The sequence below is a fragment of the Rickettsia honei RB genome, from assembly GCF_000263055.1.
Lineage (GTDB): Bacteria > Pseudomonadota > Alphaproteobacteria > Rickettsiales > Rickettsiaceae > Rickettsia > Rickettsia rickettsii.
On record NZ_AJTT01000001.1, the window covers coordinates 57,672 to 114,257 of the forward strand.

Below are 56,586 nucleotides of genomic sequence, written 5' to 3' on the forward strand. Positions count from 1 at the left end.
TGCTGCTTCTGCTATTGAGAAGATAGCGGATTATGCGATCACCGTTAATTTAGAAGTCGAAGATATAGGGGCTAGAAGGCTGCATACTATACTTGAGAATTTGCTTGAGGATATAAGTTTTGAAGCTAGCGAAATGAAAGGCAAAACAATAACTATCGATGATAAATTCGTAGAAAATCAATTATCAAAAATAATAACTAATCTCGACTTAGCTAAGTTTGTTCTATAGTACGTTTTTCAATCAATGGTTAAGGTAAGATTGTTATTTTTCATCATTACGAGGCAATTACGTCAGTAATTGACGAAGCAATCTCAGGAGTTTGTTATTATTGCATGAGATTGCCACGCAGCCTATGTCTGCTCGCAATGACGATTTAGTAGTATACATGCAATAACATCTACAACCTAGCAAAATAGTATTTTAAGAAAAATTTCATGATAAGGCATATAGCAAGTCTAACGTGTTAAAGCAGTGTTATCTTCTATAGGGTTTGCACTACATACTAAAAAGATTTTAATAAATTTAGTTCTGGCAGATTTAGTAAAAGAAGGAAGCCACTTCGATCTTGCGATTGCTTGTGCGATACTTACCGCAATGAATATTTTATCTGAACTTGAAATTGCGGAATATTTGATAATAGGAGAGCTATCATTAGACGGTTCAAGCTTACCGGTAAGTGGAGCTTTACCTGCAGCGATTGGGGCTTCTGTTAGAGGTAAAGGTCTGATTTGTTCAAGTAAAAACAGCTCGGAAGTTGCTTGGTCGGGTAATGATAATATACTTGTTGCAGGTAATTTAATTGAATTAGTAAATCATTTTAAAGGTTCACAAGTTTTAACTCCTCCGGAAGCTAAGCTACAAGATGAGGCGATAAATTATCCCGATTTTAAAGATATAAAAGGTCAAAAAATTGCTAAACAAGCTTTAGAAATTGCAGCATCAGATGGCATAACCTTTTAATGTTTGGTCCTCCCGGAACCGGTAAATCAAGACTTGCTGCGTGTCTTCCCAGTATACTACCTAAAATGTCTACAAAAGAAATTTTAGAATGTAGTACGATTACAAGTATTGCAGGAAAATTTTTAGACGGTAAACTTACCAGAGCAAGGCCGTGTAGAACTCCACATTATTCATGCTCATTGGCCGCTATGGTCGGTGGCGGTGTCGGAAAAAAAGTAAAGCCTGGGGAAATTACGCTAGCTCATAACGGAGTATTATTTTGAGATGAACTACCTGAATTTCCACAGCATGTTATTGATGCATGAAGACAGCCTATTGAAAACGGTGAAATACTAATCTCACGATCAAATGCTCATATAAAATATCTGGAAATTTCCAGTTAATAGCAGCTATGAATCCTTGTAAATGCGGTTATTGAGGCGATTCTTATAAAGAATGTATGAAAGCTCCAAAATGTGCTAGCGACTATCAAATGAAAGTATCGGGACTTATTATGGATAGATTTGATTTGCATATAGAAGTATTTAGTATTAATGTTTATAATTATGACTTGATTGTAGATAACTCTGAGGAAGAATCTGAATATATAGCTGCAAGAGTTGAGAAAGTACGTTTAATTCAAGAAAAGAGATATGAGGGCTATAATATTAAAACAAATAACAGATTAGATGGACAGTTGTTAATAGATTATGCTATGCCTGCGGATGAAGGTAAAGATTTACTGAATGAAGCGGCAAATAAATTTTGTTTATCAATGCGTGCTTATAACCGAATACTTAAAGTAGCACGGACAATTGCTGATCTTAAGAATGTTGATAAGGTCTTGAAAGTGCATATTGCAGAAGCTTTGAGTTACCGTAAAATGGAATTTAATAATATGTATACGAAGATCAACTTCAAAAATGCTACGTCGTTCTACAAGAGCTTCGGTACTCACGTATTAAGTATACGCTGCGTTCCTCGCCTTGTGGACTCCTTGCTCTTTTTGAAGTTGATCTTCGTATACTGTCTTCATTTTTTGCAATATATTTAAGATGATTTAAGGATAAAAGATATGAGTACTATAATAAGTTTTGATTACGCTATTAAATATTTATTAAAAGATAAAGGAGATTATGAAATAGTCGAGGGATGTATTTCGGCTATAAAGATGCTGGTTATAGTTCTGTTAAAATAAAAGCCCCTTACTAGAAAGTGGCAGTAATAAAGAAAATGATAAAAATCTAGCGTAGCAGATGTCATTGTGGAAGATGAAGAAGGGCATAAATATATAGTAGAAATAGATAAATCCTATACAAATCTTTTTATGCATAAAGCTTGTTTTAATTCTAGTAGATTAATAGTTGATAGTATTTCTAAGAGCGAGGATTATTCTACTATAAAAAAATATTTTATATTAATTTATTGTATTTTCCTTTTGATAATATGAAAGCACCTTTATATCACGGTAAGACTATTTTTAGAGCAGTTGATAAAAAACACCCTATGAAATTTTCTTTGGGAGATATGAGAGGTAAAATATTTGATTTATATAATGTATTTCCAGAATATGTTGTAATATCAGTACCATTATTTAATGATGTTATAAGAGATGAATTGGATGAATGGCTATATGTAGTAAAACATTCTGAAGTTAAGAAAGATTTTAAATCACCATATATGAAGAAAGTAGCAAAACGTCTTGATATACTTAAGATGACTCCTAAAGAGCAAATAATTTATCATGCCTATATGAATAAAAGCTATAAAGAGCGTGATTATATAGTTTCTGCTGAAGAAAAAGGTAGAGAACAAGGTATGGCAAAAGGAATAGAGGAGGGGAGGAAAAACGGTAAACAAGAAGGTATACAAGAAGGCGAAGTTACAAAAAGTATAAAAATAGCAAAAAAGATGTTAATGAAAAAAAACTCGATAGAAAAAATACATGAGATTACTGAAGTATCTATAAAAGAAATAGAGCGATTACAAACAGAAATTGAGAACCTTAAAAAATAACTATCTTTAATGACAAAAATTTACTTTATAGCTGGTGAGGTGTCAGGAGACTTTGTAGGTGGTCGTATAATGCAGCATTTAAAAAACAATACAGGAGTACAACTCAATTCACCTGTATCAAGTTTTGTGAATGACGCTGTACAGTTTGTTGGTGTTGGCGGCAAATATATGGAGGAAGCCGGTAGCTTTAAAAGCTTATTTCCTATTACTTCCATAAATTTAATGGGTTTTGTAGAAATTTTGCCTCATATTTTTAAGCTTAAAAAATTAATTGATAAAACTGTGGAGGATATAATAAATAGTAAAGCTGATTTATTAATTACCATAGATTCACCAGGGTTTACTTATCGTGTGGCAAAGCGAGTAAGGAAACTTTTACCAAAGCTGAAAATGATTCATATCGTTGCACCGTCAGTTTGGGCATATAAAGAGGGTAGGGCAGTAAAATACGCTAAAATTTATGATTGTTTATTTGCTTTACTACCGTTTGAACCTCCATATTTTACTAAAGTCGGTCTTGATTGTAGATATATAGGTCATCCGATTATGGAGCAAGAGTTTTATAGTGATAAAATAGCTTTACGTGAAGAGTTTAAAATAGATGAGAATGAGAGAGTTTTGTGTGTTACTCTTGGTAGTAGAAAGGGTGAGATTCTAAGGCATTTATCGGTTTTTGTTTCTTCTATTGAAGAAATATTCAAGAGTTGTAATAATCTTAAAATTATATTTACTCTTGCAAATCCTGCTCATGAGGCAATAATAAAACCGTTTCTAGAAGATGTTAAGTTTAATTATTTATTTTCAAGTGAGAGACTTAAAACTTATGCTGTTGCGGATGTAGCTTTAGCAAAATCCGGTACTAATACTTTAGAGATAGCAGCTTCCGGTACTCCTATGATTGTGGCTTATAAAGTTAATCTTATAAGCTTTTTTATTATCAGGCTATTGATAAAAATAAAATATGTTACGTTGATAAATATTATAGCCGATAAAGAAATAATTCCGGAATTTATCCAATTTAATTGCCGAGCTAATCTTATTAGTAATAAGCTTCGAGAGTTATTATTTAATTCTAAGAAAGCTTATGAGCAGGTAATAGAAAGCCAAAAAATTTTGCAGCAATTAGGATTTAAATCAAACCGATTACAGCTAAATTCAGAAAGTTTTAGACACGATGAATTTAAAGGCAAGCTAGCTAGGTGTACAAAAGTACGTGAACACAGGCTTAGCTTGGACAATTCGCTTGTATCAAGTGATCGAGATGACGCTGTACCTTCTTATATAGCTGCAGAAATTATTAAACAGGAGTTCTTAGAACCTAAAATAAAGTTGTTAAAAGAGAAAGATTAGTACTTGAAACCGGTGGTCCACAACATTTTCTGAATTATAATAAACATTAATATTAATATAATAACAAAATATATTTCCATGTTTTTTCTTATAGTATTAATTTGTTTCATTAAAATTTTTAAATCATTGGAAATTTTTTTGTATTCCTCATTGTTATCAGAACGCATTGTTGTCAAGAAACCGGATAAGTTCCCTAACTTATTTTGTAAAGCTTTTAACCTTTCAGTCTGTTCTTCGTGTTTTAGATCGGTATTGTGATCTTGTATCATAATATATAATGCCCATTATAAGATCAGTATTAACGCCGGTATAGTAATATGCACTATGAATAAAGATGTATATTTTTTGTTTGTAATAAAAATTCTAACTTTTCATTTTACAGGAGTATACTATTGTTATAGTAAATTGGTTTGCGTTATTAATTTGTTGCTCATTAGTTATCTCATTTTAATTACCAAATATTAAAACTATTGATTGATTTAGCACAAACTATATAATTTAAATTTAGCAAAAAGTTAGTTTTACTATATGTTATTTCAAATGTCAAGAAAAAAACCACATTTCATGGTAATTATTTTTATCAATATTTCTAAGCCTTATAAAAATAATAGTTATTATGTTAAACAACCTATTAAAAACTAAACTTTTTTTAGTGATAGTATCTCTAACTATATTTATTACTTTGCTAAATTTTAGTATATTTTATATTTTTGTGCCGGGTGATCTTACTCAAAATAAAACGATAATTATTGAGCCTAAATTATCCGTAAATCAAATAGTTACAAAACTTTATTCTAATGAAGTAATCAAATATCCAAGAATTTTTAAGGTAATTGCTAAAATTTATTCTATAAAAAGACCTCTTAAAAGTGGTGAATATGTGTTTACTCGTAATATATCGCCTCTGCAAACTTTAAGAATATTAGCAAGCGGTAAATCTATAATACACAAGATAATTGTCCCGGAAGGTACGGTAGTTAGTGAGGTTATAAAGAAAATTAATGAAGAAAGTCGATTACTTGGAGAAATAAAAGGGATAATACCTGAAGGTTTTTTAATGCCTTCCACGTATTTTTTTTCTTACGGTGATCAAAAAGAGCAGATAATTGATCACATGAGAAATTTAATGTCTGCTAATTTAGATAAAGTAATGCAAAATCTTGCACCGGATTCTCCATTAAAAACTAGACTTGAGGTATTAACGCTAGCTTCGATAATTGAAAAAGAAGCCGGCTCAAATGCAGAAAAGCCTATTATAGCAGCAGTGTTCATTAATCGTTTAAAGAAAAATATGAAGCTACAAGCCGATTCGACTACTATATATGCTTTGACTGAAGGAAAATTTAAATTAGCAAGAGCTTTAACAAAAAAAGATTTATTGCAAGAACTACCCTATAATACTTATTATATAAAAGGTTTACCACCCGGTCCGATTTCTTGTCCGTCGTTAAAATCTTTAGAAGCAGTGGTAAAATCTGCTAAAACGGATGCATTATTTTTTGTAGTTGACGGTAAAGGCGGGCATAATTTTTCTAACAATCTTAATGATCATAATAGATTTGTTGAAACTTATCGAAAAAGTTTGATTAAAGTACCTGAGCCGGCAATTGATCCTGAAAAACCATCTACTCGATGAACTTCAAAATTGGCTACGTCGTCTTATAAGAGCTGTGGTGCTCATGTATTAAGTATACGCTCCGCTCCTTGCCTTATAGACTCATTACTCTTTTTGAAGTTGATTTACGTATATTTTTATCTACTTAAGGGATGTTATCATGAATAATAGTGAATTTAGTAAAATAGCCGAGACAACAATTGCATATATAGCAGAAAAGATAGAAGAGCAGGATAAAGAAGCAAGTATAGATGTAGATTTACAAGGTGATATATTAAACCTTGATACTGATAAAGGGGTATATGTAATAAATAAACAAAGTGCCGCCAAAGAAATTTGGTTGTCGTCGCCGGTTAGCGGTCCTTATCATTTTTTTTATGAACAAGGCGAATGGACAAATAGAGCAGGGCTTGAATTAATGGCTATTTTAACTGAAGAACTTAATATTAAATTTGATACTTGCCCCACTTGAAAAATTAGCAACAATGTCTTTGTAAGACCTCGGATGCTGAACGTTTAATATACGCTCCGCTCCTCGGCTGACAGACCGATTACTCTTTTCCAAGTTAAACTTCGTATCACTACTCTTCATTTTACTTCGGAGTATATATGAAAGATTTTGAAACTGCCGATAGTGCCGAAAAAGTTTATGATTTAATAATAAAAAATGCTCCTACTCGTGCATCTATATTCATTGATGTTGACGATACGCTTATAACTCCTAAATCAAAAACTTTTAAGCAGCCGCCTTATAATCAAATAATTGATAGAATTAAGGAAAATAAAAGTAGTTATGACAATTATGAGGAAATTATCAGTAATTGGCGTTTGCAGCGAAAAGTAATATTAATTGATGAAGAGTGGGTAGAAGTTATAAACAAGCTCAAGGAAAAGTTTTCGGTTTATGGTCTTACACAAATGAATACGGGAGCATTCGGCAATATTCCTTCTATGCAAGATTGGCGATATAAAGAACTAAAAGAGCTGGGTATCGAATTTTCAGATAATGAAAAATTAGTAATTTATAATTCAGGACAAAAGGATGATGCTATTTCTTATAAAGGTATATTTATAACCGGTAATCACTCAAAAAGTGGTACTTTATCAAAATTTTCTGAAGAGCTAAATGCTAGTTTATTGTATTTGTGATGATCGTGCGAAGCATATTGAAGATGTAGGAGATTATTGTAACAAGAATAAAATAGGTTTTTTAGACATTTTATTTGACGGGCTTAAAAATTTAACAGGCGAACCTGATCCTACACTTGCCGAATTTTAAGAATCATATTTAATAGAAAACGCTAAATGGCTTGAAGACATAGAAGCTTGTCGGCTATAATGGTCAGGAAGTAATAATTAAATAGAATACATGCATACATAGATATCGTCATTGCGAGCAGCCATATAGGCGGTGTGGCAATCCATAAAAAATAATAAAAATTCTGTAAATCAGAATTCTAATTTCAAATCTAATATCCGCAAATACTTATAGGCAGATAAAAATAACACCTTTGTCTAATACGTCTGTTTCAGCTATCAAAGTTGAGACGGAAATAATCGGCAATATGAGTGGTGACCCTATGCATGGGCAAATGCCTACATATTACAAGCAAATCAAAAATGTTAAGCTAGAATATCCTATTGGAAAATTACAGTTTAGAAATCAAGACTCGAATAAAGCTATTTTAAAATACGGGAAAAATCAATATTATTCGTTTAATCTACGCAATATATCAAAAAACCGGTAATCCTTGTGACATCCACGAAGCAATAATTAGACAAAATTTAATTCATTCACCGGGTTATGGGCTTGTTGCTACTCCCGGTGATCTAAATGGAAATGATATAGTAGCGTTTAACATTGAATGGAATAATATTCCTGATAGTTGGGAAACAATATCAGATTATGGTCTTGGTAAAAGCGTGAAATTTAAAGCTATGCCGATTGCATTATATAGTACAGTTTATGCAGCGGGTGATTTACGTGTTTACAAAATTGTCGATCAAAAAAATCCTGTATATCTTTCGTTACATGGTCAATTTGATGTTAAAGATTAAGAAATAGCTGCTTATATAAATAAAATTATCAAGGGACAAAGAACATTTTTCCATGATAATGATTTTCCTTATTATCTACTACGCTTAATCGAGGGGAATCAACCTAGACATATAGGCAGAACGGGCTTAACTCATAGTTTTACTGTATTTATTCCTCAAGGTTTGGACAAACAGGATTATATAACGTTACTTGCTCATGAATATCTACATAATTGGACAGGGAAGAAAATACGTAATAACTTAGAACGATTAAATTATTGGTGGAGTGAGGGATTTACCGATTATTATAGCAGGGTTTTAGCCTTACGTTCTAGTGTTATAACGCTTGAGGAATTTGTAGAAGAATTTAATAAATTCTTTGAGAATTATTATTTATCACCTGTTATAAATGAACCTAATAATTTAATCGAAACAGATTATTGGCAAGATTATGCAGTACAAAGATTGCCATATTATCGTGGATTTGTTTTGGCACTTTATTTGGACAATTTCATTAAAGAGAATAATAAGAGTAAATCGCTGGATAATGTTATGCTTGATTTATTTAAAACCTCAAAAGAACAAGAATTTTCAAGCGATTATTTTGAAACAATAGTTAAAATTATGTTCCAAAGGGCATAGATAAAGAGATAAACGAATATATAGAACAAGGTAAAACTATAGATTTAGCTAATGTTGCTAAATGCTGCCGATCGAGAAAATAACAATGTGGGCATATGATCGTGGTTTTGATAGAGATGCTTTAATAAATAATTATACAATAAAAGATATTGACGAAAATAGTAACGTTTATAAATGTGGACTTAGAAACAGGGACATAGTTATAAAATATGCTTTTCCTAAATGGGGTTCTCCTGATCAGATAGTTACAATACAACACAATGAAAGGCGAGTTTCAATTTAGACCTGAAAGTGCTAATAAAAAAGATATATACGGGTTCAAGCCTACTTTGTCTAAAGAAGATAAGCTAAAAATCAAAAAGTTTTTTAACAGTTAAACCTTCTTTTTATCTTAAAGTATTATTAATTTTTTATTAATAATATCCATTGACACAACAACATTTAAGTTATAATTGCGTCACGATTTAATTTTAAGGGGAAAAATCATGACAAAAAACTATACGGGGCCACAAATAAATAGCGGAAACGTCAATTACAATAATAATGATTGTAAAAACTTCAAAAAAACATCTAGTTACTTTGACAGTGCTACAATTCATTTTCAAAATGCCTACCAAAGCTGTGACAGATTTTACAATGTATGTGCTACCTTAGCAACGGAACATGCTATTAATGTGATAGAAAACGGTGCAAAAACTGTATGTTCCGTTCAGGGTTTTGTTTCTGATGACTCTAATTATTCTGTTGTATCTACATTTGCTCAAGTAACTGTAGCAAGCCTTGCAACTTTTGCTTATTACAATCCTCCGGTTCTTATCGGTGCTTTTACATTAGGAGCAATTTTAATTTCGCCGTCCGATTAAAAAATACAGTAAAAGCAGGACTAACTGCAGGATATGTAGCTTATGAAACTGTGGGAAGGTTTAGTAGCAGGAACAGCAGGTATAGTTTCTCTTATTGCCGATAATATTTACGGTGATACCGCAAAGCTTGCCGGTGCTATTAATACTAACATGATAGAGTATTATAGTTAAAATATTGTCATACTCAATTGTCATTGTGAGGAGTTGCATGGTTTCTATGTCATTCCCGCGAAAGCAGGAATCTAGTAAAACATATAAAAACTTGTTTTTATATGTTTATTTTACCAAATATACAATTTTTGTACCAATAAGATTATTTTTACTGGATCCCTGCTTTCGCGGGAATGACATAGAGAGTCACGCACTAGTTAAACGCTTTATTATCTCTTCTCTATCAATCAAAGGTAAAACGCTTGCGATTTCCGGTCCTGATTCTCTGGCGGTTAAAGCAAGGCGAAGAGGTAAAAATAACTCCTTACCTTTCCTGCCTGTTATATTTGTTATTTCTTTAGTCCAAATGCTCCAGCTATCTTTAGTGATTTCACCTTTCGGTAATAATTCTGCTGCTTGCTTTAAATATTCCTTATCTAAATTTAGATTTTCTACATTCGGAGTTTGATGGCAAATTTTCCACCAATCTTTTATATCACGTAATTTTTGCAAGTTAGGGCTTACTGATAACCAAAAATTTTCATCAATATACTCGGCATCTATTTCTTTAAGGCGTTCTTTTACTGTATCAAAATCTAAACTTATAAGTAATTTATGATTTAATCTTTCTAAATCTTCCGGCTGATAGATAGTTGGACTTTTAGAGAAACTGCTTATCTCAAATTGATTTGCTAGCTTCTCCATTGATTTATAAGGCAAGATTTGTGCTGATGAACCAATTAAACTAAAAAAGCTAGCGATTGCCATAGCTTCGATCCCGATTTCTTTTCTAAGAGTTGCGATCTCAAACCCTCCGACTCTTTTAGAAATTTTCTCATCTTTATTGATTATTAAACTTAAATGCCCAAAAGTCGGAGGAGTAGTATTTAAAGCCTCAAACATTTGCATTTGAATTGCGGTATTGCTAACGTGATCTTCACCCCTAATAATATGAGTAATATCATAATCAATATCATCAATAACTGAGCATAACATATAGGTCATACTACCGTCTGCTCTTATCACTATTGGGTCGCTTAAAGCCTTGCCGTCATATTTAACTTCGCCTTTGATCATATCATGCCAGCTAATCGGTTCATGATTTACCAAAAATCTATAATGCGGTTTTCGTCCTTGTTCTATATATTTCTTTGCTTGCTCTTCAGTTAGATTTAAGCTAGCTCGATCATAAATCGGTGGTAAACCTTTAGATAATTGAAATTTACGCTTTAATTCTAGCTCTTCAGGAGTCTCATAGCAGGCATATAATCTTTTTTTGTCTAGTAATAGATTTTTGATTGCATCATATCTACTTAAACGACTTAATTGATTAAATGTCTGATCCCAATTAATATTTAAAAATTTTAGATCTTCCTCGATAGCGTCTTTATATTCCTGTTTACTACGCTCTAAATCCGTATCGTCAAATCTTAAAATAAACTGTCCGTTATGCTTCTTTGCATATAGCCAGTTAAGCAATGCTGCCCTGATATTCCCGACATGTAACATACCGGTCGGTGACGGAGCAAATCGTGTTATAACTTTTGTCATAAATAAGTAATTTTATTAATTGTCATCCCGTGGTTTGACCACGGGATCTTGTATCACAGCCTGTGTCCTGAGACCCCGTGATCAAGTCACGGGGTGACACTAAACCATTTACGTCTGTTTCTTCTCTAATTTCGCTTTATTCTCTTCAATTAGCTTCATCGCATCATCTAAGCTTAAATTTAGAAAATCATATTTTTTTTGCACCGAAATAAATTTACCCATATATTTTATGTAAGGACCGAATTTACCGTATCCTATCATAATTTCCTCGTCGCTATCTTTATGAATACCTATTTTTAGCGGTAAGCTTAGAAGCTTTAATGCTATATCAAGTGTAATATCATTTTGGTTCAAGCTAGCAGGTACGGGGCTACGTTTCGGCTTTACTTTGCCTTCTTGTTCGCCAAGTTGAATATAAGGTCCGTAAGGTCCTTTTTTCAGATATATTTCTACTCCGTCTTTATCCGTACCTAAAACTTTATTCTCATTAGGCATAGTGGTAGGCTCGCTTTCATTCTCGTTGTTATCGTTACCGCTAACAATAGATTTTCTAAAAGTACATTCAGGGTAATTACTACATGCTAAAAACGCTCCGAACTTACCAAGCTTTAAGCTAAGCTCGCCCGTGTTACATGAAGGACAAACTTTAGATTCTTTATTCTCACCGAACAGGTGATAATCAAGGGCTTTTTGTACATAGCTAATAATCTCGGTTATTTTCTGCTCGTTTACTGATTCAATATTATGGTTAAAACCGCTCCAAAAATTATTTAAAGCAGCTTTCCATTCAAGTTTGCCGGCTGCTATTGCGTCTAATTCGTTTTCAAGTCCTGCAGTAAAATCATATTCAACGTATTTTTTGAAGAAACCGACTAAAAATACCGTTACCAAACGTCCAAGCTCTTCAGGTATAAATCGTTTTTTTTCAAGAGCAACATATTTTCGATCTTGTAAAACCGATAAAATACTAGCATAGGTCGAAGGACGACCGATCCCAAGCTCTTCAAGTTTTTTCACTAAACTTGCTTCTGAATATCTTGGAGGCGGTTCGGTAAAATGTTGATTTGGAATAACTTCTTTAGTTTTTAGCGGCTCTTGTTCTTTTAAAGGCGGCAGCATTTTATTTTCTTCTTCAGCTTCATCGTCCATACTTTCACGATAAACCTTATAAAATCCGTCAAAGGCTATAGTCGATCCGTTTGCTTTTGCCAAATATTCTTTATTTTCCGAAGCTAAATTTGCAACTACCAAATCCATTATAACATTTTCCATTTGGCAGGCTATAGTTCTTTTCCAAATCAACTCATAAAGCTTATAATAATCCTTGTCTAGCTTGGCTTTTAAGCTATCAGGAGTATAAGTAATATTTGTGGGTCTTATTGCTTCATGAGCTTCTTGAGCATTTTTTACTTTGGATTTATAAATTCTAGGGCTAGTCGGTAAATATTTATCGCCGTAACTTTTATCGATTAACTTACGTATATCTGCTATTGTATCATTTGATAATGTAACGCCGTCGGTTCTCATATAAGTAATAAGCCCTATAGTTTCCTTACCTATATCAACACCCTCATAAAGTTTTTGTGCTATTTGCATAGTCTTTTTAGCACTAAAACCTAATTTTCTTGCTGCTTCTTGTTGTAGTGATGAAGTAATAAAAGGAGGTGGTGGTTGACGTTTTTGTTGTTTTTTTTCTATCTTATCAACATGAAATTTTTGAGATTTTAATTTTTTGGTTAAATCTTTGGCGTTTTTTTCGTTAATAATTGAGAATTTTTCTAACTTCTGATCGTTTACGTGAGTCAATTTAGCAGTAAATAGTTCGTTATTACTATTTTGCATTTTAAGGCTAATATCCCAATATTCTTCTGACTTAAAACGCTCTATTTCATCTTCTCGCTCACATATTAATCGCAGAGCCACGGACTGCACACGTCCTGCCGATTTACATCCCGGTAACTTACGCCATAAAAGAGGTGAAAGGGTAAAGCCGACTAAATAGTCTAAAGCTCTTCTTGCTTGTTGGGCATTTACTAAGTTAGTGTCAAGTTTCCTAGGGTTTTCAACGGCATGAATAATTGCTTTTTTAGTGATTTCGTTAAATGCTACCCTTTTGAAAAAATCATCGGATTTAACTTGATTCTTTTCTTTTATTACCTCTGCAACATGCCATGAGATAGATTCACCCTCACGATCAGGATCGGTTGCAAGATATACTGCATCAGCTTTTTTAGCATCTTTAATTATGGCATCTACATATTTACCGGCTTTATCGGAAATATCATATTTCATTGCAAAATTTTCATCAGGTAACACCGAGCCTTTTTTAGAAGGTAAATCTCTAATATGACCGAATGATGCAATGACCTTAAACTCATCACCTAAATATTTATTTATCGTTTTTGCCTTTGCCGGCGATTCTACTATTACTAATTTCATCTACTTATTATAAACTAATGATATTTTATTACCAGCGTGACGCATTACTGTCCCGGCGAGTTCTAATTCTAATATTACCGTATATATGATAGGAAGCGGTAATTCTATTTCTTTTTGTAAATATTCCAAGTCTATTATGGGTACTGCCGATAATAATTCCAATATAGCAAGCAGTACGCTCCTTTTGTGACGGTTCTTTAACATATCTCGTATTTACTGTTCCTAGCTCAACAAAATCCTTAAATAATCCATCATCTTTTTTCATAAATTCTTCATATTGCGGTAAATTAGCTACAATATCGTCTACTGATTCTACTAAATATGCTCCCTCTCTAATCAATTTATTTGTACCTTGACATTTTGGATCTAAAGGGAAGCCGGGAACAGCAAATATTTCCCTATTTTGTTCAAGTGCAAATTTTGCAGTTATTAATGAACCGGATTTTAAGCTTGCTTCTACTACCACTACTCCTAAGGCTAGTCCCGATATTATCCTGTTACGTTGTGGAAAATGTTTTCCAAGCGGGGTAAAGCCGATAGGTAACGCATAATATTAAACCTTCTTCTGCTAAATTTTCAAATAGTTTTTTATTTTCCGGTGGATATATATGATCAATACCGCCTGCAATAACTCCGATAGTTTGAGAAATTGCAGCTTGGTGTACGCTGCTATCTATTCCTCGTGCTAACCCTGAAACGGTTATATAACCTTCTTTTACTAAATCATTTGCAATTTTATGAGCAAAGCTTCTTCCGTTTGCAGCAGCGTTTTTGTACCTACTATTGCAACGCATTTATATAGTATGATTTAATAACTCTATGTTATTATAGCTTAATATTAGCAGTGGATCATAAATTTCAAGTAATAATTTTGATATTCCGGAGATTTATATGTGATGATCTTAGCATTGTCTTTTTCGAGAAGCTCTAACTCTTTTTCAGCATCGCTTTTACTGAAAAATTTAATTGGTTTTGACTTTCCGCCTCGCAATGAAAAATCCGGAACGTTATCTATGGCAGTTGCTACATCACCAAATAATTTAATTAAACTAAAGAAAGTTTTAGGACCGATATTTCACTCCTAATAAGACGTAAAATATTAATTGTTTCAATATTATAAGATATTTTAGGAGCAGAAAATAATTCTTTCAACATTATTTAGGGTTATTTGATATTGCGTTAGTGCTGTATGTCATTCCTGCCTAGGCGGGAATCCAGTCAAGCATATAAAAATTTGTGTTTTTATATGTTTATTTTGTTAAATATGTAATTGTTTATCAATGTTAAGGTTATTTTTTGCTGGATTCCCGCTTTCGCGGGATATGACATCGAACAATGCAACAACACTAGACAAGCCACGGTAGGACAGTTTTCCACTTTAATAACACAGTAGCAATATATTACAGCTTCTCTGCATGTGAGCTTAAATAATGTGCTATACCTTCATGTGATGGAGTAATTGCTTCCTCACCTTTATGCCAGCCGGCAGGACAAACTTCGCCGTGCTTTTGATGATGAGTTAAAGCATCGATTACTTTTAATGTATAATTAATATCACGACCGATAGGTAAGTCGTTAACTAGCATGTGACGTACTATGAAATCCTTATCGATTAAAAAAGTTCCACGCAAAGCAACACCGTCTTCATTAAGTACATTATATTTTGAAGAAATATCCTTTTTTATATCGGAAACCATGGGGAATTGTACTTGTCCAAGCCCGCCTTTATTATGCGGAGTATTTTTCCAAGCTAAATGGCTAAAATGAGAATCAACACTAACAGCTACTACTTTAGTACGTCTTTCGGTAAATTCACCAAGCTTATTGTGAAATGCTATAATTTCCGATGGACAAACAAAAGTAAAATCTAGGGGATAAAAAAATAACACTATATTATCCCCTGCAGCATAATTGCTAAGTTTAAACTTATCGTCTATATTATTATTAGGCATAATAGCTTTAGCTGTAAAATCCGGAGCAGTTTTGCCGACAAATACTGACATATTCATAACCTTTTATTAATTAATAATCTAATATGATATATAAAACTAATTATTATTACAATAATAAATCGTTATAAATTGCTACTTATCTATTTTCGTTCCCGAAGAAGAAGCTTTTAATTGGTTAAATATAGTTAATGCTTCGGTTATAAAACTACTCGGTTCTGAAAGATTTGCGGGTAAAATTACGGTGTTGGTATCTTTAGCCAAATTACCGAACGCACTAATATATTGCTCGGCTATTTTAAGAGCTACTGCATCACTTCCTCCCGTTTTTTGTACGGCAGTTGCGACAATCTCAATACTATTTGCCGTAGCGGTAGCGACTAAGCCTATTGCTTCAGCTTCACCTTTTGCCCTGTTAACTTGATCTGTATAAGAAGCTTCTGAATTCAGTACGATTTGTGCTTTTTCACCTTCTGCATGGTTAATTTTTGCTTGTCTATTACCTTCCGACTCTAGAATTTGAGCTCTTTTTTGACGCTCTGCCGCTACCTGCAATTCCATAGCTTTAAGTATAGTTTGCGGAGGTTGAATATCTTTAATTTCATAACGCATACATTGTATGCCCCAATTTATAGCAGCCTGATTAATAGCTGCTACAATTGCTACGTTTAAAGTTTCGCGCTCTTCAAAAGTTCTATCTAAAGGGAGTTTACCGATTTCCGAACGCATAGTAGTTTGAGCAAGCTGTGTTATGGCATAGTAAGGATTATTAACACCATAAGATGCTGCCATTGGATCAATGATCTTAACATATAAAACACCGTCTATAGATAATGTTACGTTATCGTTTGAAATAGCTGTTTGAGCGGTAACGTCTATTGCTTCTTCTTTTAAAGTATGTTTGTATGCTACTCTCTGAATAAAAGGGATGAGTAAATTTAAGCCAGGCTGCAGTACCTTATCGAATTTTCCAAGTTTTTCTACTACCCATGCTTGTTGTTGCGGTACAACTTTAACCATTTGTATTATAACTAAAATCGCTATAATACTGAAAATTAATAATGCATATTCCATAATTCAATACCTTTTTTATTTCCACTCTATATTATTTTTAATTATAAAAAAAGGATTTAAGTTAAACGGTACTTAATTATATATTTTTTTTATCATTAAAATGGGTTTTAATTACTTTGAGTAAAGAAAGAATGCTTGAATATTCTTCAAGTTGTTCATTTACATTTTTTATCTCATTTAAAGCGCTATTAAAATCTTTCTGCAATAAATACGTTTCAGCAGCTTTATTTTGTTCTAGTGTTTTAAGTAAAATACTTTGTAAAAATCTATAATAATAGTCGTCTAGTTTAGGTATATCAGACATAATAATAAATCATATAATTATTGAGTTCTTAATTTATATATAAATTTTTTAATAATTCAATAATTTTTAACTAGATTTACATATACTTAAGTCTTTATCTATTATGTCGGACTCTATATTTAAACAGTTAAGGATTGAATGAAATACATAATCATGGCTAATTTCGGTATTAGCATAATTTTTAATTGAAGATACTGATTTAGGATATTTGGCTTGAAAATCATCTGATACCCAAACTATAAGAGGTACGGTTATTTGTTCTGCAAGTAGTGGACCGCCGTGACCGTAATAACCATTTTCTCCGAGGGACTCGCCGTGATCAGATACATATAATAAAAATGCATTTTTATCTTTAAGCAAATCTATTAAATTATATAAAAAAAAATCGGTATATAAAATAGAGTTATCATAACTGTTAACTAAAGCAAGCTTATCGCAATCACTTGCATCTCCCTTAACCTTAATAGGACAGGTAGGGGTAAAATACTCAAACTCTTTTGGATATCTCGCATTATAGTTCCAATGGCTGCCGGAAGTGTGAACTACTAAAAATTGTTTCTCTGAGTTTGTTAGTATTTCTTTTATAAAAGGCAATATTTTTTCATCATGATCATTTAAAGAAAATAGGGCAGAGCCGCCCGGTACTATAGTAAAATTAACGTCATTATATATATTACTGAGGTCAAAATTTGCAAAACTCCTCATTAAAGTTTGAGTACCGATCCAGGTAGTATTAAAGCCAAGATTTGTTAAAATTGATAAAAAGCTGTTCTCTTGTCTACTATTTTCAATTTGACTTGCAGGATAACGTGAAAGTAACGACGGTACGGAAAGATAGGTAAGGTTAGAAGAAGATTTAGCTTTGAAAGAAATTAGGTTTTGAGTAGTCTTTAAGTAAGGAGTCGTATCTCTTTCATAACCGTTAATACCGAAATGATCAAATCTTGCTGATTCTCCTATAACTAAAACACCGATAATATCTTTATCTGACTTATCTATAAAGTTATATTGTTTGCTAATATCTATACATGCATAATTTTTTTCACCGAAATTTCCGGCAAAATTAAGGTAGCTATTGTGTAAATACTGAATGGGAAAATAATTTTTTAGTATCTTAAATGAAGGAGTAATAATATTATATACAAAAATAAGTAAGCAAGCGGTAGATAATAGTTTTGTTACGAATGATTTAGAATTTTCGGTGGCAAAAGATTTGAGAGTATAAAAACAGGTAAAAAGGCAAAAAATTATCCATATTATTAACTTAATGCTGGTTAATTCATAAACTTCGTTTAAATCCGTTGAGAAAAAACTACCTATTACTTGTTTAGTAGGATTGATTTTGAAGAAATAAATGTAATAACTAGCAATAGCGGATGTTATAAATAAAAACCCCACGCTGATTTTTAACACTAATCTATGTACGCTAAGACCGAAAAATGCTATAAAAGAAAATATATAAATATAGCAAAAATCTTTTGATAACTCTAATATCCCTCTAAAGATTGTTGCTTTATAATAATCAAATTTATAAATCAATATTGCGGTATTAAATAATAAACAATAAATAAAGGCTAAAATCGTCGATAATTTAATTAATTTCGTATCTAAATGTTTCTGAATAGTTTTTAGCATAAATAATAATTAATAAAGTAATTTTTATAACTATCATGATCATAAAAAATCTTCAAGAATTTTATCGGCTTTTAATACCAAATGCTCCGCTTATCGCTATTGATTACGGAAGCAAAAAATTAGGAATCGCATTATCTAATCAAGAACGTAGTATTGCTATGCCCTTAAATACTATAACCGAGATAAATAAAAAGATTGTTATTACTTCCTTGCTTAATATCATCGAGAAATATAAAGTTTGCGGTGTTATAATAGGTCTACCGATTGATATGAGCGGAGCAGTAACGGAGCAAACAAATATAGTGATGAAATTTGCTGAAGAGCTAGCAAAATCTATAAACTTGCCTATATATTTACAAGATGAAAGATTAACTACCAAAGCTGCAAATAATTTGCTTAAATCGTTTGGAGTGAAAAGAAAAGACCGTAATAATAACGATGATGCAGTAGCTGCTAGTATGATTCTTGAAACCGTGCTTGATTCTATAGGAAAGAATTGAGGAGTTGTTGTATGGATCGAAAAACCTACTCAATGTCATCCCCGCGAAAGCGGGGATCCAGCAAAATAACTTCAATATTAATATAGAAGTGGCATATTTAACAAAATAAACCTATAAAAACTTGTTTTTATAGGTTTTATTGGATGCCCGCCTACGCGGGAATGACATAAAACGGTCTATGCAACAAAGCCAAGAATAAATTACCTCCTATTTCACCGGGACAAATTTTACTAGCAGAATTTATGGAACCTATGGGGATTAGTCAAAGCAAACTTGCTCGTGATATTGATGTACCCGTTACTAGGATCAATAATATAATTAAGCATCATCGTTCAATTGCCGCTGATACAGCCCTTCGTTTGGGTAAGTATTTTAATATTAATCCTCGTTGGGAATATGCAAGACCAATATGATTTAGAGCTTGCAGAAGATGAAGGTTGGAAAATTACAGAAGTATAGAATAAGAACCTTTTCTATGGCAAGTTAATTATTTATAACTCAATATTGTTACGCACTCAAAACACTATTGTAAAGATATATTATTTATGATAGAACCGATTCGGTAAAAATAAATAAAATATACTATGAAAATATTAATTTTAGGTGTTACCGGTATGCTAGGTAATAGCATATTCAGGTTTTTAAGTAGTGATAAAAAATTTGACATTTTTGCGACAGCCCGAAACAATTCAGCTCGTTCTTACTTTTCTAAGGATTTATCCGATAAATTAATTACAAATGTAGATGTTGAGAACCATGATGCGTTAGTTGAGGTATTTAATCAAACAAAACCCGATATAGTAATAAATTGTATAGGGCTTGTAAAACAATTGGCAGATGCTAATGACCCGTTAAAAGCATTACCGATAAATAGTTTGCTGCCTCATAGGTTAGCTAATTTATGTAAACTAGCTAATTCAAGGTTAATCCATATTAGTACTGATTGTGTGTTTTCAGGAAAAAAAGGTAATTATAAGGAAAGTGATTTTTCTGACTGTTATGACCTTTACGGTCGTTCAAAATTTCTTGGTGAGGTAGATTATCCGCATGCTATCACATTGCGTACTTCCATTATAGGTCATGAGCTAGCAGGCAATAGAAGCTTAATCAATTGGTTTTTAAGTGCAGAAGGTTCAGTGAAAGGGTTTGAGAAAGCTATTTATTCAGGATTCCCGACAGTAGAGCTTGCAAGAATAATAAGGGATTTTGTGTTACCTAATAAAGAGTTGCACGGGCTTTATCATGTTGCCTCAAAACCGATTAATAAGTTAGAATTGTTAAAATTAGTAGCAGAAATATATAATAAAGACATCGATATTATTTCATCAGATGAGCTTGTAGTAGATCGCTCACTAGATAGCACTCGTTTTAATGAGGTGACGGGATATACGCCTCCTGAATGGCGTGAGCTTGTAAAGCGTATGTGTGAGTTTAAGTAAATTGTCATTGCGAATATAGGCTTGTACACGGAATCCAGCATAAAGTGAGATAAATCGAGCTTTTTATGTTTGTATTTTTTATAACTGGACCCTGTGGACAAGCCACAGGATGACTACCTTAGAGTGTTTCTCGATTGACACAATGACAGCATGAATAATAACAAAATAGGTGTATTTATATATAATGTTTGTAGATAAAACTTTAATGATTACAGGAGGCACCGGTTCGTTTGGTAATGCGGTGCTGTCTCGTTTTCTTAAATCCGGTATTATTAACGATATTAAGGAAATTCGTATTTTCAGTAGAGATGAAAAAAAGCAAGAGGATATGCGTATTGCTTTAAATAATCCGAAACTTAAATTCTATATCGGGGACGTACGCAATTATAAAAGTATTGATGAGGCAATGCATGGTGTAGATTATGTATTCCATGCCGCTGCTTTAAAGCAGGTTCCGACTTGTGAATTTTATCCTATGGAAGCAATACATACTAACGTCTTAGGTGCTGAAAATGTTTTAAGTGCTGCTATTAATAACAAAGTTACAAAAGTTATTGTACTGAGTACCGATAAGGCTGTATATCCAATTAATGCAATGGGATTATCTAAAGCATTAATGGAAAAGTTAGCAATAGCAAAAGCACGTATGCGTTCTCCAGGTGAGACTGTGCTGTGCGTTACTAGATACGGTAACGTTATGGCTTCTAGAGGTTCGGTCATTCCTCTTTTTATCAATCAAATAAAACAAGGTAAGGAATTAACCATTACAGAACCGTCAATGACACGTTTTTTAATGTCGCTTGTAGATTCGGTGGATTTAGTTTTATATGCGTTTGAGCATGGTCATCAGGGTGATATTTTCGTACAAAAATCTCCGGCAAGCACAATTGAAGTACTCGCAAAAGCGTTACAAGATATATTCGATAGTAAAAATGAAATACGTTTTATCGGTACACGTCACGGCGAAAAACATTACGAATCATTAGTATCATCAGAAGAAATGGCAAAAGCTGATGATTTAAGGGATTATTACCGTATTCCTATGGACGGGCGCGATCTTAATTATGCAAAATATTTTGTTGAAGGTGAAAAGAAAGTAGCACTTTTAGAGGATTACACTTCCCATAATACAAAACGTTTAAATTTAGAAGAAGTAAAAGAGTTATTAATGACTCTTGATTACGTACAAGAGGAGCTAAAAAATGCTTAAGGTAATGACGATTGTTGGTACTCGTCCTGAACTTATTAAACTATGCTGCGTGATTTCTGAGTTTGATAAATATACTCATCACATCCTAGTTCACACCGGTCAAAATTATGCATATGAATTACATCAGGTTTTTTTTGATGATATGGGAATTAGAAAACCCGATTATTTCTTAGAAGTAGCAGCAGATAATACGGCAAAATCTATCGGGCTTATTATCGAAAAAGTTGATGCAGTACTTGAGAAAGAAAAGCCCGACGCCGTTTTATTTTACGGTGATACTAATTCATGTTTATCGGCAATTGCCGCTAAACGCCGTAAAATTCCGATTTTTCATATGGAAGCGGGAAATCGTTGTTTTGATCAGCGTGTACCTGAAGAAATAAACCGTAAAATCATTGATCATATTAGTGACGTTAACATTACGTTAACCGAGCATGCAAGACGTTATTTAATTTTTGAAGGTTTACCGCCTGAGCTTATTTTTAAATCAGGTTCGCATATGCCTGAGGTCCTTGATCGCTTTATGTCTAAAATATTAAAGTCTGATATTTTAGATAAATTGTCACTTACCACAAAGCAATATTTCTTAATTAGCTCACATCGTGAGGAAAATGTTGATGTCAAAAATAATCTGAAAGAATTATTAAGTAGTTTACAAACGCTTATTAAAGAGTATAATTTTCCTGTAATCTTCTCAACACACCCAAGGACTAAAAAAAGGCTTGAGGATTTAGAGGAGTTTAAAGAACTTGGCGATAAAATAAGATTTTTACCAGCCTTCGGGTTTACGGACTACGTCAAACTTCAGATGAATGCATTTTGTATTTTATCCGATAGCGGTACTATCACTGAAGAGGCATCTATACTTAATTTACCTGCTTTAAATATTCGAGAAGCACATGAACGTCCTGAAGGTATGGACGCCGGAACGCTTATTATGTCGGGTTTTAAGGCTGAACGGGTACTACAATCGGTGAAAGCTATTACGGAAGAACACGAGAATAATAAACGCTTGCAAGATATCGTGCCGGATTATGCAGAAGCAGGACTTGTATCAAAGAAAATATTACGTATAGTTTTAAGTTATGTGGATTATGTTAACCATACAGTATGGTTTAAAAAGTAATCCTATTCATTATTATCATATCAAAAACATGAAATTTTTTAAATTAATAAAACTTAACACTTTATTTTTAAGTGTTTTTTTACTAATAACTCTTATATCTTCTTTTTGCTATTCCAAAGAAAATTCTTATAAAAAAATAGTTTTCCTTGTTAGTACAGAGACATTCGGCGGCAAAGGCGTATACGCAATGTATAATGAGATGAAAAAAATAGGTCATGATGTCAAAATTGTAATAGTACCTCATCCTCATCCCAATATTCAAGGAGGAATAGATACCGGGTTTATTAGTAAATTTGATGCACAAGATGTGATATATCCATGCGGTAAGTATGCTTCTTATTCAAATGTTAATACAAAATGTGAAATTTCGGAACTAAAAAATTATCAGCCGGATTTTATCTTTACGCAAAATCCTTACGAAAATTTTCAAGGCTATATATCAGAACCTTTTACGGCTGCTAATTTGTATAAGAGCTTTAGAGGAACTAAAACAAAAATTATGTATATAGTCTATGGTCCGCATATCTTTCATCAAAAAAATATTGATGATGATAAGTTATCAAGTTGCATAGAGACGGTATTTGTTGATTCAGAAAGTACAAAGGATATCTTTATTAGTAATTATAAATTTCCTAAGGATAGAGTTATTGTTTCAGGTTATCAACCATACTATGAAGTAAGAAATTATAATATTAAAGAAAAACCAAACTCGGAAACCATTTTATGGCTTCCTAGATGGGAATTATCATTTAAAAATAGAGATTTATATGAAGGAGGTTCTACTTTCTTAAATTATCACTATTTTTTCTATAATTATGCATTACAACATCCTAATATTCATTTTATTATAAGACCGCATGTTACACTATTTACCTATGCAGTCGGTAAAAGTTACTTAAGCCAAAGTGATATGGATAATATATTAAGTAGATTTAACTCTTTAAAGAATGTTACTGTTTCTGCACATGCATTCAGGTCGTTACTGGATGATATAATGGTGTCAGATATTGTAATAAGTGACGGTACTTCATCTCTTGCTGAAGTAGTAGTTGCCGATAAGCCTATAATTTACTTAAGTAATGGTTGGAATAATGAATTTAATAGCAATGCTCTATCTAAAGAATTAAAAAAATATATGTATTTTGCTTATGAGCCGCAAGATATTATTAACTATATAGAATTTATTAAGCAAAATCATTATTTACCTTATTATGAAAATAGTAGTGGCAGAAATCAATTTAAAAAGATGCTTGATCCTGTAGAAAACCCTGCTGCATTTATCGCCGAATATTTATTAAAATTATAATAGTTTAAATAATTTATGTTAGAAGAAATTTATAATGATGGAGAAAGATTAATTCTTGGGGAAACTTATGATGTTTTAGAGGTAATGCGTCATAAAAGTAGCTATAAGATTTTTAAAAAAATTATAGAAGCCGATATACTTAATAGTCCATTAATGCTAAATCAAAAAATAAAAATTTTAGATATAGGTTATGGAACGGGACACGGAACTTTCATGCTTAGCGATATATTAGGAGTAGAAATTACAGCAATAGATATCAGTAAAGAATCTATAATTTATGCTGAACAAAATTGTGGAGCATCTAATATACAATATATTAAATCTGATTTAGTTAGTTTTATTAAAAAGGCAGAAGAATATGATTATATTGTATCACGAAATGCACTTGAGCATATTGAAGATGGGTTAAATCTAGCACTTAATCTTAAGTATAAAAAACGATTAATAGTAAATGTACCTTTTAATGAACCGGAAGGGAATATACATCATTTAGTTAATTGAATTACTGAAAAAGACTTTGAATCATATCCGAACAAAGAATTTTTCTATGAAGGAGTAGATGGTGTAACTAACGACACGCATTCTGAAAAAATTCCTCCTAATTCTATAATCTGTATATCTAGTAACTCAGATTTAAAGCCTATACAACAATTATTTAACTATCCAATCTCAGCTTGGACTCTGGAATTTTTAGAAAAGTTAGGTTTGCAATCCCAAGATATATTAAAATAATTGCTGCAAACTAGAGATGCATTTAAAAATAGCGAAGAGAAACACTAAATTAAATAATACTGTAACAGAGCTAAATAATGCTTTAGAAGAAATAAAAATTTAAAAATAAACTAATTATTAGTGCAGAAGAAAAATCTATTTTTCTAAAGCTCTATAGAAAATTTAAACAATAAAACTAACATTTTATAAATTATTTTTAAAAGTTATGACAACTAGAAAAGATAAACCTCTAAATATTTATCATACTTTAGTTTCCATTATTATACCTGTCTATAATGGGGCTAATTATATGAAAGAAGCTATAAATAGTGCTTTAGCACAAACTTACAAAAATATTGAAATTATTGTTGTTAATGATGGTTCAAAAGATAATGGAGAGACAGAACGTGTAGCATTATCATATGGTGATAAAATACGCTATTTTCATAAAGAAAACGGAGGTTGCGGTTCGGCCTTAAATTACGGTATAAAAAACATGCAAGGGGAATATTTTTCGTGGCTTAGCCATGATGATATATATTATCCTAATAAAATCGAGCATCAAGTTGACATATTAAATAAATTAGATAATAAAGATACTATCATTTACGGTGGTTATGAATTAATCGATGAAAAAGGCAACTCTCTACGTTATATTAAACCGGATAGTGTGCTACCTATAAATAAACTTAATATTTCTTTATTACCTTTATTACGAGGATTAATACATGGTTGTTCGTTATTGATTCCTGCTAAATATTTTCATGAAGTCGGTATATTTAATGAGGCTTTACCGACAACGCAAGATTATGATTTATGGTTTAAAATTTTCCGTGTTGCCCCTATTCATTTTGACGAATCTATCCTAATTAAATCTCGTTTTCATTCAGAGCAAGGTAGTAAAAAAATATCAAATCATAACGAAGAATGTAATGTATTATGGTCATCGTTTCTTCACGAGTTAACAGAAGAAGAAATGATCAAAATGGAAGGTTCTCCTTATTTATTTTTAACTCGTACAGCTACTTTTTTATCCAATCATACTCCGTATAAAAAAGCCTGTGATTTAGCAAATACTATGGCTAAACAAGTACTAAATGATACTAAAATTAGTGTTATTATACCGGTATATAATAGAATAAATTGGGCAATTGAAGCTATAGAAAGTGTACTTATTCAAACACACAAAAATTTTGAGATACTTATAATAGATGATGGGTCGACTGATGATATATCAGAATTAACTGCAATATGCAAAAAAGATAAAAGAATAAAATATTTTCATAAAAAAAATGAAGGACCTGCTGCTGCACGTAACTTAGGTATTAAAAATGCTATAGGAAAATATATTGCTTTCCTTGATTCGGACGATTTATTTTATAAGGATAAAATAGAAATCCAATTAAAGTTTATGGAAGAAAATAATTTTATATTTTCTCATACTTCATATCAAAAAATAAATGAAAAAGGAAAATATATCGAATCTGTTCATTCTGGGCTTTTTAGTGGCAATGTTTTTCCTCAAGTCATACAAACTTGTCCAATAGCAATGCCGACAGTTATGGGAACTTTGACATTATTTCAAGAAAATTTATTTCCTGAAAATATAAGAAGCGGTGAAGATTGTTGTTTATGGATATCTATTGCTAGTAAAAACTCAATAGGCGGTATAGACAAAGAATTGTCTAAAGTACGAATTAGCGGTGGTACTAATACGTTTATGGACCCAAATAAATATTCAGTAGGTTTAATAAATATTACTTCTTATGTTCTTAATGATTCTTATTTAAGTAAATTTAGTCCGTTTACTATTAATTTGTTATTAGCAGCTGTTACACAATTAAGATTACTAGAAAATAAAAATGAAGACTATAAAAAAAGTAATATTTCTTTTTTCAAAAATAACTATGTAATTCAAAAAATACGAACCTATTGCTTTGTGACAAAAATTTTGATTTTATTAACTATTACTTCTATAAGGCAAGAAGGAATACGTGCAACAATCTCTAGAATACAGAGATGGCTTAAAAAGCATATATAAATAACTATTCCTCAAATATCTTAACTTTTGAGCCATCACCAATTTTAGTCATACCTTCGGTAACGACTAAGTCACCTGCTTTAATATCGTCAGAGATAATTTCAATTAGACCTTCTGTACGTGTACCGATTTTTACATATAATTGTTTTATCGTATAACCGTCTATTTTATAAATAAAATTACCTTGATTATTTCGTTGAATACAACTTTCAGGAACGGTTAGGTTTTTATGAGGGTTAATTATAAGCATAACATCTACAAAGCTATTATGCAGGATTTTTGTACCCATAGGTAAAATAATTTTAGCTGTTAAAGTACCATTATCTGATAAGTAATGCGATACTGCCCCGATTGTACTTTTAATTTTTCCTGCAATTAAAACTTCAGTATCGACGCCAACTTTTCCGCTTAAAGACTCCGGCAATTCAATAAAAATACTTTGTGAGTTTTCTGTTCCGGTAATGCTAAAAAGATAGTCACCTATTTTTACTTCATCGCCGACCATAGGCTTAATTACGCCTATTTTACCAGAGTAGGGTGCAGTAATTATCATATCATTATATGTTTTTAGAGCTTTAGAATAATTAAATTTTGCATCTTCAAGTTCGCTTTTTGACCTTTTATATTCCTCGTTGCTTACAAATTTTTTAGCGAATAAAGCTTCTTTTCTATTATAATCTTCTTGTTTTGTATTTAATAACGCTGCTGCTCTAGATTTAGTGGTTTCTGCTATGTTTTTATCTATAACTAGCAATATATCCCCTTTTTTTACTATTTCTCCTTGATATGCTGAGACTTGTTCAACTACTCCGGTGGCATTGGCATAATAATCACGACTATTATCATTCTGGCATTGCCCTACAATATTAAATATGTCGTAAAGTTCAGCAATTTGTACTTTAGTTGCTTTTACTTCTGTAATTTTTTCTTCTTCCTTTTTACTTGCCATAGTAGAAAGCGAGATAAGTAAGGTAAAAAGAACAATAAGTTTTGCAGACATCATATATTATACTCTAAGGTGCATAGGTGTCATCTAGTAGTTTGTCCACGGCATCTAGGAAAAGCAACTAAAAGTATATGTTGTTGTGACATTTTTAGCTGGATACTGTGGACAAGCTACTAGATGACAAAGTATGCTTTTTCAGTTCCTCATCCGTTAACCATTTATATTCTTTTTCTAGAATTTCAAATCTAATTTTTTCTAATTGTGCATCAAGAACAGGTTCAGGAACGATAGCAGAACCGGTAAACTCAAATCCTTGATAGTTAATTTTTAGTTTCTTACAAATTTCTTGTAATGATAATAAATTTTCTTCTATATCATCGATAAATATTATTGATTGTGGATAATAATTTGTTTTTCGTAATACATACTCAAGCGTGCTTCCTTTATCATATTCCGCAGTGTAAATTATTCCGTCTTTTAATGTAGGTTTACCGTAACCGGCATTAAAATCTTCTATTATTATCTCATCTTCTAAAGGTGAAAATTCTTGAAAATTTACCTTTAATTCAGTGAGTTCACGAATTCTCCATTCGATCATATCTTCAATTACGCCGAATTTACCGGTAGGAAGTTTAGTAAGACCCATTGCCGGTACATTTTTTTCTGTAAGTAGAGCAAATATCGTTAAGATATTTGGGTTAACAAAGCTAGCTTTCCTATCTTTAAGAACAATACTAAGTAATAATTCACATTCTTTTCTAGTAAGTCTTTTTTCAATGTTCTTCATTAATTCTTTTCTATAATCATGTGTTAACCTAGATTCATCACTATCCATTACAATTACTTCATCTACATCAAAAAGCACCAAGCTAGTATTATCGGCTTGTTTTACCGCTTCTATAACTTCTTTAAAATCATGAACTTTATTTATGTTGCTATACATATTTATTGTTTATTTAATATTACTTAAGAGTCTAATTACTTCTTCTAAGGAATTTGTCATTACCTTTAAATCTTCTTCTCTAGATAAATTATGGTGACCGTCTTTAATTAGCTTCATTACTATTTGTTTGCTCGTTATTTTTTCTAATAATTTTACTGAAACATTATAAGGCACGTCTTCATCTAACATCCCATGAATGAGATGTACCGGTATATTTATATCAATCTGTTTCTTTGTCAATAATAAATGTTTTTTTGCATCTTCTATCAGTTTATAGCTTATAGGATATTTATGCTCACAATTTTTACCGCTTACTTCTAGTATTCCCTCTTTTTGCATCTTATTTTGATCATTTAGAGATATATTTTGCCAAATATTTTCAGTACAATCTGGAGCAGGGGCTACACACACAAGTCCCTTTATTTTATCAGGAAATCTTAAAGCCGCAAGAAGTGCTAGCCATCCTCCTATGCTCGAACCTACTAATATCGCCTCTGTATTAATTAATTTATCTAAAATTAGTGATACTCCTTCTAACCAATCACTAATTGTTTGATCCTTAAATTGTCCTGATGCGTTTCCATGGCCGAAATTATCAAAAACAATAAAATTATAATTGTTTTTTTTACAATAATCTATTAAATAGATAGCCTTAGTTGATTGCATACTAGACATCAAGCCGTGTAAAAAAATTACAGATGGAATATTTGTATTAATTATTCTATAATTATCATAGACAATAAATTTGTCTTGTGTTTTATTATAAAGTTTGTGCATTTTAAATAATTATTTTAATAGATTGAGATTTAATGCCTTCATTAAAGTCAAGTAAACGATACAATAAATATACTATTTTGCAAGTAGTGCCTGCTCTAGTTTCGGGAGGGGTTGAAAGAGGTACTATAGAAGTTGCAAAATATCTTAAAATTCTCGGTCATACTCCTATCATAATTTCAGCAGGCGGTACTCTAGTTAAAGAGTTAGATAAGGAAGATATATTGCATATTGAAATGAATAGTAACAGTAAAAATCCTTTTGTAATTCTGAATAATGCAAAATTGATAGCAGAAATAATCAAAAAATATAATGTTGATATAGTTCATACAAGATCAAGAGCACCGGCATGGAGTTCATATCTAGCAACAAAATGGACAAATGCTAAATTTTTGACTACCTTTCATGGGGTTTATAATATTCCGAATAGTTTTAAAAAATATTATAATAGCATAATGCTAAAAGGCAAGAAAGTTGTTGCTGTGTCTAATTTTGTAAAACAACACTTGCTCGAAAACTATAAAATTGATGAAGATAAAATAGTAGTAATTGAGCGTGGAGTGAATTGTGATTATTTCGATCCCGCAAATTTAACGCCGGGAAAACTTGAAAAATGTTGTGATAAATATGATGTACCGAGTAACGTGCCGATAATATTAATGCCTTCTAGAATGACAAGTTGGAAAGGACATCTTGTTCTAGTAGAAGCATTAAGTAAATTAAAACATAGAGACTTTTATTGTTTAATGGTCGGTGATATATCCAGACATCCCAATTTTACTAATAGAGTAAAAGAGCTTATAGCTAATCTAAAACTTCAAAATAAAATTCAAATTTTTGGTAATGATTCGGATATAATAAACCTATATGGGATTTCCGATATTATCATTTCTGCCTCAATCGAGCCTGAAGCTTTCGGGCGTACTATTATAGAAGGGCAGGCGATGAAGAAGCTTGTTATTGCAACTAATATCGGCGGGGCAGTAGAGACAATAAATAATAATATAACCGGTTTCCACGTAGAACCAAATAATGCCGAAGCGTTAGCACAGAAAATCGATTATTGTTTCTCGATTTTAGGTACTGATCTTGCTAAGAAAATCCAAGAAGCGGCAAGACATACGGTAATTAATAATTTCTCTCTTGATCTGATGCTAAGAAAAAACCTTGAAATCTATAAAGAAATCTTAAAAAACTCCCATAATTGAACATCTAGATTTAGTATATACTCATGATAAATGAAAAGTAGTCAAGTATATAGGGTTGAATAGAATAGCTACTCTCCTAATAATTTTATTTCAGCATACAAATCTTCAAGATTTATACTAATCATAAAAATTATTATAGTCATGAGATTTACCGTCATGATGCACTACAAGCATTAAAGTTTCCGGTAAAAATTCTTTTAAAGCTTGTTATGCATTTTCTATAGAATATTTTCAAGATTAGCAAATACCTCGTCTAAAATTAATATTTTAGGGTTTGAAATTATAGCTTTAATGATTCCAATTTTTTTCTTTTGACTGCCACTTGGTGCATTTATTACATCATAATTTTTATCACTTAAGTGCTTAATTAATGTGCCTAGATCTAATTTTATAAGTAGTGTGTTAATTTTTTCTTCTAATAATTGCTTATTACTTTTAATGATTGATTGATCAAGGTCGGAGGAAATAAAGTAGATTAAACCGGTATGTAACTATTCTGATCAATAAATATTATTTTTGGATTTTGATAATGGGTAGGTATGGAAATTTCACCAACGCTATGGCATGGATCAGCAATACAATTGACTAAACTCTTTAAAAAAGTAGTGTTGCCTTTTCCTGAGGAAGCTGAAAGAAGATCATGTGCTCCTAGTTTGAATACTAATTTTTCAAAACTCAAAATAGTTCTTTCTTCTATAATTAGGTTATAATCAGAAATTACAAGTTCATCGTTTCATTAGTAGACCATGTTATTCCTTTTTTATTCTCAGAAGAAATTGCCTCTATTAATTTTGTAATTCTCGCTTGTTATATAACTGCTCCACTAAAGATTATTTTTAATGAGGAACTTGTTAAGAATGATTTTAAGGTTTCAAGCCAAGGATTAAGTAGTAGAGCTTGCTCAGGCGTAATCTCTCCATTTTTTACTTTATAAATATAGTAAAGTGATTTTATGAATTTATCGGAGATATCTAGTATAGTAGTTATAGTATTTTTTGTGCTATCTAAAAACAACATTTTCTTTGATATTTCTTTTTTAGCTTTAAGTTGCTTGGTATATTGATTTTGTACAAATTGAGCAGAATCAGTTAACAAGATATTTGAAGTATTAGAGGATATATTTCTTACTATAGAAGCTGTATTTTCGTTAATTTCCTCTGCTTCTTGCCTGTAAGAAATATTCAGTTGATATAATATATTTAAAAATCCTTCATTAATATTTTCAAACGCATTAAATATAATAGCTCCTGGAACTAAATTCATTATATCTTGCAATGCAATAAGCTGTATAATTTTTTGAGTGGTTAAATTCCCTAATTGTAAAATTCCAATAGTGAAAGTATTATTAAGATCATTAAATAAATTATTAGTAATAGTTTCTATATCCTTTAATCCTAAGATTTTACTTTTATATTTCTCGTTTAGTAACAGTTCTAAAGTTTTTTGTTCGATTAAATCTTGAGTATGTTGTGTTAAAGAAACTTTATATGATTTGAATAGTGTGCTTATTATATTTTTTCCACACCATAAAATACTGATTTTTGCTCCTTGAGAAACAAGAGGTCCTATATCAGCATTAGGGTTCTGTATGAGTAAGGTTAATGCAATTAATGTATTGCCATCATTGCCGGTATAGTTAATAAAACTACTATTTATGTATGCTTCAATTAAATCTAAAAAACCCTTGGGTTACATCTTTAATTTCATTTTTTGAATCATTTTTAAAATTGTTAGAAAGTATATTAGGATCAATTACCCTAATATTAGGAGTTAATTTTATCTGAATTTCTTTTAAATTTTCCTGATAATTTAAGAAATCAGTCCCATAATATGCTAAGCCTACTATTGCAGCTGTAGAAGTTAAATAAATTGGTACTGAATAATTAGGAAAAGTTGTGATGAGATTTGTAGTAATAGGGTAGATTAAACTTCCTTTAAATGTGGCAGAAGTGTAAGATAATGTGTCTGAAAATACCCTTCGGTTATTAAGATTTCATCAGCAAGAGTTGCCGAAACAAAAAGACTGCTTCCTGTTGTCCCATTTACAATAAAACCAATTATACCGCTAATTATTAAATGCGTTCCATATGCTAACTTTTTGGAAAAGGTAGAAGCAGCATTATTTTTATTAAAAATAGATATTGTTATTGTGAGTGGGCGTTGTTGTGTGTATCGAAAAAGGCACTCGGTGTTATACCGTGGTTTGACCACGGTATCCAAAAACAACTGAAAAACTGATCCACGCAGCAATACCTTTTGAGCGATTGAAAGTAGTGTGGCACTCCATAAAAATAATAAAAAAATACTAAAAATTAGCATTTTTATACTTCCTTGCTTCGTCAAAAATTACAGTTTTTTCTTAGCTCAGACGTTCAATTCTTAACTAATCTATCTTTAATAAACGCTGCCGAATTAGGTGATAAGTTGTATTATAGTATAAAGAAAAAATGTAGGTGTAGGGAAGAAAGTAAAAAGGCAGATAAATAAAACCTGCCTTTTTATAATTATTAACGAGAATATAACTCGATTACTAAATGCACTTCTGCTTCAAAAGGATATGGGACATCAGAAAGAGCAGGAACTCTTAAATATTTACCGGTTAATGAAGGTACATCAAATGATAAATACCCCGGTGTTGTTTGACCTTGTTTTGAAAGGGATTCTTGGATAAGCGGTATTTGTTTTACGGATTCTTTAACTTCTATAACATCGCCTGCCTTTAGTCGTATGCTTGCGATATCGGCTTTCTTACCGTTTAATTTAATATGTCCGTGTGAAACTAACTGTCTTGCAGCAAAAATAGTTGGAGCTATATTCATTCTATAAACTACCGTATCAAGTCTACTTTCAAGTAACCCAATGAAATTTTCACCGGTATTACCTTTCATTTTTTGAGCAAGTGCAAAAATATTTCTAAATTGTTTTTCAGTGACACGACCGTAGTGGCATTTCAATCTTTGCTTAGCTTTTAAATGTAAACCATAATCTGAAGTTTTAATCATGGTATTCTGCCCATGTTGCCCGGGACGATAATTTCGTGTATTGAAAGCATCCTTGCTATCACCCCATAGACTTACTCCAAGTCTTCTACTAGCTTTATATTTAGAACGAACAATTTTTGTCACTGATAATATCCCTAACTTATTATTTGAATTACAAAAAATATATACATTTCTTGCATCAAAGTCAATCATTGATTTTTAACCTAAAACTTTTTATATTTAATTAAAAAATATTTCATATGAGTTCCTTAGTAAGACCAATCAATTTAGGTAAAATCAATCATTCACAAAGTACGGTTAAAGACTATATTTTACTTATGAAACCGCGTGTAATGTCGCTTGTGATTTTTACGGGTTTTGTAGGTATGTGGCTTGCTCCTTATTCCGTGCATCCGTTTATTGCTGGTATTGCAGTTGTTTGTATAGCGCTTGGGGCAGGTAGTGCAGGGGCAATTAATATGTGGTACGATAGAGACATCGATAGCTTAATGAAACGTACCCAAAAAAGACCGATAGTAAGAGGAGTTATAGAATCTGATGAAGCTTTATCTTTTGGTTTGATAACGGGATTTTTTGCAGTATTTTTTATGGCTTTATGTGTTAATCTACTTGCATCCTTTTTACTGCTATTCACTATTGTTTATTATATCTGTATTTATACTATTTGGTTAAAGCGTCGTTCTATACAAAATATCGTTATTGGCGGAGTATCGGGAGCATTACCTCCTGTGATAGGTTATGCAGCGGTAAGCAATACTATATCTCTAGAGTCGATTATATTATTTTTGATTATTTTTATTTGGACGCCGCCGCATTCATGGGCTCTTGCTTTATTCTGTAACGATGACTATAAAAACTGTAAAGTACCGATGATGCCTGCAGTAAAGGGGACTTTATATACTAAAAAACAAATTCTAATTTACAGTATTCTTTTATTTATTGTTTCGCTAGTGCCTTTTTTTATTGGAATGAATAATTTTATATATTTAATAATTTCTGGTATTCTTGGGGTAGTATTTCTATATTATGCCGGTTCTTTATTCTATGACACCCCTGATAACAAACAAGCTAAACGATTTTTTGCCTATTCGATATTTTACTTGTTTTTTATATTTTTACTTTTGTACTCAACTAACACTATATCCACTATTAGCTGAGAGATAATAGTGTTGGGTTACTTTTATAGAAGCTAAAATTGAAACCCAACGTGAAAAAACATATCATAAGTGTATTTTCATGCAAGTGATTTTTTATTTATAACTATAATTTTTAAATTTTATGCTTTTGTTTCGTAATGTTGATAAGTAGGAAGAGTTAGAATATATATCGTATTTTATTCCATGGGAGCAACCTGTCATGCAACACACTCCATCGTTGGATAAAACTACTCTTAATACCGGCTTTATAACGTACCGCCTTGCCTCCATATTCGCTTACTTTATTTGCCTGTATAATTTGGTTGCCAAATTAAAGCTTCAATCTCTAATCTATTTGAGGTAATATTTCTTTCATGCTGCTTATCGTTATGCGTTAAAAATATGCATTCCGCTTTTATAAACGGTTTATATTGGTTGTTTATGTATTGAGCTAAATCTTCAAATAACTTTGCATATTCGGTAAGCCAGCCTTCATAAGCAAATAATAGGAGCAAAGTTTAGATGAACTTCGTAACCTGCTTCAATAAAAATATTCACCGCTTTTATTCTCTCGATAATTGGACTCGTTTTTGGCTCTAATATCTCACTCATTCTTGTCGGCATCAAACTAAATCTAATCCTTATTTTGTTTTCAGGATTAAAATTAAGTAATTTAGGATTGACATATTTAGTAGCAAAAGTTGCTTTAGCACGTGGATCTTCTTTAAAGAAATTAAATATCTTTAACCAATTAGTGTGTTTCCAATGCAAACTTACATCGGTAGAACAACCTATATCATATGTCCAATATTTAGAATCTGTTTGATTGGAAATTTTAGTCGGTAAATTTGCTATATGTTTATCCAATACGTCAAGTATTTGATCTATATTTTCATTGATATATAATGTCTCATAGTTATGATGCATAACAATAACTATTTCTGCAACCTCCGGCACAGCCATACATGAAGTTAGGCGTTATGTAATCAGCTGATCTTCCATTAGGACGTACGTGCAAAGTTTTCGTATTTTGTACTATTTTCTTAATCATACGATTTTAAATTAAAGTTTATTTACACTACTTACTTCAGATTTATTTACTTACATTGAAATTGTAGTTATAAATTATTAATTACAAATATATCATAAGTTATGGAAAAACCAAGCTATCTAAATTTTGATAATAAAAGTTATAAATGGAAAAATGATATTGAGTATCGTAAATGCCCGGAAGGCTATAGAGTAGGTAAAGGGGAGCAAGGAGTATGCATTTGTCAACCATATAAAAATGAAATTTTGCCTTATTGGAAGTTTAAAACTTCTGAAATTGCTAAAGAAAGTAGTGAAAAAATATCTCGATCTTCATAACAGATATCCAATATCAAGAAGAAAAAGACAATCTACGAAAATTCGTTGAAACTGATCCTGAAGAACTTTCAAATTTTATTGAAACTTATGATAAAACTGAAAAATATAACAATAGAGAAGCTGAAATTTTTCATAGTTTAAGTTCTATTTTAATTGAAAAACAACAAGATAATGCGATTAAATCATTAAAGAAAGCTATTGAACTAGATCCAAGTAAAGCATACTATCACGAAGAGTTTTTTAATAAATTACATAAAATAAATCCGGAGGAAGCACTCGCTTCTATCAAAAGAAGAGCTATAGGGTTAAATCCAAATAAAAAATCATTATATGAAGACCTTATTATTTTGTTGAAAAAGGCAAATTATGATGAAGAAGCAGCAAAAATTACTAAAGTAATTCAAGATTTTCCTAAAAACATACCTAATTTGGTATTAGATACTGAGGAAACAAAGGGTTTGTATCCAATTAGGTTTGGCACAGGAATAACTGTATCAAAACGTGGGTATTTATGAGTTTTGCACTGTCATCTAGTTGCTTGCTAACTAAGTCTAGAAAAAATAACTTCAACATTGTTACTACACTATATTATATGTTTTGCTGGATGATGACATAAAGAGGCATAATAAGTCACACAACACCCGTGACGGTCCACATTAAAACAGTTTCTTCAATCCTTTTTGTAGAAGCTTATTCACAGGATCTGCTTGTTGGTTTTCCTGCGGAGGGCTTTTGTGTTCCTCTGTATTTGTATCCTTTTTCTTTCTGAGACCCAAAGCATCTTTAATAATATTTTCAGGTTTCTTCTCTCCGCTTTTTAAGTCTTTAATAACGCTATTAAATACGTTTTTAACTAAATATGTTTGAAAGGCTTGAACATCTAATTTATGCTGCGGATTATTTATGAATCCGTATAATTTAACGGCTATAGGTGGTAAATCCGCAATAGTAACGCTTGCACTAACATTCATCATATATTGTGGTAAGTTAATTTGACCGCTTGCATTTGTTGTGGCAGGTGAAGCATCTAAACTACATTTATTTAAATTAAGCGTGCCTTGCGTTATATTTCCTCTGGCAATTAAATTTTTGAAAGATGTGGATCCGCCACTAAAGGAGCTGTTAATAAGTCGCAATACTCCTTCGGTATTTTTAGCATTATTTACCGCATCTGCGATTCGGTTTAAATCAAATCCGCTTATTTCCCCGTTATCGCTATTTACGTTAAATTGTCCATTTAGATTATTAACATATGTATAAACGCTATTACCGCGAGAAGTAAGATCGGCTTTAAAGCTTAGTCGCCCATCAGTTATTTTTATTTGATCTGATTGCGGAGTGAAACTTTTGAGATAGGCATTTTTTAAATCGATTTTAATTGCAGCTTTTTGATCTTTGGCTGAACTCACATAACCGGTGCTACTTAGTTCGCCACCGTAAATGCTTGCATTAACTGAAGTAATATTCAGCGTGCCGCCGGTGATATTTAATTTTGCTTTTAAATTATTTATGATTAATGAGTCGTTAGTTAATTTATCAATATTTGCGGATAATTGCCCTTCAATTTCATTTAAAAACCCTAAATTAATAGGATTATTTGACCAAGGAGAATTATTTTTAGCTGTAGGTATGTTTTGAGTAGCAGGACTATTAGTTTTATTTGGAGCAGGAGTAGGACTATTACTTGTAAGAATTTTATCCAAATTAACTAACGGACTATATAAGTTAAGATTAAAATTGGGCTTCTGAGTTTCTAAATTAATATCTCCTTTAATAGATATATTAGTATTAAAAGCGGATATTTTATTATTAATATGGAAAGTATCTTTAATTTTTTGCACTCCTCCGTTTAACTGCAATACTCCAATCTTACTTAAATTACTTACTCCCATAAGAGACATAAACGACTCAAAATTATTAATTTTTAGATTGTGCGAAATAGTTATATCTTGTGCTAAATTTTTAAGCTCAATATCTCCCGTTAGATTACTATTTGCAGCCGATAAATTAATATTTTGTAATTTTATTGCTTGAGAATTACTAATTACATTAGAAGTAAGTATAAGTTTTTGGTTAATAATAGGCAGTAATTTATCGGTCTTTAGTTTTAGAGCATCTAGTATAGGTTTTAAACTATCAGTTTGTAGCATAATATTTGTCTTATCTAAATTAGAGCTAATCTCGGTTATAATGTTACCGGGATTGATAATAATATTTGATTTCAGGTTATTACGCTCTATATCATAATTTGCATTTGCTAGTAATTCTATATTTGGATAATTAAGTCTAGCATCTTTAATAGCTATATTTTTACTATCGGCAGTAATTGTCGTAGTTAGTTCGTAGTCATTTTGTAAATCAGCAGGCATACCTAAAGTTTTAGTATTACCTTTAATATTTGCGTTACCTATGAACGAATGATTTTCGCTATCAAATTTTCCTTCGATTTTAATTTTTTCACCGGCAAGATTAATATTGGCACTTAACGGAATTATTTTACCGATTTCTTCAATATTGCCGTCTATATTAATTTGCTGTTCCAAAGCATTTAAAGCTAAAGTAAAATCTATAGGACCTTTAAGGCTTTTAATTTTAGTCTCTAAGTTAATATCGTTAAATATTTTCTCACTGTTTTTTTCTATATATATTACTTTGCCGTCTATAATTTTAAAATGACTAATCAAAATAGGAAGTGCTAATTCAGTTTTAGTATCAGTAGATTCTACAGAGCTAAGTGCATTTGTTTTGGATGCATTATTAGGTGTAGAAAATTGCCAATTTTTTTGTCCATTACTTAAAACTTCTAGATTTATAATCGGTTTTTGTAGTTCTATAGAAGCTACTTCAATTGCTCCTCTAAAAAGAGGAAAAAGTCGCAATGACGCTTTAGCACCTTCAACGGAAACTAGATGAGGTTCTTTTGTACCGTTTATTGATGATAATTTAATTTCTGATAGTGATATTGCGGGATTCGGTAGTAAAGATAATTTTATGTCGCCGTTAATAGTTAAATCTCTATTTGTAGCCTCTTTAACTTTATCTATTACTATTCCTTTATAATTATTTAAAGGAATAAAGAAAGGAATAACAATTAATAATAATATTATACTTATAAATATAATAAGTGAGTATTTTAAAGTTTTAGGCATAGAGCTTAACCGTCTATTTATATACATATATTAATTATAGTATTTAAGGATTAATTGTCAATTTTATATAATTTACTCAATTAAGGATTAAAATAATTATATTCTATGTCATTCCCACGAGGCGTTGTTGCGTGGACCGGTAAAACCCACTGTGTCACCCCGTGGCTTGACCACGGGGGCCATAAAAACAATAAATACTAATAAATTTAGTATTTTTAACTGGATCCCGTGGTCAAGCCACGGGATGAGACAGAGGTGAATAAGAATCGTAGGGTACTATAAAGAAATTGAAAACTACGGTAAATTATTCAAGCTTCTCTTTGATAATTTAAAATCACATAATCTTTAGTTATAATAGGAAAAAATTCTTTATTGAAAGGTAATAATTCGGTTGTTTGATATGAAAATTCTATTTCAATTATGTCACCGGCACCAAAGTTAAGAATATTTTTAATTTTGCCTATTTCTTTATGATCTTGGTTTAATACCGGTAAATGAGTTAAATCCGCTATATAAAATTCATCTTCTTCTAGTTTCGGTAAACTTGCTCTTAAGCAAAATATTTTATAACCTTTTAAATTTTCAGCTTCATTTCGAGTAGCTATATCATTAAATGTACAAATTAATTCTCCTTTGGCATTTTGGCTAATTAGCTTAATATGTATATTTGCTCCTGACTCATTTACTAAATTTCTTTCAAGTATTTTTGTAGCAGGGTCGGTAAAAGATTTTAATATTACATGACCTTTAATTCCATGACATGATTTTATTACACCGACTAAAATTAAATTTTCTAAAGAATTCATTAATTTGCCTTTAAATTTTGATAATTATATATAATAATATATTTAAAAACTTTTTTACAGACATGATAAAAAAAATAGCTGCCGGCGTCATAATTTGTTTTTCATTATTGTTATTTATAATGTTTGGTGCATTATCGTTTGTTAACTATAATTCAGTTATTAATAATTTTACCAGTCATTTAGGAATTGCGAAAGAAAATATCGGAAAAATAAAGATGAATAAATTTCCTTTGTCCTATTTAGTTATTGAGACGATAAGAGAAGAAGGAAAGTTAGATTTAGAGCAGATTAAAATTCATTTTTCGTTGTGGTCGCTTATAAAATTTAATCCTAAAATTAATAAAATAGATATATTAGATGCTAAATTTTATTCACATTCTAATGTATTAAATATTTATAATCATGAAGAGTTAATAAAGAATTTCTTTAAATATAAATTACAAAATATAAATCTAAATGTTACTAATCTAAGTATTATTAATAAACAAGATTATTCTATTTTAAATTTTAATAATTGTATATTAAAAAAAGAAAATGCTTTATCGTCTAATTACATATTTAAAACTACAAGTAACTATATAGGTAAAATTTCAGGTTCAATTAATAAACGTGACGATATAGTAGATTTTAGTCTTAATATTGATAATAATGATTATGGTTTTAAGTTATCGCAAATTTACAAAGATTCTAAGCTTACTAGCGGTAGTGGTGAATATCAGATTAAAAATTTAGCATCGGTAATGTATAATATATTACCGGATTTAAGCCATCTTTTTAATAAATTTAATCAACATGAGGCAGTAAACGTTAAATTTAATATTTCAAATAATGAAGATGAAATAGAACTAAAAGACATAGTAATAGCATCATCTTTTATTATTGGTCATGGATTTGTTAACATTGCTAAAAATGATAATATTACTACTAATGTAAAACTAGATTTTCCTAAAATAGATTTAAGTTCGTTAATTTCTCCAAATGCAGAGGTAACATTTAATACTTCTTCTTCAAATATTAGATTTATTTTTGCCAATAAATTACTTAAAGCAGACGTGGCAATTAACGAAATAATTTTAAGTAATAATGAAGAACTAGAAAAAATAGTCTTTTCTTCTAACTTATCAAAGGGTACTTTAAAGATAAATGAATTTTCAGGTAATATTAAATCAGGTGGAGAATTTAAGCTTACAGGTAATGTAACACAGAATGCCGTTAGAAGTATGTTCGATGGACAGCTATATTTAAAGCACAACGATATAAATTCGTTACTGAATATTTTAGGATTTAACGACGTTACTATTAAAGAAGCTATTCCTTTTAGCTTGTCATCGGATTTAAAACTCACTTTAATAGATTTATTTTTTAAAAATTTATTACTCAAAACAGATAATTTAAATTTATCAGGAAATTTTTCTAGTAAATTTATTGCTCAAACACCTCGTTTAGACGCTACGCTTAATATATCTTCGCTTGACTTAAGCAGTAGAACGTATCCAATAATTTCGCCGCTTATCGAATTTACAAAAAATTTAACTAAAGATATGAAAGCTCTAGATTATCCAAGTAAATTCATCCCTATTAGAACAATAGGATATTTAGCTAATTTAGATATTCTGATAGATAGCGTTAAGTATAACGATCATGTATTTGACAAAATGAATTTGCTTGCTAAAATCGTACCAGCTAATATAAAAATTAGTAATTTAGATTTTAAAACTGCTAACAGCTATTTATCAACTAGCTGGAACTTAGATGCATCGAGTGTATTACCGTCTTTGACCGTAGAAATTAAGGACGGTAATCTTACTACTGATTTATTATCACCGGCAGGAATGCTTAATTTAAGAAATAAATTAATAAATGATTATAGTTTAGATAAAGCTACCTTACAAGTTTCCGGTACATTGTCGACATTATTACAAAATGATTTAATATTGAAAAATGTTAAATTTTATGTAGCAAATAATAATAATTTATTACAATTTAATAATATTGAAGCAGAATTATTAGGTGGTAAGTTTCAAGGTAACGGCAATATTTTATTAGAACCTTATGCTATAAATTTCGTATATGCTTTAAATACAATAGATTTAAACAAAGTTTCAGCTCTTATGCCTAAAATATTTACTGCAAGTGGCGGAAAAATAAGTATAAGCGGTAGTTTAGGAACTAACGGTAACACTCTTCAAAGCCAGCTATATAACCTTACTACAAAATCACAATTTGCTATAAACAATATAGATGTTAATAATTTTGCAATTGATGCTTTTATAGAAAAAATTGATACAGCTGATTATAAGGTACAAAATTTAGATAAAGATATAAATATTGCTATAACCACAGGACAAGAAAATATTAGAGGTATAAGCGGTGATATTGAACTACAAAAAGGTATTGCCCTTTTAAAGAAAGTAAAATTTGCAACACAATATAGTAGCGGTGCGGCCTCTTTTGCAGTTAATATATATAATTTTGATATGGATGCATCTAGTATTTTATCATTTTACGTGCCGGCAAGGCTTGTTAAGTTAAATACCTCAAATACAAGTTCTGATAAAGATAGCTTGGCACATCTTAATATAAAAATGCAAGGGAGTATTTTTGCTCCTAAGAAAACTTTTGATAGTAGTGAGCTAAAAAAATTACTTATACCCCAAACAACTGAAGACACAATTACTACAGATAACCATTAAAAAATAAAAATAAATGACTAATACTAAAACTTTAGAAGCAAATATTAGCTTTGAAGAAGCTTTAAAAGAGCTTGAGGAAATTGTTAAAAAAATAGATAACGGACAAGAGAGTCTAGAGACGGCAGTTAATAGCTTTGAAAGAGGTATTTTACTTAAGAATCATTGTGAGAAAAAACTAAAAGAAGCTCGATTAAAAATTGAAAAAATTACTAAACTTGCTGATTCTACAGTGGTCTTAGAAGAGATGGAAGTGTAGTGTTGACATAAAGCATACACATTGTACTAACATCATAAGATGACAAAGAAATGTAATTATAGCTTTTCTGCTGAAAAACATTATTAAGTTAATAAGTGAGCGCAAGGTAAGTTTTGAAGAAATAATATCAGTTATAGAAAGTAATTGTTTATTGGATATAATAGAACATCCAAATCCTAATAAATATTCAGAGCAAAAAATGTATATAGTTAAATTTAATGAATACGCCTATTTAGTGTCTTTTATTATTGAAGTTGATGGAACAGTTTTTTTTAAGACTATTATTCCACGTCACAAAGCTACTCAGAAATATCTAAACATAGGAAAAAGTAATGAGAAATAAAGAGAATATATCAAATATAATACTAGATGCTGAAGAAAACGCATTGCTGGAGTCTTTTGAAAATGATGAATGGCAAAGAATTAAAAATTTTGAACAAGAGAAACATATAGCACAAGTGGCAGCAGCTAATTATTTAAAAAAAGATACTCGAATAAATATTCGTATTTCTAGTAGTAATTTAATGAGAATAAAACAAAAAGCTGCTTATGAGGGATTACCTTATCAAACTCTTATTTCTAGTATATTACATAAATATTCAGCAGGACATGGTTAATAATACCTATGTAATCATATAATTGACTTTATCTATACCGTTCCTAATATTGTTTTATTCATCATAATAAATATTGTTGTGATGAGTTTTTGTGCGGGATGTTTATATTTAACAAAATACATTATTCCTAATAATTTTCAAAAAGAAGAACTTGGAAGTCTTGGCGGGTTTTTATCGGGTGTAGTCGGTATTATGTATGCGGTATCAACCGCTTTTGTATTAATTTATTTACTCGGTAATTTTAATAAAGCACAAGAAGGGGTGGCAGCAGAATCTATAGTGTTATAAGGCTTGCAGATAGTGTAGGTTGGTTTCCTCATGAAATGTGAGGCCTACAATTTATCTAGATATTAAAAATTATACCAAAGGTGTAATGCGGCGTGAATGGCAATTAATGAAAGACGGCAAGCAAATCGGTCATGAAGCTCCTAGTTTCCTCCAAGATATTAATAAGAGACTAAAAGCTTATAAAGCAAGCGAGCAAATGCAGCTATTGACTAAGCAGGAAATCATTGAGGAGATAAAAGAGCTTTATACAGTAAGGTATAACAGGATTAAAATGTCCTATTTTTCCTTAAATATTAAATATTGGATAGTTGTATGTATAATGACTGCTATTAATTTAATTTTTGTCTGTATGCTTGGCACCAAGCTTTATTTACATAAGATTTCGGTTGGTTTAGTTTGTATCACTTCATCATCAATGCTTTTGTTATTATTTATATTAGACAAACCTTTTTGAGGTCCTGCCGTAAATCAATATGACCTTATTAAGGCTGTACATTATATTGAGAGATTAAATTAGTGATATCTGTAACAACATAACGCCATAATTTATCCGTGCCTTTAGTAATACCTATACGAGCAGTAGTAGAGTAGGGTAGCTTTAAGCCGATATCGCCGACAAAAAATTCGTTGTTATTTATAAGATCGCATTTATTATGAGAAATATTAATTCCTAAATATTTGCATAATTTACCCGGACCGTTGAGGTATAGATTTTCAGGCGAAATAACATGTACGCCTCTTATTAAGGTCGCAGCAGGGAAGCCTTTAGCTTCGGTTACGAAATTTAAACAATAATACATTCCGTAAATTAAATAGACATAGCTAAAGCCTGCAGGACCAAACATTATATCCGTTCTTTTTGTCCGCCCTCTTGCTGCATGGCAAGCAGGATCATTCTGCCCTATATAGCTTTCAGTTTCAGTAATGATAGCTGTTTTACTTTGGAAATAAAGAGCTTTACCGATTAACTCAGTGCTTACTACATTAGTATCTCTTGCAAAAAATTCACGAGGTAAAGGGATTAGTTTATTCATGTTTTTGAAAAAAATATTTAAATTCTTATTCCATTTTGTAGGAGTGAAGTTAGTAATTTCATATTCAGCTATATTATTTATATAAAAAGGATCTTCTCTTAATATATCTTTAAGCTGACTTAGTTTTTCTATATTAGCTAAAATAATACCGCCAATTCTTGGATGTATATGACCTAATAAAATGTCTTTTATCATAACATGTATCTAAACATTTTCTATGTTTCGTAATAAATTTTTCAACAGAAGAAAGATCTAAGCCTAAGGTATATTTAAGGTTTACAATAAACATAATTTATATTTTTTTATTAAGTGGTTTAGAATTTTTTATAGAGATTGGAACGGTATCATATCCGCCGTCGCAAAACGGTTGACATTTGATGATTCTTTTAAAGGTAAACCACAAGCCTTTTATGCTGCCGTGCATTGATATAGCTTCTTTGGCATATTCAGAACAAGTGGGGTGAAACCGGCAATTATTGCCAAGTAGTGGAGAAATGAAATATTGATAAAATCTAAGTAATAATAATAAGATTCTAGTCATTTTGAAGCTTGTCTATTATTTCCCCCATTTTTTCTTGATTTAGATCTTCATAATAATCGTCATTAATCTGTACGACCGGAGCGTTAACGCATGCTCCCAAACATTCTATCTCGCTTAAAGTAAATTTTTGATCTTCAGTAGTTTCTTTGAGTTTTACACCTAATTTCTTTTCGCAAATTTTCATTATATCATCACTACCACGCAGCCAGCAAGGAGTAGTAGTACATACTTGGATATGATATTTACCAACTCGCTTTAAGTTAAACATAGTATAAAATGTTGCAACCTCATAAGCCCGTATATAAGGCATTGCTAACATATTTGCGACATATTCGATAGCAGGAACAGGTAGCCAGCCGCCGTTTTGACGTTGTGCTAGATCAAGCAGCGGAAGTATTGCACTTCTTTTTCCATGCGGTGGATATTTTTTTATAATCTCTTCTGCTAGATTTAAATTTTTCTTATCAAATGTAAAATTTGTAATTTTTGTATTCATATATTTTTAGTACGGTATAGTTTTATGTCATTTCTGCGCAAGCAGGAATCCGTAGAACTATTTAATTAAATCTTTCCATTTAGGATTAGTTTTTTCTATCAGTTCTATTTTCCAACTACGTTGCCATTTTTTCAAGTTTTTTTCTTGTAAGTGCTTCTTGAATATCAGTAAATTCTTCTGTATAAACAAGCTTTATAATATTATATTTTGAGGTAAAACCTTTTATTATTTTTTGTTTATGTTCATAAGCACGACTTATTATATTATTAGTAATACCAATATATAAAGTACCATGCTTATTAGAGCATAATATATATACCCAATACATTTTTTGTTTTTTAGTTTTATTTTATGGATTCCTGTTTTCGCAGGAATGACAGAGCAACACAAGTACAAGCCCACGGCATGACAAATATATTACCTATCTATCTCACCAAATACTATATCAAGCGTTGCAATAATAGTAATAACATCTGCCATTAAATGACCTTTAGACATAAAATCTAGTCCTTGCAAATGAGCAAAGCCGGGTGCTTTAATACGACATCTATAAGGTCTATTACCTCCTTGCGAGTATAAATATACACCAAATTCGCCTTTAGGGGCTTCTACGGCTTTATAGGTCTCGCCGGCTGGGACGTCATATCCTTCCGTATAGAGCTTAAAATGATGAATCATTGCTTCCATAGATTCTTTCATTTTGGCTCTTGTCGGTGGTGTTAATTTAGGATCATCGGTTTTAATTGCACCTTTCGGCATTTTTTCTATACATTGCTTGATTATCTTGATTGATTCGTACATTTCAAGCATACGAACGAAATATCTGTCGTAACAATCACCGTTTTTGCCGATTGGTACTTTAAAGTCCATTTCATCGTAAACGTCATAAGGGTTTGACTTGCGTAAATCCCAAGCTATACCCGAACCTCTAAGCATTGGTCCTGAAAACCCCCAGTCCATTGCCTCTTTTTGAGACGCAACGCCGATATCTACTAAACGTTGTTTCCATAATCTATTTTCATTTAGTAGACTTTCAATATCGTGAAGTTTAGGAGGAAACTGTTCTATAAACTTATCTATATCCTCAAGTAAACCTTCGGGTAAATCTGCTGCAACCCCGCCCGGTCTAAAGTAGTTTGAATGCATACGAGAGCCGGAAACATGCTCGTAAAATTCCATGATCTTTTCTCGCTCTTCAAAGAGCCATAATAAAGGAGTAGTAGCACCGATATCTAAAGCTTGGCTGCCAATATTCAAAGTATGGTTCAAAATTCTTGTTAGCTCTGAGAATAGTACCCTGATAAACTGAGCTCTTCGTGGGACTTCGCATTCTAATAACGACTCAACAGCTAAAGCAAATGCATGTTCCTGACACATCGGCGAAACATAATCAAGACGATCAAAATATGGTATAGCCTGCAAATATGTTTTATGCTCAATAAGCTTTTCCGTACCACGATGAAGTAACCCAATATGAGGGTCGGCATTATTTACTACTTCCCCGTCCATCTCAAGGATTAACCTTAAAACTCCGTGAGTTGCCGGATGCTGTGGACCAAGGTTTAGAGTTATAGTTTTGGTGTTGTTAGTCATAGTATTTTTCCTACTGTCACCTAGTTCGCTTGACCACGGGGTCCAGTCTTTTGTATTTTTTCTGGATCCCGCGATCAAGTCACAGGATTACATTCATTTTATTTCTGGATTCCTGCTTTCGCAGGAATGAAATCGGTTGCCTTCTCATCACCTGGCAATACATAACTCGGGCTATGCCAGTGCGAGCTAAAATCAAACTCACGATATTCTATGTCTAAATCGACCGGTTCATAAGCTACTTTCTTTAGCTTCTCATCATATTTAACTTGTGTATAGCCTGTTAACGGGAAATCTTTACGTAATGGATGCCCTTCAAATTCGTAATCGGTTAGTATGCGTCTTTTATCGTCATTACCCTCGAAATTTACCCCGTACATATCATAAACTTCACGCTCATACCAACAAGCGGCACTAAATATATTCATTGCTGAAGGTATAGTTTCTTTTTCAGATATATATACTTTTATTATAAGACGCTTATTTAATTTTAAGCTTAATAAATTATATACTACTTCAAACCTTTTATAGTCAATTGATTTGGACTCGCCTACATTGTCGCTCGTCGTTCTCCTATTAGTTATAGGCTTCGCGTCTTGCTCCTTGTGGCCAAGCCCAACTGAATTGACTACGTTATTCTGAGGAAAATCAGCCCCAAATAAATCAGTAAGTAAAGTGAAGCGTAATTCTTCCGATTCTTTTAAAGCTTTTAAAAACGGCAATAAAAAATTCGGTTCGATTTTATAAGCTAGGTAATCTTTAACCGTGATCGGAGTTATTAAAATGCTAGATTTAGCTGCAAGTCTTTCAATGAGTTTGTCTAGCGTCATACTTAAAACCTGTAGTGCGTTTAATTTTTTTCTGTAACTGCATCAGCCCGTAAATTAATGCTTCGGCGGTAGGAGGGCAGCCAGGGACATATACGTCAACCGGTACGATTCTATCACAGCCACGCACTACCGAATAGGAAAAGTGGTAATAGCCGCCGCCATTGGCACAGCTACCCATTGAAAGCACCCATTTAGGTTCAGCCATCTGATCATATACTTTACGTAGAGCTGGTGCCATTTTGTTAGTAAGCGTTCCTGCAACTATCATAAGGTCGGACTGTCTTGGACTTGGTCTAAATAACATACCGAAGCGATCCATATCATATCTACTTGTTGCTGCCTGCATCATCTCAACAGCACAACAAGCAAGCCCAAAAGTCATAGGCCATAAGGAATTAGCTCTCGCCCAGCCTATAACGTCATCAACTTTAGTGAGTAAGAATCCTCTATTAGAAAGCTCATTACTTAATAATTCGTCTTCTTGATAAAAATTATTTTTCATATTACTACCAGTCTAAAGCTCCTTTCTTCCATTCATATATGAACCCGATAATAAGTGCGAATAAGAAAAACATCATTGAGAAAAAGCCTATTTTACCTATCGTATTAAGACTAATAGTCCAAGGCACTAAAAATACAATTTCAAGATCAAAGATAATAAATAAAATAGCAACTAAGTAAAAACATATGTCAAATTTTGATCTTGCATCGCTAAAAGGCTCAAAACCGCACTCATAAGGTTCTAGCTTATCTTTATTATATTTTTTGGTCGATAATAGGTTAGGTAGAATCATTATTAAACCGGAAACCAATACCGCAATACCGAAAAATATAGCAATCGGTAGATATTCTTGTAAAAGTTCAGAGTTTTGTAGCATATGTTTTTTATTATATTGTTCCGTCATTGCGAGAAGAATTGCACAGTAATGCGACGAAGCAATCTCAGGATATTTGATGAGATTGCCACGCAGCCTACGGCTGCTTGCAATGACGTAGATTTAATGACACTTAACTCTATATTTACCTCAAATAGCATCAATTATCAATGACAATATCAGGTTTAACTAGTAGCTTCATTAAAACTAGTACCCAAATACCGCTTGATATCCACCATATTTGCCAAATATTATATGAAATCATGCCGATAATATAGTAATTTATAAAACATGCATAGGAAATTGCCTTGAAATTTTTATTTTCGAGATTACTAATTTGTTTGAGATATTTATAAACTAAGCATAAAAATAATATTAAACCTATTATACCGAGTTCAAGAGTAATTTGTAATATATTATTATGAGGATGAAGCGGCAAAGGATGCCATTTTTCTCCGTTGTAATCGATCATTTCACTATCACCAGCTTCGATATATTTAGAAGAAGCTAAGCCATAGCCTAAAATCGGCTTTTCAATGATTTTGTTTGCGACGAAATGCCAAATAAATAAACGATGAGCAGCGGAAGGTTGTGTAGCTAAATATTTTTCAGATAAATCTTGTGGTTCTATTTGTTTAGCTATCACAGGAAATAGTAACGAGCCGGTAATTAAACTTATTGCGATTAATTTGAAAAATATCGGCTTCATAAATCTTGTTAAAATAAATATTACTCCTCCTATACCGAAGCCTAAAAAACTTGCTAAACTATCGGAAATACTTAGTAAATAAAGTACTAATATATATAGCATTAAGGTATGTCGTTTTTTACCGTTAGAAAGTAAAATTATAATCGCTACCCAAGCGGTAATTGAAAGTAAAGCACAACCACGATCTAGCATATATAAGCCAAAACTAGTTTTGAATATTCTTGTTAAAAATCCATTAGAAGAATATTCGATGAAGAATAATAATATTGCTGTGAGAATTCCGAATATTAAGGCTTTTTTAAGCTGTAAGCGATTTTGAAAAGGAGCAGAATTACTAACTGCAAAGCCAAGAAATAAGAGTATAAAAACTTGAGTAAAAGTAGCTAAGCTATTAATAAGATGAATTGCGCATAAACAAGATATAAAGCACCAAGCGGTGAATAACATTGTCATCCCGTGAGCTTGTAGTGGGATCCAGTCTTTTTTTATTTTTTGGATACCGTGGTCAAGCCACGGTATGACATTGTTACTGGATTGCCACGCTCCTTTCAGTCGCTCGCAATGACGATTAATACCGCGCAGGAATGATATAAGCAAAAAAATTGTAACAGTAGCTGCAGCGGATAAGCCCGCCAGCATCCCAAGGCTTGGAATTAAAAATATTAAACTTGAAATTAAATATTGCATCTAAAAACAATCTTTAGCAAAAATTTCGTATATTGGGTGTTCAAACGTTGAAAGTGAAATGCTTGAAGAAATCATCCATCCTTGAAAGAGTAAATTAGGATCTTCGTCTATTTTATATTCCGTTATGGTCATCAACAAATAATTATCTTCATTATATGGATCAAGGTTTTTTATACATTTGTGCAATTTGATTTTTATATTACCGAAATATTTTTCTTCCCCGACTTTCAAATCTATCTCTTCAGAAGTAGCAGTAATGTTATTTAGAGCAATAATTTTGCCATTTGTATAATTTTTAAACTCAGAACTATCATTAATATTATCGTTTGGATTTAAAATAGGATGATTTTCATCAAGAGGGATAAATACGTCATTTTCAATATCTTCGGTTGTAGTAACCGACTCTAAATTTTCTGCGAATATAGGAAAATTAATGCATATAGTAATGATAAAAATAATTTTTAGTAATTTCATAGATAAATATATTATTTTTCAAAATTATATACTATAGGGGATTAATGGCAATGATAATTTATGATAAGATTTTAAGATCATTGCAAGCGATTTCAAGGAGCGTGGCAATCTCAGGAATCTTGCCTGAGATTGCTTAGTCAAAACTTACAATTTTTCCTCGCAATGACGATGTAGGTACAATATGCTCCACTCTAAAGAACTCTTAAATTCTATTTTACGACAGGATTTTCATAGTTTTATAATTAAGGTATTTAATACTATTAATCCTGGAGCGGAGTATTATCCAAGTAAGCATATAAGAATAATTACCGATTATTTAAATGCCGTGCAAAGCGGTGATATTAATCGTTTAATAATTAATATACCGCCAACTACAATCTATTTGTGTTAGCGTTGCTTGGCCTGCTTATTTATTGGGGGTTAATCCTACCCAAAGGATTATGGTGGCCAGCTATTCTCAAATACTTAGCATTAAACACTCACTAGATTGTCAGTTCATTTTAAATTCTGATTGGTATAAAGAACTTTTCCCAAGTACTATCCTTAGTAAACCCCATAATCAAAAAAGTAAGTTTTTAACGACAGCTAATGGCTTTAGATTTGCAACATCGGTTGGAGGATCGGCAACATGTGAGGGCGGTGATATCTTAATTATTGATGATCCTCATAACCCCACGCAAATTCATTCTTATAAAATACGTAAGAAAGTTTATAGATTGGTTTGAGCAAACTTTTGTTAGCAGACTAAATAATCGTAATAAGGGAGCGATAGTTTTAGTTATGCAGCGTCTGCATACGGATGATTTATCCGGTTATCTACTTAATAATAGCAATTCATGGCATCATTTAAAAATTCCGGCGATTAGCATTCAAGATTACTCCTTTAAATTAATGAATAAAGAATATCAATATCTTAGTGGTAAAGTTATTAGACAGCTATAAAGAACCTCCTGATTGTTTAATGAAATTAGAGCAGGAAATAGGTAGCTATAATGATAATGCTCAATATTTACAAGAACCGATAGCACAAAGGTCATCGTTACTGCATATGGAAGATATTAGATTTTATGAAAATCTACCTTCAAGATTTGATTATTTTGTGCAAAGCTGGGATACGGCAATTAAGAGTTCTGAAGATTCCGGTTATAGTGTTTGTAATATATGGGAGATTCTTGAACAGAAATATTATCTAGTATCATTAGTACGGAAAAAAATTAATTATCCTGAGCTTAAGAATTTGACGGAAAAATTAGCTAGAGAATATCAGCCAAAATTTATATTAATCGAAGATAAAGCAAGTGGTCAACAATTGATTCAAGATATAGGATTTTTAGGTGGTAATATTAGAGTGATAGGGATTAAGCCAAGCTTTGATAAAGATTCGCCTCGGTAGTTCCTTATTTCAATCAGCTAGTGTTCTAATACCTAAACAATCAAGCATAATTTTAAAGGAATTACTGAATTTTCCCCATATTAAAAATGACGATATAGTAGATTCAGTTAGCCAGTTCTTGAATTGTATGAAGGATAAATCGTTTAAATATCCTGCAAGGATTAGGAGTTTAATATAAAAGTAGTTGCTTTTTTGTATGGATGTTGGTAGTATTTATGTCATTCCCGCGAAAGCGGGAATCCAGTAAAAATACAATTATCCGTTTATGGATTCCTGCTTTCGCAGGAATGACATAGGATTGTGGTATGACACTGATTAGGCTGGGTAGCAAAGTGGTAATGCCGTGGACTGCAAATCCTCTATTCGTCGGTTCGATTCCGACCCTGGCCTCCATTATAGAAATTAAAACATCTTATGGAATTTATTGCGCAATTCCTAGAAATGCTTTTAGCCGAGAGAGCATTGTCAAAAAATTCTATACTTAGCTATAAGCGTGACTTATTCGATTTTCAAAATTATCTTGCTAAACAAAAATTATCCGAATTAAATATTACTACTGAGAATATTAGAGACTGGATTGAGTATCTAGCAAGTAATGATTTGCAAGCACGCTCAATCAACAGAAAAATCTCAACTATAAAAAGTTATTATGAATTTTTAATTAGCGAAAACCATACCGTTTTTAATCCGGTTCTTAACGTAGATTTGCCCAAATATCAAAATAAACTTCCCGAAATATTATCTATAGCTCAAATTAAATCGTTACTTGAACATTGCTCTCAAGATAATTCTCCTGAAGGTATCAGGCTTAATGCTATGATTCATTTGCTTTATGCTAGCGGTCTTAGAGTCTCGGAGCTTGTTAGTCTTAAGCTTGCTGATATTCTGACTAATAAAACGTCTAAAGGAGAAGTAAGAAAAATATTTTCGGTACTTGGTAAAGGTAATAAGGAAAGAGTCATAGTAATAAATGAACAGGCAGTTATCAGTATTGCTAAATATCTTGCAATTAGAGGTGTTTTTGTGAATAAAGCTAAACCAAGAAATCTAATTTATTTATTTCCTTCATCAGCTTTAGCGGGTTATATGACTAGGCAAAATTTTGCTATTCTGTTAAAATCTGCTGCCCTTTATGCAGGACTTAACCCTGAGTATATTTCTCCGCATATATTACGTCACAGTTTTGCAAGTCATTTGCTTGAGGGCGGAGCAGACTTAAGAGTAATTCAAGAGCTGCTTGGTCACGCTGATATATCTACTACCCAAATATATACTCATCTTCAAACTAATCATCTCAAAAAAGCATTGTTGCATCATCCTCTCAATAAAAATTAATTTATCTTAATCTGCTATAAAGTACTTGTTAATATTTCTTAACTAAATATAATATTCCTTATTAAATGTAAGGAATAAATTATATGAAGCTAAAAGACATTATGAGCTCTTGTATTAGTCAACCTAGAGAAATTGAAAAAGAATATCCTGGATTAGCTCAAAAGCAAGAATCAGGATGCAATGTTTATTCCGGGTTAGGATGCAAAAATCAAGAAGTAAAATTTAGCAACTATTATGAGTTACTTAAAAAAATTCAACAAGGAGAAATAACTTTAGAAGTTCTAGAAAATTTAAGAAAATTAAAAATAAATGATAAAAAATCTTTTCTAGCAGATGCAGAAGAGGTGATATCTAACAATATGTTACATGAGCTTAATGCAACAATAATGAAACATGCTTTAGATTTAGTTGATTCTAAAGATACAGCTTTTTTACTTCGTAGAACAAAAGAGGATAATATATTTCGAGAGCTAGTATATTTAGAAGCAAAAGAAAACAGGTTTACTGTAGAAATTGATAAAAAAGGAACTTTGAAAATTCACTTTCCTAGTGTGATACTTGAGCTTTACAAGCTATTAATTGATAATTTCTATTTGAAAAAATTTGAGGAGGAGGCATTGCAGAAAAAATTATATCAAGAATTGTTCACTGATCTCAACATTCCTTTTGAAGAACTAATTGAAAAAAAGGAATTGCAGAAAAAATTATATCAAGAATTATTACCTGATTTCAACATTCCTTTTGAAGAACTAAATTTTTTTGAACATTTTATTGAATGCTTAAAAGGCTTTTATATTAAAAATAGTTTAGCACGAAGCATAATGAGTTTATTTGTAAGTAGAGATATTAAAGAACATGCTGTATGTGAAGAATTATTGGAATTAGATATATTTAAAAAATTATTTGAGGCAAAAATGTCATTATATGGAACTTCTGCTGATTCTAAATTATTAGTGGTTGATTATGTATTAAATGATGTACAAGGTGTTTATATTAGCAATTTAGCATCTTCAAATATTTTAGATTTAGTAATGCATAGTCAATCGCATAATGAAACAATAGAAACAATAGAAATTTTGGGTAATAGCTCAGAACCAGTATGACTTGCTAGATACTGTTTTAAAGTTTTGATTATAAATATAGTAACATCTAGAAATTAATTTAATCTATCATTAATATTTAAATAATTATAAGTGAGATTAATACTAAATATGGCTACAAAAAATAAAAAGAAACAGTGAATACTGAAACAAAAAATTTAGCAAATTTAGTTATCCAAGAAATAGGTAACAAAAATTTTGATTTTGTTGTTTTGCAAAAGATGCAGCAGGCTTTTAGTACTGCAAGTAAGCAAAAACAAAGAGAAGCTTTTATAAGTTTGTTAGATACAAAACTTAATAAAGAGCAATTACATAAACTCAATCAAGCAATAATGGAAAATGCAAATGAATTAATGCCGGATAACGATCCTAATTTCGTTTGTCGTACTCCTAATAATAAAGTTTTTCAAGAAATATTATTATTGGAAGCCAAACGCTCAGGTATGAAAGCAAAATTTAATGATAAAGGAGAATTACAATCTCTTGATGTAAAAGATATAACACAGGAAATATTAGATCACTATAGTATTTTACAAGAAAAATTTTATCCCAAAAGAGATTCTAAAGATTTGATAGATAGTAGAATAGCTCAAAGTATTAATTTTTTATTATATGCTCCACTTTTCCGAGAATCAGATATATATACAAAATTAGGTTTAAAATCTGCTGAGATAGAGCGAGAAATACAAGATCCTAACGGTAAGTATGCTAAACAATTAGTAGATGCTAAAATAGGAACTAATATAAATTTTAATACCAAAGAAAATTTAGACAATAAAGCACATGAAGGAAAAGAAACTAAGATATCTTCAATAATTGAAAAAGCAATAACAAAACTCAAGAAAGACAAAAAAGTAAATATTGAAGATAAGAGACAAGGAGAAATAAAAAGGCATTTATCTAAATCTTTAGAAGGAACTTCTGATTATATATTAACATTCAAAAAAAATGATTTAGTAGATGTAATATATCAAGGATTAGATAAAGGACAAACTTGGTGGTCAAGGATTGTTAATTATATAGGTATAAAATCATATTCTATTTCTAAAGAAAATCTTGAGAAAATAGGTACAATAATAAATAGTGAAATGAAAAATTCTCATACTCCTTTAAAGATAGAAGTACAAGAACAGTTAAAACAAATCGCAAAAGAGTTAAATAGATTCAATAATCTGGCATTGCCGTTAGAGGCTAAAAAGGTTCAGGCAAAATCTAAAAAACCGCCTGTTCCTCCAAAACCTGAACACCTCAAAAAAAGAAATCATGGATTGTGATGATTTTGTTGTGTGACTTGAAAAATACAGTTGTCATCCCGTGATTTATTCACGGGATCTAGCTTAAAATACTAATATTATTAGTATTTTTATTGTTTTTATGGACCCTGTGGTTAAGCCACGGGGTGACACAGTGGATTTTATTGGTCTACACAAGCAAGCCT

Annotated in this window: 68 protein-coding genes, 1 tRNA gene and 5 pseudogenes (1 of these 74 cut by a window edge); 41 read left to right on the top strand and 33 right to left on the bottom strand. The window is 31.3% G+C overall.

What is annotated here, in order from left to right:
- The 8 genes from hslU to lpxB all read left to right on the top strand — a co-directional run.
- Positions 1-229 carry the final stretch of an ATP-dependent protease ATPase subunit HslU gene (hslU, locus tag WSW_RS0100300; RefSeq protein WP_016916631.1) on the top strand. 1,124 nt of this gene lie to the left of the window's left edge, so only the last 229 of its 1,353 coding nucleotides appear in the window; its start codon lies beyond the left edge, outside the window; its stop codon occupies positions 227-229.
- A 243-nt stretch (positions 230-472) separates the two neighbouring features.
- Positions 473-961, top strand: coding sequence for a magnesium chelatase domain-containing protein (locus WSW_RS0100305; RefSeq protein ID WP_016916632.1), 489 nt, complete (start codon positions 473-475; stop codon positions 959-961).
- Positions 961-1,224, top strand: coding sequence for an ATP-binding protein (locus WSW_RS0100310; protein ID WP_016916633.1), 264 nt, complete (start codon positions 961-963; stop codon positions 1,222-1,224). Before WSW_RS0100305 ends, WSW_RS0100310 begins: the two co-directional genes overlap by 1 nt.
- 176 nt (positions 1,225-1,400) lie before the next feature.
- The gene (locus WSW_RS0100315; protein WP_016916634.1) at positions 1,401-1,994 is read left to right on the top strand and encodes a magnesium chelatase subunit ChlI family protein; all 594 of its coding nucleotides are present in this window, start codon (positions 1,401-1,403) and stop codon (positions 1,992-1,994) included.
- A gap of 21 nt (positions 1,995-2,015) precedes the next feature.
- Entirely contained in the window at positions 2,016-2,138 is a 123-nt protein-coding gene (locus WSW_RS1000000113435) for a hypothetical protein (protein WP_016916635.1), read from the top strand.
- A 66-nt stretch (positions 2,139-2,204) separates the two neighbouring features.
- The gene (locus WSW_RS0100325) at positions 2,205-2,390 is read left to right on the top strand and encodes a hypothetical protein (protein WP_014410560.1); all 186 of its coding nucleotides are present in this window, start codon (positions 2,205-2,207) and stop codon (positions 2,388-2,390) included.
- Positions 2,366-2,956: an RpnC/YadD family protein gene (locus tag WSW_RS0100330; protein WP_016916636.1), complete on the top strand. Its 591-nt coding sequence runs from the start codon at positions 2,366-2,368 to the stop codon at positions 2,954-2,956. The genes WSW_RS0100325 and WSW_RS0100330 overlap by 25 nt, the downstream gene beginning before the upstream one ends.
- Positions 2,957-2,965: 9 nt before the next feature.
- Positions 2,966-4,306 (top strand): lipid-A-disaccharide synthase, encoded by a 1,341-nt coding sequence (gene lpxB / locus WSW_RS0100335; RefSeq protein ID WP_016916637.1) that lies wholly within the window; start codon positions 2,966-2,968, stop codon positions 4,304-4,306.
- Here lpxB and WSW_RS0100340 read toward each other — a convergent pair.
- A complete protein-coding gene (locus tag WSW_RS0100340; protein WP_004996088.1) occupies positions 4,303-4,575 on the bottom strand; it encodes a hypothetical protein in 273 nt (90 codons plus the stop codon). The two genes, lpxB and WSW_RS0100340, sit on opposite strands and share 4 nt — an antisense overlap.
- A gap of 347 nt (positions 4,576-4,922) precedes the next feature.
- On the opposite strand from WSW_RS0100340, the gene mltG reads away from it, so the two are divergent.
- From mltG to WSW_RS1000000113440, 8 genes and pseudogenes are all read left to right on the top strand, one after another.
- Positions 4,923-5,942, top strand: coding sequence for an endolytic transglycosylase MltG (gene mltG, locus WSW_RS0100345; protein ID WP_010977088.1), 1,020 nt, complete (start codon positions 4,923-4,925; stop codon positions 5,940-5,942).
- A 139-nt stretch (positions 5,943-6,081) separates the two neighbouring features.
- The gene (gene cyaY / locus WSW_RS0100350) at positions 6,082-6,393 is read left to right on the top strand and encodes an iron donor protein CyaY (protein ID WP_016916638.1); all 312 of its coding nucleotides are present in this window, start codon (positions 6,082-6,084) and stop codon (positions 6,391-6,393) included.
- A gap of 137 nt (positions 6,394-6,530) precedes the next feature.
- Positions 6,531-7,200: pseudogene (locus tag WSW_RS1000000108955) on the top strand (DUF2608 domain-containing protein).
- A gap of 232 nt (positions 7,201-7,432) precedes the next feature.
- Positions 7,433-7,669: a hypothetical protein gene (locus WSW_RS1000000112505; protein ID WP_029374906.1), complete on the top strand. Its 237-nt coding sequence runs from the start codon at positions 7,433-7,435 to the stop codon at positions 7,667-7,669.
- 472 nt (positions 7,670-8,141) lie between these two features.
- Complete coding sequence (locus tag WSW_RS1000000112510; RefSeq protein WP_238528401.1) at positions 8,142-8,600, top strand: M61 family metallopeptidase; 459 nt, start codon at positions 8,142-8,144, stop codon at positions 8,598-8,600.
- An 85-nt stretch (positions 8,601-8,685) separates the two neighbouring features.
- On the top strand, positions 8,686-8,883 hold the full coding sequence (locus WSW_RS1000000112515) for a hypothetical protein (protein WP_238528402.1): 198 nt from the start codon (positions 8,686-8,688) through the stop codon (positions 8,881-8,883).
- 202 nt (positions 8,884-9,085) lie between these two features.
- Positions 9,086-9,463, top strand: coding sequence for a hypothetical protein (locus tag WSW_RS1000000112520; protein ID WP_238528403.1), 378 nt, complete (start codon positions 9,086-9,088; stop codon positions 9,461-9,463).
- Positions 9,464-9,505: 42 nt separating this feature from the next.
- On the top strand, positions 9,506-9,634 hold the full coding sequence (locus WSW_RS1000000113440) for a hypothetical protein (protein WP_274378101.1): 129 nt from the start codon (positions 9,506-9,508) through the stop codon (positions 9,632-9,634).
- 186 nt (positions 9,635-9,820) lie between these two features.
- Here WSW_RS1000000113440 and gltX read toward each other — a convergent pair whose 3' ends face one another.
- The 10 genes and pseudogenes from gltX to WSW_RS0100425 all read right to left on the bottom strand — a co-directional run bounded on the left by gltX (position 9,821) and on the right by WSW_RS0100425 (position 18,565).
- Complete coding sequence (gene gltX, locus WSW_RS0100385) at positions 9,821-11,164, bottom strand: glutamate--tRNA ligase (protein ID WP_016916639.1); 1,344 nt, start codon at positions 11,162-11,164, stop codon at positions 9,821-9,823.
- A 108-nt stretch (positions 11,165-11,272) separates the two neighbouring features.
- Positions 11,273-13,603: a type I DNA topoisomerase gene (topA, locus tag WSW_RS0100390; RefSeq protein ID WP_016916640.1), complete on the bottom strand. Its 2,331-nt coding sequence runs from the start codon at positions 13,601-13,603 to the stop codon at positions 11,273-11,275.
- Positions 13,604-13,807, bottom strand: a complete 204-nt coding sequence (locus WSW_RS1000000112525) for a DprA-like winged helix domain-containing protein (RefSeq protein ID WP_228368844.1) — start codon at positions 13,805-13,807, stop codon at positions 13,604-13,606.
- Between the two features lie 166 nt (positions 13,808-13,973).
- Positions 13,974-14,141 (bottom strand): annotated as a pseudogene (locus WSW_RS1000000113445) (DNA-processing protein DprA); the annotation flags it as partial.
- On the bottom strand, positions 14,101-14,397 hold the full coding sequence (locus tag WSW_RS01000000107730) for a DNA-processing protein DprA (protein ID WP_050542967.1): 297 nt from the start codon (positions 14,395-14,397) through the stop codon (positions 14,101-14,103). The gene WSW_RS01000000107730 and the pseudogene WSW_RS1000000113445, both read right to left, overlap by 41 nt.
- A gap of 44 nt (positions 14,398-14,441) precedes the next feature.
- Positions 14,442-14,675, bottom strand: coding sequence for a DNA processing protein DprA (locus WSW_RS1000000113730; RefSeq protein ID WP_324602859.1), 234 nt, complete (start codon positions 14,673-14,675; stop codon positions 14,442-14,444).
- 328 nt (positions 14,676-15,003) lie between these two features.
- On the bottom strand, positions 15,004-15,606 hold the full coding sequence (locus tag WSW_RS0100410; protein WP_012150652.1) for a peroxiredoxin: 603 nt from the start codon (positions 15,604-15,606) through the stop codon (positions 15,004-15,006).
- Between the two features lie 81 nt (positions 15,607-15,687).
- Positions 15,688-16,626, bottom strand: a complete 939-nt coding sequence (locus WSW_RS0100415; RefSeq protein ID WP_016916641.1) for an SPFH domain-containing protein — start codon at positions 16,624-16,626, stop codon at positions 15,688-15,690.
- A gap of 76 nt (positions 16,627-16,702) precedes the next feature.
- Positions 16,703-16,930, bottom strand: coding sequence for a hypothetical protein (locus tag WSW_RS0100420; RefSeq protein ID WP_014273371.1), 228 nt, complete (start codon positions 16,928-16,930; stop codon positions 16,703-16,705).
- A gap of 66 nt (positions 16,931-16,996) precedes the next feature.
- A complete protein-coding gene (locus WSW_RS0100425) occupies positions 16,997-18,565 on the bottom strand; it encodes a phosphoethanolamine transferase (RefSeq protein ID WP_016916642.1) in 1,569 nt (522 codons plus the stop codon).
- A gap of 35 nt (positions 18,566-18,600) precedes the next feature.
- Between WSW_RS0100425 and ruvX the strand changes: the two genes are divergently transcribed.
- The 8 genes from ruvX (at position 18,601) to WSW_RS0100465 (ending at position 26,898) form a co-directional block, all read left to right on the top strand.
- The gene (gene ruvX, locus WSW_RS0100430; protein WP_016916643.1) at positions 18,601-19,065 is read left to right on the top strand and encodes a Holliday junction resolvase RuvX; all 465 of its coding nucleotides are present in this window, start codon (positions 18,601-18,603) and stop codon (positions 19,063-19,065) included.
- Positions 19,066-19,316: 251 nt separating this feature from the next.
- Entirely contained in the window at positions 19,317-19,478 is a 162-nt protein-coding gene (locus WSW_RS1000000110020; RefSeq protein WP_014364600.1) for a helix-turn-helix transcriptional regulator, read from the top strand.
- Between the two features lie 171 nt (positions 19,479-19,649).
- Positions 19,650-20,504, top strand: a complete 855-nt coding sequence (locus tag WSW_RS0100440; protein WP_016916644.1) for a dTDP-4-dehydrorhamnose reductase family protein — start codon at positions 19,650-19,652, stop codon at positions 20,502-20,504.
- Between the two features lie 184 nt (positions 20,505-20,688).
- Positions 20,689-21,714 carry a UDP-glucose 4-epimerase gene (gene capD, locus WSW_RS0100445; RefSeq protein ID WP_016916645.1) on the top strand — a complete coding sequence of 342 codons (1,026 nt, stop codon included), beginning with the start codon at positions 20,689-20,691 and terminating at the stop codon, positions 21,712-21,714.
- Positions 21,707-22,840, top strand: a complete 1,134-nt coding sequence (wecB, locus tag WSW_RS0100450) for a non-hydrolyzing UDP-N-acetylglucosamine 2-epimerase (RefSeq protein ID WP_012737023.1) — start codon at positions 21,707-21,709, stop codon at positions 22,838-22,840. The genes capD and wecB overlap by 8 nt, the downstream gene beginning before the upstream one ends.
- Positions 22,800-24,146, top strand: a complete 1,347-nt coding sequence (locus tag WSW_RS0100455; protein ID WP_016916646.1) for a hypothetical protein — start codon at positions 22,800-22,802, stop codon at positions 24,144-24,146. Before wecB ends, WSW_RS0100455 begins: the two co-directional genes overlap by 41 nt.
- Positions 24,147-24,161: 15 nt before the next feature.
- Positions 24,162-24,647: a class I SAM-dependent methyltransferase gene (locus WSW_RS0100460; protein ID WP_016916647.1), complete on the top strand. Its 486-nt coding sequence runs from the start codon at positions 24,162-24,164 to the stop codon at positions 24,645-24,647.
- A gap of 436 nt (positions 24,648-25,083) precedes the next feature.
- A complete protein-coding gene (locus WSW_RS0100465; RefSeq protein WP_016916648.1) occupies positions 25,084-26,898 on the top strand; it encodes a glycosyltransferase family 2 protein in 1,815 nt (604 codons plus the stop codon).
- 4 nt (positions 26,899-26,902) lie between these two features.
- Here the strand turns inward: WSW_RS0100465 and WSW_RS0100470 are convergent, their stop codons facing one another.
- From WSW_RS0100470 to WSW_RS0100480, 3 genes are all read right to left on the bottom strand, one after another.
- On the bottom strand, positions 26,903-27,901 hold the full coding sequence (locus WSW_RS0100470; RefSeq protein ID WP_016916649.1) for an efflux RND transporter periplasmic adaptor subunit: 999 nt from the start codon (positions 27,899-27,901) through the stop codon (positions 26,903-26,905).
- 91 nt (positions 27,902-27,992) lie between these two features.
- Positions 27,993-28,787, bottom strand: coding sequence for a DUF2608 domain-containing protein (locus WSW_RS0100475; protein WP_016916650.1), 795 nt, complete (start codon positions 28,785-28,787; stop codon positions 27,993-27,995).
- Between the two features lie 9 nt (positions 28,788-28,796).
- On the bottom strand, positions 28,797-29,564 hold the full coding sequence (locus WSW_RS0100480) for an alpha/beta hydrolase (RefSeq protein WP_016916651.1): 768 nt from the start codon (positions 29,562-29,564) through the stop codon (positions 28,797-28,799).
- A gap of 32 nt (positions 29,565-29,596) precedes the next feature.
- On the opposite strand from WSW_RS0100480, the gene WSW_RS0100485 reads away from it, so the two are divergent.
- Positions 29,597-30,769 carry a glycosyltransferase family 4 protein gene (locus WSW_RS0100485; protein WP_016916652.1) on the top strand — a complete coding sequence of 391 codons (1,173 nt, stop codon included), beginning with the start codon at positions 29,597-29,599 and terminating at the stop codon, positions 30,767-30,769.
- Positions 30,770-30,987: 218 nt separating this feature from the next.
- Here WSW_RS0100485 and WSW_RS1000000114040 read toward each other — a convergent pair whose 3' ends face one another.
- The 5 genes from WSW_RS1000000114040 to rpsD form a co-directional block, all read right to left on the bottom strand.
- Positions 30,988-31,245 (bottom strand): ATP-binding cassette domain-containing protein, encoded by a 258-nt coding sequence (locus tag WSW_RS1000000114040; protein WP_410525656.1) that lies wholly within the window; start codon positions 31,243-31,245, stop codon positions 30,988-30,990.
- Positions 31,245-31,448, bottom strand: coding sequence for a hypothetical protein (locus WSW_RS1000000110035; RefSeq protein ID WP_081463597.1), 204 nt, complete (start codon positions 31,446-31,448; stop codon positions 31,245-31,247). Before WSW_RS1000000110035 ends, WSW_RS1000000114040 begins: the two co-directional genes overlap by 1 nt.
- 128 nt (positions 31,449-31,576) lie before the next feature.
- Positions 31,577-32,044, bottom strand: a complete 468-nt coding sequence (locus WSW_RS1000000112540; protein WP_238528404.1) for a hypothetical protein — start codon at positions 32,042-32,044, stop codon at positions 31,577-31,579.
- 648 nt (positions 32,045-32,692) lie between these two features.
- Positions 32,693-33,088, bottom strand: a complete 396-nt coding sequence (locus WSW_RS1000000112545; RefSeq protein ID WP_016916654.1) for a hypothetical protein — start codon at positions 33,086-33,088, stop codon at positions 32,693-32,695.
- A gap of 188 nt (positions 33,089-33,276) precedes the next feature.
- Entirely contained in the window at positions 33,277-33,894 is a 618-nt protein-coding gene (gene rpsD, locus WSW_RS0100500; RefSeq protein WP_029374910.1) for a 30S ribosomal protein S4, read from the bottom strand.
- Between the two features lie 116 nt (positions 33,895-34,010).
- Here rpsD and cyoE point away from each other — a divergent pair, with 116 nt between their 5' ends.
- Complete coding sequence (gene cyoE, locus WSW_RS0100505) at positions 34,011-34,928, top strand: heme o synthase (RefSeq protein WP_016916656.1); 918 nt, start codon at positions 34,011-34,013, stop codon at positions 34,926-34,928.
- A gap of 281 nt (positions 34,929-35,209) precedes the next feature.
- Here cyoE and WSW_RS1000000113735 read toward each other — a convergent pair whose 3' ends face one another.
- A complete protein-coding gene (locus WSW_RS1000000113735; RefSeq protein ID WP_338000501.1) occupies positions 35,210-35,422 on the bottom strand; it encodes a hypothetical protein in 213 nt (70 codons plus the stop codon).
- A complete protein-coding gene (locus WSW_RS1000000108980) occupies positions 35,400-35,870 on the bottom strand; it encodes a spore photoproduct lyase family protein (protein WP_338000502.1) in 471 nt (156 codons plus the stop codon). The genes WSW_RS1000000113735 and WSW_RS1000000108980 overlap by 23 nt, the downstream gene beginning before the upstream one ends.
- 189 nt (positions 35,871-36,059) lie before the next feature.
- Here WSW_RS1000000108980 and WSW_RS0100515 point away from each other — a divergent pair, with 189 nt between their 5' ends.
- Both WSW_RS0100515 and WSW_RS1000000112550 read left to right on the top strand, forming a co-directional pair.
- Entirely contained in the window at positions 36,060-36,275 is a 216-nt protein-coding gene (locus tag WSW_RS0100515) for a DUF4385 family protein (RefSeq protein ID WP_016916657.1), read from the top strand.
- A gap of 350 nt (positions 36,276-36,625) precedes the next feature.
- A complete protein-coding gene (locus WSW_RS1000000112550; RefSeq protein WP_238528405.1) occupies positions 36,626-36,790 on the top strand; it encodes a hypothetical protein in 165 nt (54 codons plus the stop codon).
- A 141-nt stretch (positions 36,791-36,931) separates the two neighbouring features.
- Here the strand turns inward: WSW_RS1000000112550 and WSW_RS0100525 are convergent, their stop codons facing one another.
- Positions 36,932-39,424 carry an AsmA family protein gene (locus WSW_RS0100525; protein WP_029374912.1) on the bottom strand — a complete coding sequence of 831 codons (2,493 nt, stop codon included), beginning with the start codon at positions 39,422-39,424 and terminating at the stop codon, positions 36,932-36,934.
- A 308-nt stretch (positions 39,425-39,732) separates the two neighbouring features.
- Positions 39,733-40,230: a ribosome maturation factor RimM gene (rimM, locus tag WSW_RS0100530; RefSeq protein ID WP_016916659.1), complete on the bottom strand. Its 498-nt coding sequence runs from the start codon at positions 40,228-40,230 to the stop codon at positions 39,733-39,735.
- A 62-nt stretch (positions 40,231-40,292) separates the two neighbouring features.
- Between rimM and WSW_RS0100535 the strand changes: the two genes are divergently transcribed.
- The 5 genes and pseudogenes from WSW_RS0100535 to WSW_RS1000000113740 all read left to right on the top strand — a co-directional run bounded on the left by WSW_RS0100535 (position 40,293) and on the right by WSW_RS1000000113740 (position 44,601).
- A complete protein-coding gene (locus WSW_RS0100535; protein ID WP_029374913.1) occupies positions 40,293-42,923 on the top strand; it encodes an AsmA-like C-terminal region-containing protein in 2,631 nt (876 codons plus the stop codon).
- A gap of 13 nt (positions 42,924-42,936) precedes the next feature.
- On the top strand, positions 42,937-43,179 hold the full coding sequence (locus WSW_RS0100540; RefSeq protein ID WP_004996011.1) for an exodeoxyribonuclease VII small subunit: 243 nt from the start codon (positions 42,937-42,939) through the stop codon (positions 43,177-43,179).
- A 151-nt stretch (positions 43,180-43,330) separates the two neighbouring features.
- On the top strand, positions 43,331-43,522 hold the full coding sequence (locus tag WSW_RS1000000112555; protein ID WP_016916661.1) for a hypothetical protein: 192 nt from the start codon (positions 43,331-43,333) through the stop codon (positions 43,520-43,522).
- The gene (locus tag WSW_RS0100550) at positions 43,512-43,796 is read left to right on the top strand and encodes a CopG family antitoxin (protein WP_016916662.1); all 285 of its coding nucleotides are present in this window, start codon (positions 43,512-43,514) and stop codon (positions 43,794-43,796) included. Before WSW_RS1000000112555 ends, WSW_RS0100550 begins: the two co-directional genes overlap by 11 nt.
- Positions 43,797-43,877: 81 nt before the next feature.
- Positions 43,878-44,601, top strand: a pseudogene (locus WSW_RS1000000113740) (bestrophin-like domain).
- On the opposite strand, the gene WSW_RS0100560 reads toward WSW_RS1000000113740, so the two are convergent.
- The 10 genes and pseudogenes from WSW_RS0100560 to WSW_RS0100605 form a co-directional block, all read right to left on the bottom strand.
- Positions 44,567-45,118, bottom strand: coding sequence for a DNA-3-methyladenine glycosylase (locus WSW_RS0100560; RefSeq protein ID WP_029374915.1), 552 nt, complete (start codon positions 45,116-45,118; stop codon positions 44,567-44,569). The pseudogene WSW_RS1000000113740 and the gene WSW_RS0100560 overlap by 35 nt on opposite strands.
- Positions 45,119-45,410: 292 nt before the next feature.
- Positions 45,411-45,659 (bottom strand): membrane protein insertion efficiency factor YidD, encoded by a 249-nt coding sequence (gene yidD, locus WSW_RS0100565; RefSeq protein WP_012262333.1) that lies wholly within the window; start codon positions 45,657-45,659, stop codon positions 45,411-45,413.
- A complete protein-coding gene (gene nuoE / locus WSW_RS0100570) occupies positions 45,652-46,155 on the bottom strand; it encodes an NADH-quinone oxidoreductase subunit NuoE (RefSeq protein WP_016916664.1) in 504 nt (167 codons plus the stop codon). The genes yidD and nuoE overlap by 8 nt, the downstream gene beginning before the upstream one ends.
- A 57-nt stretch (positions 46,156-46,212) precedes the next feature.
- A pseudogene (locus WSW_RS1000000108990) lies at positions 46,213-46,483 on the bottom strand (GIY-YIG nuclease family protein).
- An 89-nt stretch (positions 46,484-46,572) separates the two neighbouring features.
- Positions 46,573-47,748: an NADH dehydrogenase (quinone) subunit D gene (gene nuoD, locus WSW_RS0100580; protein WP_014273401.1), complete on the bottom strand. Its 1,176-nt coding sequence runs from the start codon at positions 47,746-47,748 to the stop codon at positions 46,573-46,575.
- A gap of 98 nt (positions 47,749-47,846) precedes the next feature.
- Complete coding sequence (locus tag WSW_RS0100585) at positions 47,847-48,575, bottom strand: NADH-quinone oxidoreductase subunit C (RefSeq protein ID WP_016916665.1); 729 nt, start codon at positions 48,573-48,575, stop codon at positions 47,847-47,849.
- Entirely contained in the window at positions 48,553-49,077 is a 525-nt protein-coding gene (locus WSW_RS0100590; RefSeq protein ID WP_016916666.1) for a NuoB/complex I 20 kDa subunit family protein, read from the bottom strand. Before WSW_RS0100590 ends, WSW_RS0100585 begins: the two co-directional genes overlap by 23 nt.
- Before the next feature lie 4 nt (positions 49,078-49,081).
- Positions 49,082-49,453, bottom strand: coding sequence for an NADH-quinone oxidoreductase subunit A (locus WSW_RS0100595; RefSeq protein WP_029374916.1), 372 nt, complete (start codon positions 49,451-49,453; stop codon positions 49,082-49,084).
- A gap of 157 nt (positions 49,454-49,610) precedes the next feature.
- The gene (locus WSW_RS0100600; protein ID WP_016916668.1) at positions 49,611-50,846 is read right to left on the bottom strand and encodes an O-antigen ligase family protein; all 1,236 of its coding nucleotides are present in this window, start codon (positions 50,844-50,846) and stop codon (positions 49,611-49,613) included.
- Positions 50,847-51,320, bottom strand: a complete 474-nt coding sequence (locus tag WSW_RS0100605; protein ID WP_016916669.1) for a DUF2155 domain-containing protein — start codon at positions 51,318-51,320, stop codon at positions 50,847-50,849.
- Between the two features lie 181 nt (positions 51,321-51,501).
- On the opposite strand from WSW_RS0100605, the gene WSW_RS1000000112570 reads away from it, so the two are divergent.
- The 8 genes and pseudogenes from WSW_RS1000000112570 to WSW_RS0100640 all read left to right on the top strand — a co-directional run bounded on the left by WSW_RS1000000112570 (position 51,502) and on the right by WSW_RS0100640 (position 56,422).
- A complete protein-coding gene (locus WSW_RS1000000112570) occupies positions 51,502-51,711 on the top strand; it encodes a hypothetical protein (protein WP_016916670.1) in 210 nt (69 codons plus the stop codon).
- 49 nt (positions 51,712-51,760) lie between these two features.
- Positions 51,761-52,045, top strand: coding sequence for a hypothetical protein (locus tag WSW_RS1000000112575; RefSeq protein WP_238528409.1), 285 nt, complete (start codon positions 51,761-51,763; stop codon positions 52,043-52,045).
- 55 nt (positions 52,046-52,100) lie between these two features.
- Positions 52,101-52,262 carry a hypothetical protein gene (locus tag WSW_RS1000000112580; RefSeq protein ID WP_238528410.1) on the top strand — a complete coding sequence of 54 codons (162 nt, stop codon included), beginning with the start codon at positions 52,101-52,103 and terminating at the stop codon, positions 52,260-52,262.
- The gene (locus WSW_RS1000000112585; protein WP_016916671.1) at positions 52,237-52,713 is read left to right on the top strand and encodes a phage terminase large subunit family protein; all 477 of its coding nucleotides are present in this window, start codon (positions 52,237-52,239) and stop codon (positions 52,711-52,713) included. The genes WSW_RS1000000112580 and WSW_RS1000000112585 overlap by 26 nt, the downstream gene beginning before the upstream one ends.
- Before the next feature lie 318 nt (positions 52,714-53,031).
- Positions 53,032-53,106, top strand: a tRNA-Cys gene (locus WSW_RS0100625).
- Positions 53,107-53,127: 21 nt separating this feature from the next.
- Positions 53,128-54,048 (top strand): site-specific tyrosine recombinase XerD, encoded by a 921-nt coding sequence (locus tag WSW_RS0100630; protein WP_016916672.1) that lies wholly within the window; start codon positions 53,128-53,130, stop codon positions 54,046-54,048.
- 83 nt (positions 54,049-54,131) lie between these two features.
- On the top strand, positions 54,132-55,151 hold the full coding sequence (locus tag WSW_RS0100635) for a DUF5410 family protein (protein WP_016916673.1): 1,020 nt from the start codon (positions 54,132-54,134) through the stop codon (positions 55,149-55,151).
- A gap of 108 nt (positions 55,152-55,259) precedes the next feature.
- A pseudogene (locus WSW_RS0100640) lies at positions 55,260-56,422 on the top strand (DUF5410 family protein).
- The last annotated feature ends 164 nt before the right edge of the window (positions 56,423-56,586 follow it).

Bases quoted from the DNA above. Each gene is read 5' to 3' on its own strand.
- topA (WP_016916640.1), bottom strand. From the start codon at position 13,603: ATGAAATTAGTAATAGTAGAATCGCCGGCAAAGGCAAAAACGATAAAT.
- WSW_RS0100535 (WP_029374913.1), top strand. From the start codon at position 40,293: ATGATAAAAAAAATAGCTGCCGGCGTCATAATTTGTTTTTCATTATTG.
- nuoE (WP_016916664.1), bottom strand. From the start codon at position 46,155: ATGAATACAAAAATTACAAATTTTACATTTGATAAGAAAAATTTAAAT.
- WSW_RS0100420 (WP_014273371.1), bottom strand. From the start codon at position 16,930: ATGTCTGATATACCTAAACTAGACGACTATTATTATAGATTTTTACAA.
- WSW_RS0100600 (WP_016916668.1), bottom strand. From the start codon at position 50,846: ATGCAATATTTAATTTCAAGTTTAATATTTTTAATTCCAAGCCTTGGG.
- WSW_RS0100485 (WP_016916652.1), top strand. From the start codon at position 29,597: ATGCCTTCATTAAAGTCAAGTAAACGATACAATAAATATACTATTTTG.
- WSW_RS0100440 (WP_016916644.1), top strand. From the start codon at position 19,650: ATGAAAATATTAATTTTAGGTGTTACCGGTATGCTAGGTAATAGCATA.
- WSW_RS0100595 (WP_029374916.1), bottom strand. From the start codon at position 49,453: ATGCTACAAAACTCTGAACTTTTACAAGAATATCTACCGATTGCTATA.
- WSW_RS0100560 (WP_029374915.1), bottom strand. From the start codon at position 45,118: ATGAATAAACTAATCCCTTTACCTCGTGAATTTTTTGCAAGAGATACT.
- WSW_RS1000000112520 (WP_238528403.1), top strand. From the start codon at position 9,086: ATGACAAAAAACTATACGGGGCCACAAATAAATAGCGGAAACGTCAAT.
- WSW_RS0100515 (WP_016916657.1), top strand. From the start codon at position 36,060: ATGGAAAAACCAAGCTATCTAAATTTTGATAATAAAAGTTATAAATGG.
- WSW_RS0100605 (WP_016916669.1), bottom strand. From the start codon at position 51,320: ATGAAATTACTAAAAATTATTTTTATCATTACTATATGCATTAATTTT.
- mltG (WP_010977088.1), top strand. From the start codon at position 4,923: ATGTTAAACAACCTATTAAAAACTAAACTTTTTTTAGTGATAGTATCT.
- WSW_RS1000000113435 (WP_016916635.1), top strand. From the start codon at position 2,016: ATGAGTACTATAATAAGTTTTGATTACGCTATTAAATATTTATTAAAA.
- WSW_RS0100525 (WP_029374912.1), bottom strand. From the start codon at position 39,424: ATGCCTAAAACTTTAAAATACTCACTTATTATATTTATAAGTATAATA.
- ruvX (WP_016916643.1), top strand. From the start codon at position 18,601: ATGATCATAAAAAATCTTCAAGAATTTTATCGGCTTTTAATACCAAAT.
- WSW_RS0100635 (WP_016916673.1), top strand. From the start codon at position 54,132: ATGAAGCTAAAAGACATTATGAGCTCTTGTATTAGTCAACCTAGAGAA.
- WSW_RS0100590 (WP_016916666.1), bottom strand. From the start codon at position 49,077: ATGAAAAATAATTTTTATCAAGAAGACGAATTATTAAGTAATGAGCTT.
- WSW_RS0100460 (WP_016916647.1), top strand. From the start codon at position 24,162: ATGTTAGAAGAAATTTATAATGATGGAGAAAGATTAATTCTTGGGGAA.
- WSW_RS0100310 (WP_016916633.1), top strand. From the start codon at position 961: ATGTTTGGTCCTCCCGGAACCGGTAAATCAAGACTTGCTGCGTGTCTT.
- WSW_RS0100540 (WP_004996011.1), top strand. From the start codon at position 42,937: ATGACTAATACTAAAACTTTAGAAGCAAATATTAGCTTTGAAGAAGCT.
- yidD (WP_012262333.1), bottom strand. From the start codon at position 45,659: ATGACTAGAATCTTATTATTATTACTTAGATTTTATCAATATTTCATT.
- WSW_RS1000000110020 (WP_014364600.1), top strand. From the start codon at position 19,317: ATGGGGATTAGTCAAAGCAAACTTGCTCGTGATATTGATGTACCCGTT.
- nuoD (WP_014273401.1), bottom strand. From the start codon at position 47,748: ATGACTAACAACACCAAAACTATAACTCTAAACCTTGGTCCACAGCAT.
- WSW_RS1000000112545 (WP_016916654.1), bottom strand. From the start codon at position 33,088: ATGCTAATTTTTAGTATTTTTTTATTATTTTTATGGAGTGCCACACTA.
- WSW_RS0100340 (WP_004996088.1), bottom strand. From the start codon at position 4,575: ATGATACAAGATCACAATACCGATCTAAAACACGAAGAACAGACTGAA.
- WSW_RS1000000108980 (WP_338000502.1), bottom strand. From the start codon at position 35,870: ATGGCTGTGCCGGAGGTTGCAGAAATAGTTATTGTTATGCATCATAAC.
- gltX (WP_016916639.1), bottom strand. From the start codon at position 11,164: ATGACAAAAGTTATAACACGATTTGCTCCGTCACCGACCGGTATGTTA.
- WSW_RS0100550 (WP_016916662.1), top strand. From the start codon at position 43,512: ATGAGAAATAAAGAGAATATATCAAATATAATACTAGATGCTGAAGAA.
- WSW_RS1000000112515 (WP_238528402.1), top strand. From the start codon at position 8,686: ATGTGGGCATATGATCGTGGTTTTGATAGAGATGCTTTAATAAATAAT.
- lpxB (WP_016916637.1), top strand. From the start codon at position 2,966: ATGACAAAAATTTACTTTATAGCTGGTGAGGTGTCAGGAGACTTTGTA.
- cyaY (WP_016916638.1), top strand. From the start codon at position 6,082: ATGAATAATAGTGAATTTAGTAAAATAGCCGAGACAACAATTGCATAT.
- rimM (WP_016916659.1), bottom strand. From the start codon at position 40,230: ATGAATTCTTTAGAAAATTTAATTTTAGTCGGTGTAATAAAATCATGT.
- WSW_RS0100455 (WP_016916646.1), top strand. From the start codon at position 22,800: ATGTGGATTATGTTAACCATACAGTATGGTTTAAAAAGTAATCCTATT.
- WSW_RS0100475 (WP_016916650.1), bottom strand. From the start codon at position 28,787: ATGTATAGCAACATAAATAAAGTTCATGATTTTAAAGAAGTTATAGAA.
- WSW_RS0100585 (WP_016916665.1), bottom strand. From the start codon at position 48,575: ATGACGCTAGACAAACTCATTGAAAGACTTGCAGCTAAATCTAGCATT.
- WSW_RS0100410 (WP_012150652.1), bottom strand. From the start codon at position 15,606: ATGTCAGTATTTGTCGGCAAAACTGCTCCGGATTTTACAGCTAAAGCT.
- WSW_RS0100315 (WP_016916634.1), top strand. From the start codon at position 1,401: ATGAAAGCTCCAAAATGTGCTAGCGACTATCAAATGAAAGTATCGGGA.
- WSW_RS0100465 (WP_016916648.1), top strand. From the start codon at position 25,084: ATGACAACTAGAAAAGATAAACCTCTAAATATTTATCATACTTTAGTT.
- WSW_RS0100425 (WP_016916642.1), bottom strand. From the start codon at position 18,565: ATGCTAAAAACTATTCAGAAACATTTAGATACGAAATTAATTAAATTA.
- cyoE (WP_016916656.1), top strand. From the start codon at position 34,011: ATGAGTTCCTTAGTAAGACCAATCAATTTAGGTAAAATCAATCATTCA.
- WSW_RS1000000112570 (WP_016916670.1), top strand. From the start codon at position 51,502: ATGCTCCACTCTAAAGAACTCTTAAATTCTATTTTACGACAGGATTTT.
- WSW_RS01000000107730 (WP_050542967.1), bottom strand. From the start codon at position 14,397: ATGCGTTGCAATAGTAGGTACAAAAACGCTGCTGCAAACGGAAGAAGC.
- WSW_RS1000000112525 (WP_228368844.1), bottom strand. From the start codon at position 13,807: ATGTTAAAGAACCGTCACAAAAGGAGCGTACTGCTTGCTATATTGGAA.
- WSW_RS1000000112580 (WP_238528410.1), top strand. From the start codon at position 52,101: ATGCAGCGTCTGCATACGGATGATTTATCCGGTTATCTACTTAATAAT.
- WSW_RS0100470 (WP_016916649.1), bottom strand. From the start codon at position 27,901: ATGATGTCTGCAAAACTTATTGTTCTTTTTACCTTACTTATCTCGCTT.
- WSW_RS0100415 (WP_016916641.1), bottom strand. From the start codon at position 16,626: ATGGAATATGCATTATTAATTTTCAGTATTATAGCGATTTTAGTTATA.
- wecB (WP_012737023.1), top strand. From the start codon at position 21,707: ATGCTTAAGGTAATGACGATTGTTGGTACTCGTCCTGAACTTATTAAA.
- WSW_RS0100480 (WP_016916651.1), bottom strand. From the start codon at position 29,564: ATGCACAAACTTTATAATAAAACACAAGACAAATTTATTGTCTATGAT.
- WSW_RS1000000113440 (WP_274378101.1), top strand. From the start codon at position 9,506: ATGAAACTGTGGGAAGGTTTAGTAGCAGGAACAGCAGGTATAGTTTCT.
- capD (WP_016916645.1), top strand. From the start codon at position 20,689: ATGTTTGTAGATAAAACTTTAATGATTACAGGAGGCACCGGTTCGTTT.
- WSW_RS1000000112575 (WP_238528409.1), top strand. From the start codon at position 51,761: ATGGTGGCCAGCTATTCTCAAATACTTAGCATTAAACACTCACTAGAT.
- WSW_RS0100630 (WP_016916672.1), top strand. From the start codon at position 53,128: ATGGAATTTATTGCGCAATTCCTAGAAATGCTTTTAGCCGAGAGAGCA.